This is a genomic window from Idiomarina fontislapidosi (assembly GCF_003226255.1).
Classification (GTDB): Bacteria; Pseudomonadota; Gammaproteobacteria; order Enterobacterales; family Alteromonadaceae; genus Idiomarina; species Idiomarina fontislapidosi.
The window spans coordinates 1-57,671 of sequence record NZ_QJST01000004.1; the positions used below are offsets into that span (position 1 = coordinate 1).

At 49.3% G+C, this 57,671-nt stretch carries 60 protein-coding genes (1 of these 60 running past the window's edge); 17 read left to right on the forward strand and 43 right to left on the reverse strand.

Features of this window, described 5'->3' with window-relative positions:
- Positions 1–83 precede the first annotated feature (83 nt).
- Complete coding sequence (locus DFP83_RS05685) at positions 84–524, forward strand: hypothetical protein (protein WP_110574051.1); 441 nt, start codon at positions 84–86, stop codon at positions 522–524.
- A gap of 244 nt (positions 525–768) precedes the next feature.
- Here DFP83_RS05685 and guaA read toward each other — a convergent pair whose 3' ends face one another.
- From guaA to xseA, 3 genes are all read right to left on the reverse strand, one after another.
- Positions 769–2,346: a glutamine-hydrolyzing GMP synthase gene (guaA, locus tag DFP83_RS05690; protein ID WP_110574053.1), complete on the reverse strand. Its 1,578-nt coding sequence runs from the start codon at positions 2,344–2,346 to the stop codon at positions 769–771.
- Positions 2,347–2,415: 69 nt separating this feature from the next.
- Entirely contained in the window at positions 2,416–3,885 is a 1,470-nt protein-coding gene (guaB, locus tag DFP83_RS05695; RefSeq protein ID WP_110574055.1) for an IMP dehydrogenase, read from the reverse strand.
- Between the two features lie 67 nt (positions 3,886–3,952).
- The gene (gene xseA, locus DFP83_RS05700; protein ID WP_110574057.1) at positions 3,953–5,272 is read right to left on the reverse strand and encodes an exodeoxyribonuclease VII large subunit; all 1,320 of its coding nucleotides are present in this window, start codon (positions 5,270–5,272) and stop codon (positions 3,953–3,955) included.
- A 123-nt stretch (positions 5,273–5,395) separates the two neighbouring features.
- On the opposite strand from xseA, the gene DFP83_RS05705 reads away from it, so the two are divergent.
- Together DFP83_RS05705 and DFP83_RS05710 are read left to right on the forward strand one after the other, a co-directional pair.
- Positions 5,396–6,346: an alpha/beta fold hydrolase gene (locus DFP83_RS05705; RefSeq protein ID WP_110574059.1), complete on the forward strand. Its 951-nt coding sequence runs from the start codon at positions 5,396–5,398 to the stop codon at positions 6,344–6,346.
- Positions 6,343–7,617, forward strand: coding sequence for an O-acetylhomoserine aminocarboxypropyltransferase/cysteine synthase family protein (locus DFP83_RS05710; RefSeq protein ID WP_110574060.1), 1,275 nt, complete (start codon positions 6,343–6,345; stop codon positions 7,615–7,617). Before DFP83_RS05705 ends, DFP83_RS05710 begins: the two co-directional genes overlap by 4 nt.
- A gap of 29 nt (positions 7,618–7,646) precedes the next feature.
- Here the strand turns inward: DFP83_RS05710 and DFP83_RS05715 are convergent, their stop codons facing one another.
- From DFP83_RS05715 to gspC, 13 genes are all read right to left on the reverse strand, one after another.
- Positions 7,647–8,471 (reverse strand): mechanosensitive ion channel family protein, encoded by an 825-nt coding sequence (locus tag DFP83_RS05715; protein ID WP_110574061.1) that lies wholly within the window; start codon positions 8,469–8,471, stop codon positions 7,647–7,649.
- A 105-nt stretch (positions 8,472–8,576) separates the two neighbouring features.
- Positions 8,577–9,314, reverse strand: coding sequence for a type II secretion system protein N (locus DFP83_RS05720; protein WP_110574062.1), 738 nt, complete (start codon positions 9,312–9,314; stop codon positions 8,577–8,579).
- Positions 9,311–9,841 (reverse strand): type II secretion system protein GspM, encoded by a 531-nt coding sequence (gspM, locus tag DFP83_RS05725; protein WP_110574063.1) that lies wholly within the window; start codon positions 9,839–9,841, stop codon positions 9,311–9,313. The genes DFP83_RS05720 and gspM overlap by 4 nt, the downstream gene beginning before the upstream one ends.
- A complete protein-coding gene (gene gspL / locus DFP83_RS05730; protein WP_110574064.1) occupies positions 9,838–11,055 on the reverse strand; it encodes a type II secretion system protein GspL in 1,218 nt (405 codons plus the stop codon). The genes gspM and gspL overlap by 4 nt, the downstream gene beginning before the upstream one ends.
- Position 11,056: 1 nt before the next feature.
- Positions 11,057–12,025, reverse strand: coding sequence for a type II secretion system minor pseudopilin GspK (gspK, locus tag DFP83_RS05735; protein ID WP_110574065.1), 969 nt, complete (start codon positions 12,023–12,025; stop codon positions 11,057–11,059).
- Entirely contained in the window at positions 12,018–12,686 is a 669-nt protein-coding gene (gspJ, locus tag DFP83_RS05740) for a type II secretion system minor pseudopilin GspJ (RefSeq protein WP_110574066.1), read from the reverse strand. Before gspJ ends, gspK begins: the two co-directional genes overlap by 8 nt.
- Positions 12,676–13,080, reverse strand: coding sequence for a type II secretion system minor pseudopilin GspI (gene gspI, locus DFP83_RS05745; RefSeq protein ID WP_241971595.1), 405 nt, complete (start codon positions 13,078–13,080; stop codon positions 12,676–12,678). The genes gspJ and gspI overlap by 11 nt, the downstream gene beginning before the upstream one ends.
- Positions 13,064–13,642, reverse strand: coding sequence for a type II secretion system minor pseudopilin GspH (gene gspH / locus DFP83_RS05750; protein WP_110574067.1), 579 nt, complete (start codon positions 13,640–13,642; stop codon positions 13,064–13,066). The genes gspI and gspH overlap by 17 nt, the downstream gene beginning before the upstream one ends.
- A 3-nt stretch (positions 13,643–13,645) precedes the next feature.
- The gene (gene gspG / locus DFP83_RS05755; protein WP_110574068.1) at positions 13,646–14,083 is read right to left on the reverse strand and encodes a type II secretion system major pseudopilin GspG; all 438 of its coding nucleotides are present in this window, start codon (positions 14,081–14,083) and stop codon (positions 13,646–13,648) included.
- A gap of 2 nt (positions 14,084–14,085) precedes the next feature.
- Complete coding sequence (gspF, locus tag DFP83_RS05760) at positions 14,086–15,312, reverse strand: type II secretion system inner membrane protein GspF (protein WP_110574069.1); 1,227 nt, start codon at positions 15,310–15,312, stop codon at positions 14,086–14,088.
- Between the two features lie 3 nt (positions 15,313–15,315).
- On the reverse strand, positions 15,316–16,797 hold the full coding sequence (gene gspE / locus DFP83_RS05765) for a type II secretion system ATPase GspE (RefSeq protein ID WP_110574070.1): 1,482 nt from the start codon (positions 16,795–16,797) through the stop codon (positions 15,316–15,318).
- The gene (gene gspD, locus DFP83_RS05770; protein WP_110574241.1) at positions 16,790–18,877 is read right to left on the reverse strand and encodes a type II secretion system secretin GspD; all 2,088 of its coding nucleotides are present in this window, start codon (positions 18,875–18,877) and stop codon (positions 16,790–16,792) included. The genes gspE and gspD overlap by 8 nt, the downstream gene beginning before the upstream one ends.
- A 5-nt stretch (positions 18,878–18,882) precedes the next feature.
- The gene (gspC, locus tag DFP83_RS05775) at positions 18,883–19,752 is read right to left on the reverse strand and encodes a type II secretion system protein GspC (protein ID WP_110574071.1); all 870 of its coding nucleotides are present in this window, start codon (positions 19,750–19,752) and stop codon (positions 18,883–18,885) included.
- 215 nt (positions 19,753–19,967) lie between these two features.
- Here gspC and hslR point away from each other — a divergent pair, with 215 nt between their 5' ends.
- Both hslR and hslO read left to right on the forward strand, forming a co-directional pair.
- On the forward strand, positions 19,968–20,363 hold the full coding sequence (gene hslR / locus DFP83_RS05780; RefSeq protein WP_110574072.1) for a ribosome-associated heat shock protein Hsp15: 396 nt from the start codon (positions 19,968–19,970) through the stop codon (positions 20,361–20,363).
- Positions 20,360–21,196, forward strand: coding sequence for an Hsp33 family molecular chaperone HslO (hslO, locus tag DFP83_RS05785; RefSeq protein ID WP_110574073.1), 837 nt, complete (start codon positions 20,360–20,362; stop codon positions 21,194–21,196). Before hslR ends, hslO begins: the two co-directional genes overlap by 4 nt.
- 67 nt (positions 21,197–21,263) lie before the next feature.
- Here the strand turns inward: hslO and der are convergent, their stop codons facing one another.
- The 9 genes from der to ndk all read right to left on the reverse strand — a co-directional run bounded on the left by der (position 21,264) and on the right by ndk (position 30,342).
- Complete coding sequence (der, locus tag DFP83_RS05790) at positions 21,264–22,703, reverse strand: ribosome biogenesis GTPase Der (protein WP_110574074.1); 1,440 nt, start codon at positions 22,701–22,703, stop codon at positions 21,264–21,266.
- Positions 22,704–22,716: 13 nt separating this feature from the next.
- Positions 22,717–23,958: an outer membrane protein assembly factor BamB gene (gene bamB / locus DFP83_RS05795; protein ID WP_241971596.1), complete on the reverse strand. Its 1,242-nt coding sequence runs from the start codon at positions 23,956–23,958 to the stop codon at positions 22,717–22,719.
- Positions 23,955–24,572, reverse strand: coding sequence for a YfgM family protein (locus DFP83_RS05800; RefSeq protein ID WP_110574075.1), 618 nt, complete (start codon positions 24,570–24,572; stop codon positions 23,955–23,957). The genes bamB and DFP83_RS05800 overlap by 4 nt, the downstream gene beginning before the upstream one ends.
- Positions 24,573–24,581: 9 nt before the next feature.
- Positions 24,582–25,859 carry a histidine--tRNA ligase gene (gene hisS, locus DFP83_RS05805; protein ID WP_110574076.1) on the reverse strand — a complete coding sequence of 426 codons (1,278 nt, stop codon included), beginning with the start codon at positions 25,857–25,859 and terminating at the stop codon, positions 24,582–24,584.
- Positions 25,860–25,925: 66 nt separating this feature from the next.
- Positions 25,926–27,044 (reverse strand): flavodoxin-dependent (E)-4-hydroxy-3-methylbut-2-enyl-diphosphate synthase, encoded by a 1,119-nt coding sequence (ispG, locus tag DFP83_RS05810; protein WP_110574077.1) that lies wholly within the window; start codon positions 27,042–27,044, stop codon positions 25,926–25,928.
- Positions 27,045–27,064: 20 nt separating this feature from the next.
- Positions 27,065–28,186, reverse strand: a complete 1,122-nt coding sequence (locus DFP83_RS05815; RefSeq protein WP_110574078.1) for a RodZ domain-containing protein — start codon at positions 28,184–28,186, stop codon at positions 27,065–27,067.
- A gap of 48 nt (positions 28,187–28,234) precedes the next feature.
- Positions 28,235–28,645 carry a pilus assembly protein PilF gene (locus tag DFP83_RS05820; RefSeq protein ID WP_110574079.1) on the reverse strand — a complete coding sequence of 137 codons (411 nt, stop codon included), beginning with the start codon at positions 28,643–28,645 and terminating at the stop codon, positions 28,235–28,237.
- 42 nt (positions 28,646–28,687) lie between these two features.
- On the reverse strand, positions 28,688–29,824 hold the full coding sequence (gene rlmN / locus DFP83_RS05825; RefSeq protein WP_110574080.1) for a dual-specificity RNA methyltransferase RlmN: 1,137 nt from the start codon (positions 29,822–29,824) through the stop codon (positions 28,688–28,690).
- An 86-nt stretch (positions 29,825–29,910) separates the two neighbouring features.
- The gene (gene ndk, locus DFP83_RS05830; protein WP_110574081.1) at positions 29,911–30,342 is read right to left on the reverse strand and encodes a nucleoside-diphosphate kinase; all 432 of its coding nucleotides are present in this window, start codon (positions 30,340–30,342) and stop codon (positions 29,911–29,913) included.
- A 164-nt stretch (positions 30,343–30,506) separates the two neighbouring features.
- On the opposite strand from ndk, the gene msrA reads away from it, so the two are divergent.
- Positions 30,507–31,055 carry a peptide-methionine (S)-S-oxide reductase MsrA gene (gene msrA, locus DFP83_RS05835; RefSeq protein WP_110574082.1) on the forward strand — a complete coding sequence of 183 codons (549 nt, stop codon included), beginning with the start codon at positions 30,507–30,509 and terminating at the stop codon, positions 31,053–31,055.
- Here the strand turns inward: msrA and DFP83_RS05840 are convergent.
- The 3 genes from DFP83_RS05840 to trmJ form a co-directional block, all read right to left on the reverse strand.
- The gene (locus tag DFP83_RS05840; RefSeq protein WP_110574083.1) at positions 31,041–32,192 is read right to left on the reverse strand and encodes an IscS subfamily cysteine desulfurase; all 1,152 of its coding nucleotides are present in this window, start codon (positions 32,190–32,192) and stop codon (positions 31,041–31,043) included. The two genes, msrA and DFP83_RS05840, sit on opposite strands and share 15 nt — an antisense overlap.
- Positions 32,193–32,207: 15 nt before the next feature.
- The gene (gene iscR, locus DFP83_RS05845) at positions 32,208–32,675 is read right to left on the reverse strand and encodes a Fe-S cluster assembly transcriptional regulator IscR (RefSeq protein ID WP_110574084.1); all 468 of its coding nucleotides are present in this window, start codon (positions 32,673–32,675) and stop codon (positions 32,208–32,210) included.
- A 76-nt stretch (positions 32,676–32,751) separates the two neighbouring features.
- The gene (gene trmJ, locus DFP83_RS05850; protein ID WP_110574085.1) at positions 32,752–33,477 is read right to left on the reverse strand and encodes a tRNA (cytosine(32)/uridine(32)-2'-O)-methyltransferase TrmJ; all 726 of its coding nucleotides are present in this window, start codon (positions 33,475–33,477) and stop codon (positions 32,752–32,754) included.
- A gap of 113 nt (positions 33,478–33,590) precedes the next feature.
- Here trmJ and suhB point away from each other — a divergent pair, with 113 nt between their 5' ends.
- Complete coding sequence (gene suhB / locus DFP83_RS05855; RefSeq protein ID WP_110574086.1) at positions 33,591–34,388, forward strand: inositol-1-monophosphatase; 798 nt, start codon at positions 33,591–33,593, stop codon at positions 34,386–34,388.
- A 51-nt stretch (positions 34,389–34,439) separates the two neighbouring features.
- Here suhB and DFP83_RS05860 read toward each other — a convergent pair whose 3' ends face one another.
- The 6 genes from DFP83_RS05860 to DFP83_RS05885 form a co-directional block, all read right to left on the reverse strand.
- Positions 34,440–34,613, reverse strand: coding sequence for a DUF3545 family protein (locus DFP83_RS05860; RefSeq protein WP_110574087.1), 174 nt, complete (start codon positions 34,611–34,613; stop codon positions 34,440–34,442).
- 183 nt (positions 34,614–34,796) lie between these two features.
- Positions 34,797–35,468 (reverse strand): uracil-DNA glycosylase, encoded by a 672-nt coding sequence (ung, locus tag DFP83_RS05865; protein WP_110574088.1) that lies wholly within the window; start codon positions 35,466–35,468, stop codon positions 34,797–34,799.
- A 99-nt stretch (positions 35,469–35,567) separates the two neighbouring features.
- Complete coding sequence (locus DFP83_RS05870) at positions 35,568–37,598, reverse strand: S9 family peptidase (protein ID WP_110574089.1); 2,031 nt, start codon at positions 37,596–37,598, stop codon at positions 35,568–35,570.
- 121 nt (positions 37,599–37,719) lie between these two features.
- On the reverse strand, positions 37,720–39,540 hold the full coding sequence (locus DFP83_RS05875; protein ID WP_110574090.1) for a DUF1302 domain-containing protein: 1,821 nt from the start codon (positions 39,538–39,540) through the stop codon (positions 37,720–37,722).
- Between the two features lie 176 nt (positions 39,541–39,716).
- Positions 39,717–40,646, reverse strand: a complete 930-nt coding sequence (locus DFP83_RS05880) for an electron transfer flavoprotein subunit alpha/FixB family protein (RefSeq protein ID WP_110574091.1) — start codon at positions 40,644–40,646, stop codon at positions 39,717–39,719.
- Positions 40,643–41,392, reverse strand: coding sequence for an electron transfer flavoprotein subunit beta/FixA family protein (locus DFP83_RS05885; RefSeq protein WP_110574092.1), 750 nt, complete (start codon positions 41,390–41,392; stop codon positions 40,643–40,645). Before DFP83_RS05885 ends, DFP83_RS05880 begins: the two co-directional genes overlap by 4 nt.
- Positions 41,393–41,529: 137 nt before the next feature.
- Here DFP83_RS05885 and DFP83_RS05890 point away from each other — a divergent pair, with 137 nt between their 5' ends.
- Positions 41,530–41,919, forward strand: coding sequence for a SufE family protein (locus DFP83_RS05890; protein WP_110574093.1), 390 nt, complete (start codon positions 41,530–41,532; stop codon positions 41,917–41,919).
- On the opposite strand, the gene tcdA is transcribed toward DFP83_RS05890, so the two are convergent.
- The 8 genes from tcdA to rppH are packed head-to-tail and all read right to left on the reverse strand — an operon-like array spanning position 41,891 to position 49,397.
- Positions 41,891–42,700, reverse strand: a complete 810-nt coding sequence (tcdA, locus tag DFP83_RS05895; RefSeq protein WP_110574094.1) for a tRNA cyclic N6-threonylcarbamoyladenosine(37) synthase TcdA — start codon at positions 42,698–42,700, stop codon at positions 41,891–41,893. The genes DFP83_RS05890 and tcdA overlap by 29 nt on opposite strands.
- A complete protein-coding gene (locus DFP83_RS05900; protein ID WP_110574095.1) occupies positions 42,666–43,085 on the reverse strand; it encodes a PAS domain-containing protein in 420 nt (139 codons plus the stop codon). Before DFP83_RS05900 ends, tcdA begins: the two co-directional genes overlap by 35 nt.
- Positions 43,086–43,096: 11 nt before the next feature.
- Positions 43,097–44,101 carry a response regulator gene (locus DFP83_RS05905; RefSeq protein ID WP_110574096.1) on the reverse strand — a complete coding sequence of 335 codons (1,005 nt, stop codon included), beginning with the start codon at positions 44,099–44,101 and terminating at the stop codon, positions 43,097–43,099.
- Between the two features lie 18 nt (positions 44,102–44,119).
- Positions 44,120–44,971, reverse strand: a complete 852-nt coding sequence (locus DFP83_RS05910) for a thymidylate synthase (protein ID WP_110574097.1) — start codon at positions 44,969–44,971, stop codon at positions 44,120–44,122.
- A gap of 7 nt (positions 44,972–44,978) precedes the next feature.
- Positions 44,979–45,776, reverse strand: a complete 798-nt coding sequence (lgt, locus tag DFP83_RS05915; protein ID WP_110574098.1) for a prolipoprotein diacylglyceryl transferase — start codon at positions 45,774–45,776, stop codon at positions 44,979–44,981.
- Positions 45,777–45,786: 10 nt separating this feature from the next.
- A complete protein-coding gene (locus DFP83_RS05920) occupies positions 45,787–46,581 on the reverse strand; it encodes a sulfite exporter TauE/SafE family protein (protein WP_110574099.1) in 795 nt (264 codons plus the stop codon).
- Between the two features lie 3 nt (positions 46,582–46,584).
- Positions 46,585–48,855 (reverse strand): phosphoenolpyruvate--protein phosphotransferase, encoded by a 2,271-nt coding sequence (gene ptsP, locus DFP83_RS05925; RefSeq protein ID WP_181416383.1) that lies wholly within the window; start codon positions 48,853–48,855, stop codon positions 46,585–46,587.
- A 2-nt stretch (positions 48,856–48,857) separates the two neighbouring features.
- A complete protein-coding gene (rppH, locus tag DFP83_RS05930; protein WP_110574243.1) occupies positions 48,858–49,397 on the reverse strand; it encodes an RNA pyrophosphohydrolase in 540 nt (179 codons plus the stop codon).
- 66 nt (positions 49,398–49,463) lie between these two features.
- Here rppH and mutH point away from each other — a divergent pair, with 66 nt between their 5' ends.
- Together mutH and DFP83_RS05940 are read left to right on the forward strand one after the other, a co-directional pair.
- Positions 49,464–50,144, forward strand: coding sequence for a DNA mismatch repair endonuclease MutH (gene mutH / locus DFP83_RS05935; protein ID WP_110574101.1), 681 nt, complete (start codon positions 49,464–49,466; stop codon positions 50,142–50,144).
- Positions 50,134–50,820, forward strand: a complete 687-nt coding sequence (locus DFP83_RS05940; RefSeq protein ID WP_110574102.1) for a DUF2982 domain-containing protein — start codon at positions 50,134–50,136, stop codon at positions 50,818–50,820. The genes mutH and DFP83_RS05940 overlap by 11 nt, the downstream gene beginning before the upstream one ends.
- Here the strand turns inward: DFP83_RS05940 and DFP83_RS05945 are convergent.
- A complete protein-coding gene (locus DFP83_RS05945; RefSeq protein WP_110574103.1) occupies positions 50,817–51,563 on the reverse strand; it encodes an EAL domain-containing protein in 747 nt (248 codons plus the stop codon). The two genes, DFP83_RS05940 and DFP83_RS05945, sit on opposite strands and share 4 nt — an antisense overlap.
- Positions 51,564–51,721: 158 nt before the next feature.
- Here DFP83_RS05945 and DFP83_RS05950 point away from each other — a divergent pair, with 158 nt between their 5' ends.
- From DFP83_RS05950 to DFP83_RS05980, 7 genes are all read left to right on the forward strand, one after another.
- Entirely contained in the window at positions 51,722–52,144 is a 423-nt protein-coding gene (locus DFP83_RS05950) for an ATP-dependent zinc protease family protein (protein ID WP_110574104.1), read from the forward strand.
- A complete protein-coding gene (gene rimK / locus DFP83_RS05955; RefSeq protein WP_110574105.1) occupies positions 52,141–53,046 on the forward strand; it encodes a 30S ribosomal protein S6--L-glutamate ligase in 906 nt (301 codons plus the stop codon). The genes DFP83_RS05950 and rimK overlap by 4 nt, the downstream gene beginning before the upstream one ends.
- Positions 53,046–54,071, forward strand: a complete 1,026-nt coding sequence (locus DFP83_RS05960; protein ID WP_241971597.1) for a succinylglutamate desuccinylase/aspartoacylase family protein — start codon at positions 53,046–53,048, stop codon at positions 54,069–54,071. The genes rimK and DFP83_RS05960 overlap by 1 nt, the downstream gene beginning before the upstream one ends.
- Positions 54,064–54,411, forward strand: a complete 348-nt coding sequence (locus DFP83_RS05965) for an Hpt domain-containing protein (RefSeq protein ID WP_110574106.1) — start codon at positions 54,064–54,066, stop codon at positions 54,409–54,411. Before DFP83_RS05960 ends, DFP83_RS05965 begins: the two co-directional genes overlap by 8 nt.
- Before the next feature lie 80 nt (positions 54,412–54,491).
- Positions 54,492–56,195 (forward strand): flagellar assembly protein A, encoded by a 1,704-nt coding sequence (locus DFP83_RS05970; RefSeq protein ID WP_110574107.1) that lies wholly within the window; start codon positions 54,492–54,494, stop codon positions 56,193–56,195.
- A 3-nt stretch (positions 56,196–56,198) separates the two neighbouring features.
- A complete protein-coding gene (locus DFP83_RS05975) occupies positions 56,199–57,218 on the forward strand; it encodes a class I SAM-dependent methyltransferase (RefSeq protein ID WP_110574108.1) in 1,020 nt (339 codons plus the stop codon).
- 106 nt (positions 57,219–57,324) lie between these two features.
- Positions 57,325–57,671, forward strand: partial view of an ATP-binding protein gene (locus DFP83_RS05980; protein ID WP_110574109.1) — the start only. 1,273 nt of this gene lie beyond the right edge of the window; the window shows 347 of its 1,620 coding nt (coding positions 1–347); it begins with the start codon at positions 57,325–57,327; its stop codon lies off the right edge, out of view.

Sequence of the window (57,671 nt, forward strand, 5' to 3'; positions counted from 1 at the left end):
TGACACTGTCTCAGCTAACCATCCACTTTGAAGGTCGACTGGATGGCCACATAGATTTATGAAAACTTGGCTGACACAGAATATTGAACACTCTCATCGAAACCGCCGAGGGCATTTCAAATTTTTCAGCAATTCTCGTAGATGATGACTACTACTCATACTTAAAAGAGTGTGTGATCGCTATCGAGACGGTTAATACAGTCCATCATATGTGCCTGATCGTACTAAAGGCTAAAGCATGGATCGGCAACAAAGAGTTATTAACTCAAGGGAAGATTAAGAAAGGTGATGTACATAAACATCCTTTTGACATCTGTCGACTAATAGCTCTTTATGACGAAGAAGAAGATGACGTCCAGCAAGTTGCACGATCTATCTATGATGACTTGATGACTGTCTCAGAAATTTTCAAATCAGAAGACGAACAGGTGATTCTAGATGCAAACCTAGGTGGACAAGAGTTACCAGCTTCGTATGATGATACTGCAAGTATTCTACCTCAAATTTTTTCGGTAAAAGAGTAAAATAAATTCGCGGAACCGCCGGAGGCTGGGTGAAATAGAACGGTGAATTTGGCGACCTAATTTAAAGACGCTATGCTCCATCACATAGCTGGCAGGTGGTATGTAAAAATACGGGTCTGTGCACCATCATCGCAAGTGACCTCTCCCCCAAAAATGACTAAGCCAAAAACAAAAAAAGTCCGCTATTACGCGGACTTAAGTATGATTTAGTGCTTGTTAATGCCAGACCTTTCTTAAAGGAGCATTATTCCCACTCAATAGTGGCAGGCGGTTTACCCGAAATATCGTAGGTAACACGCGAAATACCGTCGACTTCATTGATGATACGATTCGACACTTTTTCCAATAATTCGTACGGTAAATGCGCCCAACGTGCTGTCATAAAGTCGATGGTCTCAACTGCGCGAAGTGAAACAACCCAGTCATATTTGCGCTGATCGCCCATGACACCCACCGAGCGCACGGGTAAGAACACCGCAAATGCTTGGCTAACTTTGTGATACCAATCCGCTTTATGTAGCTCATCAATAAAAATCGCATCGGCGCGACGCAACAGGTCACAGTACTCTTTCTTAATCTCGCCCAATACGCGCACACCCAAACCCGGCCCTGGGAACGGATGACGATAAAGCATGTTATAAGGCAGACCGAGTTCTAGACCAATTTTGCGCACTTCGTCTTTAAACAACTCGCGCAATGGCTCCACCAAACCAAGTTTCATGTCCTCCGGTAAACCGCCTACGTTGTGATGCGATTTAATGACATGTGCTTTACCCGTTTTTGACCCGGCCGATTCAATCACATCGGGGTAAATGGTGCCTTGCGCCAGCCAGTCGACTTCGGTCAACTGAGACGCTTGCTCGTCGAATATCTCGATAAAGGTATTACCGATTATTTTACGCTTTTTCTCTGGGTCTGCTTCGCCTTTAAGGGCATTTAAAAAGCGTTGCTCTGCAGCGACTGGAATGATGTTTAAACCAAAGTGATCACCAAACATTTCCATCACTTGTTCGGCTTCATTTAAACGCAATAAACCATTATCAACAAACACGCAGGTGAGCTGGGAGCCAATCGCGCGGTGCAGTAGCATCGCTGTAACTGATGAGTCGACACCACCACTTAAGCCTAAGATAACTTTGTCGGTACCGACTTGTTCACGAATACGTTCAATTGCATCTTCGATGATTTGCGCGGGCGTCCATTGCTTTTCGCAACCACAGATACCGCTCACGAAATGTTCGAGCATGCGCATGCCTTGGCGCGTATGAGTCACCTCCGGGTGAAACTGAACGCCATAAAAGCGGCGTGATTCATCAGCCATCGCTGCATATGGGCAGTACGAGGTTGTTGCAACAGTATGGAAACCCTCTGGAATGGCTTCGACTTTATCACCATGGCTCATCCAAACATCCAACAGTGGCTTGCCGTCTTCGCTGACCGCATCTTCAATGGCTTCAAACAGTGGACTTTCTGTCACTAGCTCGATTTGTGCGTAACCAAATTCACGCTCTAATGAGCCTTGCACTGAACCACCCAATTGATGAGCCATGGTTTGCATGCCATAACACACGCCCAAAACAGGTACGCCTGCGTTAAACACATAGTCTGGCGCGCGCGGAGAGCCGGCTTCAGTCACGCTCTCGGGTCCACCCGAAAGGATGATGCCTTTAGGATTGAAATCTTTAATGTCTTGCTCGTCGACATCCCATGCCCACAGCTCACAGTAAACGCCAATTTCACGGATACGGCGCGCAATTAGTTGGGTATATTGAGAACCGAAGTCTAAAATCAAAATTCGGTGGTCGTGGATATCTCTGCTCATTGTTGGGTCCCAGTAACAGATAAAACTAAAAGTAAAAGAGCCGCCTTAGCGGCGGCTCACAAATCGGTATTAAGAACTGCGGTAGTTTGGCGCTTCTTTGGTGATTTGCACATCGTGTACGTGTGACTCACCCATGCCCGCCGCAGTGACTTTGACAAACTGTGGCTTAGTGCGCATCTCTTCTAAGTTGGCGCAACCGGTCAAGCCCATCGCGGAACGTACGCCGCCCATCTGCTGATGAATAATTGCAGAAATTGGACCTTTATAAGCAATGCGACCTTCGATACCTTCAGGTACGAGCTTCTCTGCCTCGTTGCTATTTTGGAAATAGCGATCCGATGAGCCGTTACGCTGGTTCATCGCGCCTAAGCTGCCCATGCCACGGTATGATTTGTAGTAACGACCTTGATAGAGCTCGACTTCGCCTGGTGATTCTTCGGTACCTGCTAACATGCTACCTACCATCACGCAGTGTGCGCCAGCGACTAAGGCCTTAGCGATATCCCCTGAGAAACGGATACCACCATCTGCAATGACGGGTACACCAGTGCCTTTCAATGCATCCGCAGCATCGCTTATTGCTGTGATTTGTGGCACACCACAACCTGTGACGATACGTGTGGTACAAATAGACCCTGGACCAATACCGACTTTAACCGCGTCTACACCCGCATCAACCAAGGCTTTCGCACCGGCCGCTGTCGCCACGTTACCGGCGATAATTTGTAGATTGGGATATGTTTTACGGGTTTCCTGAACACGTTTTAGCACACCATCTGAATGGCCATGTGAGGTATCGATTAATAGCACATCAACGCCCGCTTCGACGAGTAATTGAATGCGTTCTTCAGTACCTGGACCCACGCCTACCGCTGCGCCAACGCGAAGCGAGCCTAAGTCATCTTTACATGCGTTCGGTTTGTTTTCGGCTTTTTCAAAGTCTTTGAGGGTGATCATACCTTTTAATTTGTAGGCATCATCGACCACGAGGATTTTTTCAATACGATGCTTGTGCATGAGCTGCAAGATTTCATCGCTTTGTGCGGTTTCGTGCACGGTTACTAAGCGTGACTTGTCACTCATGACTTCTTTGATGGGTTTAGAGTCATCATCTTCAAAACGTGTGTCGCGGCCGGTCACGATACCTACCAAATCACCGTTTTTCTCGATAACAGGGAAGCCTTGGAAACCATGCTCTGCCGTGAGCGCTTTGATTTCTCCGATGGTCGTATCTGGATTGACGGTCACAGGGTCGGTCACCATACCACTCTCGTACTTTTTCACTTTACGCACGTGCGCCGCTTGCTCTTCTGGCGTCATGTTCTTGTGAATAAAGCCAATACCGCCTTCTTGCGCTAGCGCAATAGCGAGTGGTGCTTCGGTAACGGTATCCATCGCTGCTGAAACCAACGGGATATTGAGCGTGATGCCACGCGTTAATTGGGTTTTGAGATCCGCTTGATGCGGTAAGACATTTGAGTGCCCTGGGACAAGTAGGACGTCGTCGAAAGTAAGGGCTTCTTGGGCGATTCGCAGCATTTGCAACACTCCGTGACTGGATTCATGTTGCGCGTGGATTTTACTCGATAATGGTTATTTTAGCAACTTATTCTGAGCACTTTCTCACGTTAAATTCGCCACCCGCTACTTTAACGTTGAGTTTTTGCTCAGGCTGGGTCTGTTCAGGCTGAGTAATAACGTGCCCTGCTTCATCTCGCACAATCGCGTAACCTCTGTCTAAGGTATTGAGTGGACTGACTAGGTTTAATGCATGCAGCAATGCACGTTGGCGCTGCCGTTGCTGTTTAAGCCACGCTTCGGCAACCAAGGGAATGCGTTGCTGGATGTGTGTAAGCTTTTGCTGGGCACGACTGATTTCACGCTGTGGATGAACCTGCTGCAAACGTTGCGCAAGATGCTCACGACGTTGCTGACAATGGGTTAGACTCCGCTGTTGTGCGCGATACACACGAACTAATAACTCGTCTAAGCGCTGACTTTGCTGCTGCAACTGGCGCTGCGGATGTTGCTGGTTAAGGCGAATGTGTAATTGCTGTAATAAGCTGCGCTGGCGTTCTATACGACGTTGCTGCACGGTGGCTAAACGGCGTTGCAATTGCGCTAAGCGACTCACTTGAATGCTGCGATCTTGAGTGACCTGCTCGGCCGCAGCCGATGGTGTCGGTGCCCGTAAATCCGCAATAAAATCACAAATCGTAAAATCAACTTCGTGTCCGACCGCACTGATAACCGGCATCGGTGCGTTAAGCAATAAACGACTAACGTGCTCATCGTTAAAGCACCACAGATCCTCTAACGAACCACCTCCACGCGTTACAATAAGAACGTCAACTTCGTTACGCTGAAACGCAGTCTGTAATGCGTTTTTGATTTGCGGTATTGCAGCGTCCCCTTGTACAGCGGTTGGGTATATAATCACTTCAACACTGGGGTCACGTCGTTTCATAACCGCTAAGACGTCCTGGATGGCGGCGCCCGTCGGTGAGGTAACCACGCCCACTCGACGAATATGATCGGGTAAGGGCCTTTTGCGCTCTTGAGCAAATAGGCCCTCGGCGGCTAGCTTGACTTTAAGCTGCTCGTACTGCTGTTGCAGTAAACCGATACCTGCTTCTTCCATATGCTCAATAATGAGCTGATAGTCGCCACGCGGCTCGTACACTGTCACACGACCACGCACCAAAACCTGCACACCATTTTGTGGGCGTACTTTGGCGCGCTGATTATTACCACGAAACATGGCACAGCGAATTTGTGCGCGTTCATCCTTTAAGGTGAGGTACCAGTGGCCCGAACTCGGCGCGGCAAAGTTAGACACTTCACCCATCAACCAAACATGACCAAAGCCCTGCTCTATCGCCTTACGGATATCGCTATTGAGTTGTGTGACGGAATATATCGACATGAAGGAATCATAGCACAACCTATGGACATGCCTCTATATTGCATTTAGACGTCTAAACATCTTGACGGTTAAACGTAGGTATTGCTAAATTGTGGTCATTAGTTCATTAGCGTTGAGGTCATCATGGTTTTCCCGGTAGGACGCTCCTTTTATACACAAACATCTTATGGACGAGTGAAAGGGTTTCGCTTTGGTAATTTTGATGCCGATGCTGCACATACCCTTATCGTACAAGGCGGTATTAGCGCCAGCGGCCAGCTTTGGCGATTAGATGGTCAGGGTTGGTGGCAATCATTGCACCCGCTGTTTGCACCGCACCCAGAACTACAAGTCATCAGTTTGGACTATTTGGGCGGTGTGGGAGGATCCGACACGCCAGAAGAGCCTATTTCTCTGTCGCAACACGCTGAGGCGTATGCTAGCGTATTGCGTTCACTCGGTCTAACACAACCAGGCGCCTGGGTGGGTGGCTCATTTGGCGGCGTGTTAGGTTTACAGCTCGTTCAAGACGGCTTAATTAAACCCGATGCACTTGTGGTCATTGGCGCAGCTCACCAACCTTCGGTGCAGTCAGCGGCACTCCGTTTATTTCAACAGGCGTTATTGCAACAAGCTGACTGCAGCCAGCAGGGCGTTGTGTTAGCGCGCGCGTTGGCGATGCTCACCTACCGCAGCGCGGATGAGTTTGAACAGCGTTTTAATGATGGCGATGAAGCCTTTAGCTACTTACTGGCACAAGGTGAAAAACTACTCAAGCGCCATGGTAAACACGCACAGAGTTTGTTTACTCACCTAACACCTATTCTAAATGAATACCGTATCGACCCATTACGCATCACCGTGCCCGTGCAATTGATTGGTTTTGAATCCGATATTATTGCGCCACCGCGCTTGATGCACCAACTCGAACAGCGCTTACCTAACTGTCAGGGACTTGCGTTGATTGATACACCCTATGGTCACGACGGCTTTATTAAGAACGTAGCCGACTACGCCGCCGTTGTGCGCCATTTTTTGCCCCAACTACAGACAACACGAAGCGCTAACGCGCCTTCGACCGAGGATATTTTATGAAAGACGAAACCTTAGCGATTCATCATGGTTACACTACGGACGCGACCACTAAGGCCGTGGCGACACCGATCTATCAGTCGGTTGCATTTGAGTTTGATAATGCACAACACGGTGCAGATCTATTTGACTTAACCGTACCGGGTAACATTTACTCGCGCATCATGAACCCGACCAACGATGTGCTTGAGCAGCGCGTTGCTGAATTAGAACATGGCATCGCAGCGCTGGCTGTTGCATCGGGTATGGCCGCAATTGAATACGCACTGATCACGCTAGCGAGCCAGGGCGACAATATTGTCACTACGCCACAGCTCTATGGTGGGACTTATACTCTGTTCCGTCATATGTTGCCGTCGTTTGGCATTGACGTGCGCTTTGCCGAAAATGATACGGCTGAAGCCGTTGCCGCACTGATTGATGACAACACGAAAGCGGTCTATTGCGAAACGATTGGTAACCCCGCGGGTAATGTGGCGGATCTAGAAGGTCTCGCACAAGCGGCACATGCTGTAGGCGTGCCGCTTGTGGTAGATAATACGGTGGCTTCACCGGTGTTGTGCAAACCTATCGACTTTGGTGCCGATATTGTCGTGCACTCGTTAACGAAGTATATCGGTGGCCACGGTACCTCGGTAGGCGGGCTGATTGTTGACTCGGGTCGTTTCGACTGGGTTAAACATAAAGATCGCTTCCCGCAATTTAGTCAGCCAGAGCCTGCGTATCACGGCATTGTTTACAGTGAGGCATTTGAGGCTGCTGCATTTATTGCTCGCGTGCGGACCGTTGCGTTACGTAACACGGGAGCGGCTATCTCACCATTTAACGCGTTTTTAATTTTGCAGGGACTCGAGACGCTGCCACTCCGTATCGAACGTCATTGCGAAAACGCACTTAAAGTCGCTGAGTATTTGCGCGACCATCCTCAGGTTGAATGGGTTCGTTTTGCAGGCTTTGACGACGATGCATACTACCAACGCGTACAGAAATATATCAGCGGTGGTATTCCAGCTTCTCTGCTTACCTTTGGTATCAAAGGTGGCTTTGAGGCGGGCGTGCGCTTTTATGACGCATTAGCGCTATTCAAACGTTTAGTGAATATTGGCGATGCTAAGAGTTTAGCTTGCCACCCCGCCTCAACGACTCACCGACAGCTCAATGAGCAAGAACAAGCGGCGGTTGGTGTCACACCTGAGGCGATTCGTTTATGTGTGGGTATCGAGCATATCGACGACATTATTGCGGATATCGAACAAGCACTACAGCAAGCATAAAAAAACGGGGCCTCGCCCCGTTTCTTATTTTATTCTTTATCTTGCTTTTGGATATGTACATCCATCTGAGGGAACGGAATACCAATACCCTCTTCATCTAAGCGATCCTTGATCTTCTCGAGCAGATCCCAGCGCGTTGGCCAAACATCTTCGGTTTTGGTCCATGGACGTACGTTAAAGTCGACCGAAGAGCTGTTAAGTGCTGTCACTGTCACTACTGGGGCTGGCTCTTGCAAAATACGTTCATCGTTCTTTAACACATCCATTAATACGGCTTTGGTCTTTTGCAAGTTTGCGCTGTAGCTTACCCCAATGACCAAATCGATACGCCGAATAGATTCGCGGTTGTAGTTGGTAATGGCGCTGCCGATTACTTGCGAGTTTGGCAAATAGACCACTTTGTTATCGGGGGTTTTCAAAATCGTCTGAAAGATATTAATTTCTTCTACCGTACCTGCGGTATTGGCAGCCTCAACGTATTCGCCCGAGCGAATGGGGCGGAACATAATCAGTAGTACACCTGATGCAATGTTTGACAATGAACCCTGCAATGCCAGACCAATGGCAAGACCGGCAGCACCTAATATCGCAATAAAGGAGGTTGTCTCGACCCCTACCTGATTGAGCGCGACCATCAATGCGGCGATAAAAATTAATGACTTAACGATGGCGGTCAAGAAGCTGATTACCGCGTTATCGACTTGGCGCTTTTGCATGCCTTTGCGCATAATTGACGCGATAACACGCGTTGCGATTGAAGCCACAAATAGAATAATAATGGCGACGATGACTTTGATCGAGTATTCGATCAGCATGTCTTGGTTGTTATTAATCCAATCAATGATTGCTTGCATCAAAGTATCCTTTTATTAGCAAATATACGGTTATATATAGCATCTTATTTTTTGAAGATGTGTTCAGATTAACGGTAATTTTTTAAGTCGGCAAGTCGGTTCGCTTTAAATTGAGAAGCGATAACGCCCCTGATTATCGGGACGACCTAAGTAACTCAGCATTTTAGCGAGTCCTTCGGGCGTTCGTGGATTAGGCTGCACCGTACCGTTCACACGGATTGAGTTGGGACTTACTGTCCCTTCAAAATTTAAACCTAAACTGTTTTCACCCGCCATCGATAGCGCAACGGCACCCGACTGTGCACAACCAAGATTGAGTGGGAAGTCGCCGAGTTGCTCCCAACGGTGATTAACTAACACACGGATATTGGAGCCCGCAGCGTTTCCCTCTAGAGAGGTACACGCATGGGCACCCGAGAGATCATCTAACGTGTAATTTTCTAATGCAATGCGCCACTGACCTTCCGTTTTAAGCGGCATATTAAAATTAACCAGTTGCATCAACGGCGCCAGCTCTCCTGTCGCTCTCAGGTTAGTCAATTTAATCGAATTGACTGATGCGCTGCCAGAGGCTTGCGCGGCTAGCGGGTTGCCCTTACTTGGTACCGTGAGCGAAAACCCAAGTTGACCGGTGATGAGTTGGCTTGGTGACAGTGACCAACTGACATTTTGAAATGCCGTTTGGTTGATAACCGCATAACCCACCCGACCTTGCCACAGCGTACCGGACACTTGCTCGATATAAATACCCGCAGGCATCGGAAACCAATGCACCACCGCCGCAGGTATATAGGCAACCAATGCGATTAAATAAACGGGGATCAGCCACAACCACTTCTTCATGATTTCTCCGTTACCAACACTTGTCGAACACGCACTTTGCCGGGTTCATCTAAACGCGCTAGATCAAGTGTAGAGACCTGCAATTGATACGTTTGTTCAAGTGCATACAACCAGCTCATGGCTTGCTGATAAGAGGTTTCATCTACACTGACCACTAAGCCGTTGTTCTGCGGCTGCATGCGGGCAATTTGAATTTTGTTATTGGCCGCAGCCTCGTTCACTCGTTGTGACAACGAGCCACTGACTTCTGATTGGGCTTGCGTTGCCGATAAGGCTTGATAGCGCGCCACCTGTTCGCGCAACCAGAGTAACTGTTGCTGTTGGCCCTCAACGCGACGCTCAGCAAGTTGTTGGGCGTGATAAGTTGGCTGCCAAATGGCAAAGTAAATCAATGCCACAACCAGCACAGCACCAAGCCCTTTTAGTAAGTTTTGCTCGCGCGGCGCCAGTTGGCTCCAGCGCTGATGTGCGTTCTGTGCTACCGGTGTTTGCGCAAGTTTTTGCATTAACGGTGTGAAGCGGCTCATGAACGGCCTCCTTGGTACGCAATAGTTAAGGTGCCAGCGACACCGTCTCCGCGATTATTCAGCGCTCCTTGTTGCACCTCAAAACCCAATTGTTGGGCTTGATTTTGGAACGCCTCAAACTGTGAGAAGTTCTGTGCGACAGCCTGCACACGTAACGCGCCGTCTTGATAACGCAACAACTCTAAACTCAGTTGCGGTTGTTGCTGAAATGCAGGCGCTAACTGGTCAAGCATCGCTAACGCCGAGGGCATGGCTTGATCATCGATGCCTAAGGCTTGTAATTGCTGACGCATTTGCGCACGCAAGTTCACAATACGGGTTTGGTTTGGAAACGTATCGCGATACAGCGCTTCGGCTTGCTGCTGAAGCTGTTCCGCTTGATGGTTCAAGTAGCCCGTTTTAACCCAGCTACTGGCTAGGGTGATAGCTAGCGCAATGCCCGCCGCCCATGCCAATGGTTGCCAGCGCACTTTCAATGTTCGTTTTGTGCGCTTTGGTGCATAACGCTGACCACGAATATCTAAACTGACCGCTTGCTTGGCAAATGCCGCCATGGGTAATTCACTATTGGCAAATTCGAGTGTCCATGTATTTTCGCTCAGTGCGATATCCGAATAGGCAACCAAGTGCTTAACTTGCGGGTACTCACCCTGCTTGAGTTCAACCACAGCATCCGCTAATGCCTGTTCCACCGCGATGCCATCCCAACGAGCCATGCGAACTAGCACATCGTCGGCAATTTGCACCCCCGTCCACTGTGTCTCATTGTCCGGTTCTGGCAACATTAAGTAGTCGACAGCCCACTCGTCAGCTTCGATGTTGGCTTCGTTAAGCCACTGCTGCCATTGTTGCATCTCACGGTGGCGTATCACGGCAACAGGGATTTGTCCCTCTTTGATACCGCTCTCCGACCAAGCAAAGTGCAAGCTATCAATATCATCCGCAAGCTCATCTTCGAGCGCATAGGGAATTAATTTATCCAGGTGACGCTTGCCACTATTGGGAATAGTGACTTTACGCATAGAGATTGCCTGCCCTGGGCATAACAGCGTTACCTGACAGCGTTTGGCTTGCTCTGCAAGCTGCGCAAGCTCAGCCGGTTCATTGAGCTCACCGCTGGCAATGACCTCCGCCTCAGAAGGGTGCCAAATTAGCCAACTTATCCGCGGTACGGCATCAGAAGCCGGTAACCTTATTAGTAAGCGTTCTTGCATATTAATCTTCTCCCATGGCTCGATAAACCACACGTGCTTGACCGGGTGTCACGTGTAGCACCGAGCGAGCGGTGGTCTCTAATGAGCCCCATTGTATATAAGCTTGTAGTAAAAAGTATTCGCTACTGACCGCAAGCTCGTCTAACGAGCCGGTTTCGCCATCTTGGGCGCCTGTCAGTAGGCTATCTTGCAGCAGTGTCTCACGGCTTTCGTAACCATTCTCGGGCCGTGCCTGAATCAGCTGTTTGGCACTCTCTAAGGTTAGCTTACCTTGCGTCACTGCGACCAGCAAAACTGCGCTGTCTTCGTCTAACGTGTTCACATTAATGAGCAGCTCAGCATTGCCTGGCACTACGCATACAAAGGGCTTTATGCGTTGCACGATCTCTGCCGTAAAGCCTTTAATCATGCGCAATTCGCTAACATCAAACAGTAACCCATTCGCTGTTTGGTACGGGTGTGGTAACGCTTCGTAATCCGGATCTTCGGCACCACTTTGTGTCAGCTCGCTATCGGCATCGAGCCAATCGATCAAGGCGCCTGCTAGACTTTCAGCTTGAAACGCATCGACTTCTAGGCTGACTAACAATTGTTGAAACTGCTGACGGCGTTTTTCTAGACTCAGTCCCTGCTGCTCGGTACCCGCTAGACTGTTAAGGTTAAAACAACTGCGTAAATCGTTTACTTGTGCAGCGATCTGACCACCTTGCACGGGAAAAGGTCCCGCGCGTTGCGCCCAGTTTTGATTGGCATGGACGATGCCATCACTTAATTCGATTTCTTGCTGCAGCACTTCTTTTAGCACCGCTTCTCCGCTCAACCACATCCAGTAGCTCTGTTCAGACTGCTCAAAGCTTGCTGTACGTGTCACTTGCCGCTGTAACTGCGTCCCCAGATTGGTCGCAATCACCGCTACGATTGCCATCACCAGAAGTACCGTAATGAGCGCGACGCCTTGTTGCTTACGCATTGTCGCCCCCCTCTTTGGCAACGACTTGGGTAGGCTCGACACCAGTTAAAAAGCGGCGTCTTATTTCACCATATGCGTCGCTGGTAATGGTTAATTCAAGTGCGGCTGGAAAATCATCCGAGGTTTCCCATCGATTACGCCAACCGGCTTCGATTCCTTGGTTAGCTTGCGCTTGCTGGGTTGAACGAAAGAAACGTACTTGAAAGGACTTTACACCCTCGAGTAAATCTTGCACTACGGGTTCACCGCTGCGGTCATTCACATAAGGGTAGGTGAGTCGCTGTAATACATTGTTTTGTACACGATAAATAACAGGCTGTAATTCACTGCGTGGCAGCATTAAACCTGGATTATCATAACCGCTACGGACAAACCCAAGCACGCCGCTTTGCGATTCAATAATGCGTTCGTCATTGGTAATCAGTTGCTGTGCCACCTCTAGCCCATCGGGACGAGTGGGCTTGGGTACGGCTTGGCGCATATCCTGTTGGATCAATAACCAGGTAAACTGTAACTGCTCAATGCGCTCCGAAGATTCCTCAGATAACGACTTGGTGCGCGACATTTGATCCAACACGGTGTAGCTGGCGAGTCCAATGAGCGTGAAGATAATCATGGTAACCATGATTTCTACTAGCGTGAATCCTTTTTCAGAGCGCATTGTCGGCTCCTTCGGTCTGCGCAGCGTTTGGACGGCGAATATACTGTGTTAGCCGCGCCCACTGATAGTCTTGCTCACCTTGTGTGACTTCGATCGTGACGGCCACCACGTTGGGTGTTACGGTCTCAACGACTTGCTGCCGCCATTGCCATTCGACGCCGCCTTGGCGCTCGCTACCACGTTGGTTATCTTTAATCGGCCAGGTGGTTGCCAGATTCAATTCGGTCAGTCGATTAGCAGCAACGTACTGTGCAAATGTGCGTTGTTGGATTGTGCTTAAGCTATTGAGATGACCGCTGGCGGCAGACACCGCCGCCAGCGCCGCCATCGCGAATATTGCAATAGCGACCATGACTTCGATAAGCGTGAAACCGCGATTATTCTGTATCATCATTATCTGCTATGCGTGTCGTCCAAGCGCTATCGGCAATTAACCAAGCGCTCGGTTCAGCGTCAAATGGCGCCGCAAACTGAATCGAAAACTGCGACAGTTCTCCTGTCGGTAGGATTAACAGTTGCGGAATAGGTTGTTCTTCGTCTTCATTATCGTCTGATGGTGAGAAAAGCGTGTCTTCGAGCTGCTTCTCTTGTGCGATAAACGGCGGCTCATCGATGCGCCACTCAAGGCTGAGGTTGTCACGGTAATCTTGTGCTGCCAGGCCTTTTTCTGTCACTGCCTGCCAACGCCAGCCCTCCTCGGTTTGCTGCCACCTTAAGAACTGATAACCCTCGGCTTGTAATAATAAACCCAATGGACGCTGCTCGATCATCGCGCGTTCGCGCGCCCACTGAAGCTGAGCTTTAAGCGTGGCTGCCGCGGTCTGTGGCGTTGTCTCATCACGGGTCATACTCGGCACCGTGAACACAACTGATGCGGCGATCAAACCGACGATCGCCATCACCACTAGAATCTCAACAAGGGTAAACCCTGATTGCTTGCACGCCGATGAGCGCATTGCTTAATTTGATTCGTTTTCTTGTCCGATCATCCAGTTACCAAAGTCGTCATCAGTACCTGGTTGTTGATCGGGACCGGGCGAGAAAATGTCGACATCGTCGTACTCGCCTGGGTTAAGTAACATGTAATCATTACCGTACGGGTCTTGCGGTAAACGTTGAATATAACCACCACTGCGATAATTACGTGGCTGAGGATCAACATTTGGACGCTCAACTAACGCCTCTAAGCCCTGTTCTGTTGTTGGAAACATGCCGTTATCCAAGTGATACTGCGCCAACGCATTTTCAAGCGAGACTAAATCCGCCGTCACTTTTTGTTGGTTTGCTTGCTCTTGGCTACCTAAGACGTTAGGCAAAATCATCGTTGCAAGAATACCAATGATGGCGATAACCACCATAATTTCGACCAATGAAAAACCTTGATTTTTACGCATCATATTTAAAACCCTATACTCTGGTTCAACTGCAAAATTGGCTGAATAATTGACAATACAATAAAGAACACAATACCGGCCATGGATACAATCAGCACCGGCTCAAATACTTTGAGTGATATTTGTACCAATGATTCAAATTCGCGATCCTGGTTATCTGCGGTGCGTCGCAACATTTGCTGTAGCTCACCGGATTTTTCACCGGCTGCTATCATGTGTAGCATCATCGGAGGAAATAAACCTGTTTCTTGCAATGCTGCTCGCAACGACGCCCCTTCTCGCACACGGGTGGCGGCTTCGTCGACGGCCTCTCGAATAGCCCGATTACCGATAACCGTCGCGGTAATTTTAAGGCCCTCTAACAGCGGTACAGCCGAGGACGTTAATATGCTCAATGTACGAGCAAAGCGTGCGGTACTCACACCACGAATCACTCGCCCTAGTAGTGGTAGCTTTAATAGTCGTTTGTGATACTTGAGTTCATGCTCGGGTTTCTTTAACCACTGCTTAAAGGCGAGCACAAGTACGACAAGACCCGCAAGGATGAATAATCCCCAATTCTGCAAAAACTCCGACAGACCGATCATAAATTGCGTGGTGGGCGGTAAGGTCTGACCCAGTGTCGAGAAATTGTGCACAATTTGCGGCACGATAGACACCAGCAGAAATATCACGATACTTATCGCGACCAATGTCAACATTACGGGATAAACCAAAGCTTGCGTCAACTGACTCTTCATATGCTGACGTTGTTCAGTATAGTCTGCTAGCTCATCCAGTACTTGGTCGAGATGACCCGATTTTTCACCCGCCGCAACCATTGCAGTGTAAAGCGAATCAAACACGCCTGGATATTCAGCCATGGCTTCCGCTAAACCATATCCCTCGACCACTTTACTGCGCACTGCCATCAGTAGTTGCTTCATGCGCGGCTTTTCGCTTTGATCGGCAACTGCGAGTAAACACTGTTCAATAGGGAGCGCCGAATTGACCAAGGTGGATAGCTGACGCGTTATCAGCGCCAGATCTTGTGCTTTGACACGGCGTACTCGACGCCAGCGATTCTGCTTTTGACCTTTCTTCTGCTCTTGGTCGGCCGCCGGCATGACGTCCATTGGGATGAGCCCTTGGTCGCGCAATTGCTGGCGAACTTGGCGAATCGTATCGGCCTCGATGATGCCCTTCTTTTTACGCCCATCTGCCGCCAGCGCATGATACTCAAAAGCCGCCACAGATTACTCCTCGCGCGTTACGCGCAATACTTCCTCAAGGGTGGTGACGCCATGACGCACTTTCGCCAAGCCATCGCTGCGAATACTCGGCGTATTCTTGCGCACATAGCGCTCGATAGATTGCTCACCATGCCCATTATGAATTAATTCGCGAACATGCTCATCAACCAAGATAAGCTCGTGAATCCCAGTTCGGCCTCGATATCCCGATTGATTACAGTGTTCACAACCTTGCGCACGATAAATAGTGAAGTCACTGTCCATCACACCTAGCAACGCACGTTCTTTCTCGTCCGCTTGGTGCGGCTGCTTACAGTCTGGACACAAAGTACGCACGAGACGCTGTGATAGCACCGCAAGTAAGCTCGATGACAACAAGAATGGCTCAACGCCCATATCCTCGAGTCGTGTAATGGCACCTGCTGCGGTGTTGGTGTGCAAAGTTGATAGCACTAAGTGACCGGTCAGTGACGCTTGTACAGCGATTTGTGCGGTTTCAATATCACGGATCTCACCGACCATGACCACATCGGGATCCTGACGCAGTATGGCTCTTAATCCGCGCGCGAACGTCATATCAACGCGCGGGTTGACCTGAGTTTGACCGATGCCATCGATAGCATATTCGATCGGGTCTTCCACCGTCAGAATATTACGGTCTTTAGAATTAATCTCGGTTAGTCCGGCATAAAGCGTGGTCGACTTACCCGAACCCGTTGGGCCGGTTACCAAAATAATACCGTGCGGCTTATGAATCAGCTCGGCAAACACTTTGCGGTTCGCCTCAGTCATGCCCAGTTGTTCAAGATTAAGGCGCGCATTGTTTTTGTCTAACAAACGCAGTACTACGCGCTCGCCATGGTTTGATGGCATGGTCGAAACCCGAACATCCACTGCGCGTCCGGCAATCAGTAGCGATATACGACCATCCTGAGGTACGCGTTTTTCGGCGATATCAAGCTGCGCCATGACTTTAATACGCGACACTAATAGTGACGACAGTTTTCGGTTGGGCGTGAGTACTTCGCGCAACACACCATCGATACGAAAGCGAATCGTTAATTGCTTTTCGTAGGTCTCGATGTGAATATCGGACGCACCTTCTTTGATGGCTTCGCTCAACATTGCGTTGATGAGTTTAATGATGGGCGCGTCGTCTTCACTCTCTAGAAGATCTTCGGTTTGCGGTAATTCGTCAGCTAATGAAAACAGATCGGATTCATTGCCGATATCTTCCATCAGCTGCTTCGCTTCCGATGAGTCGCGTTGATACGCTTGTGTCAGCAAGCGCTCAAATGCCTCAGCATCATGCCGTTGCAAGGTGAATACCTGACCTAAGCGTCGACGTACTTCAAGTAATGTCTCCGCTGAAGCGCCGTCACGATGGTGCACGATGGGCGGCTCGCCATCTTCGACTACCACCCCAAAACGCTTGGCAAAGCTAAACGGCAAACGCTTTGTTGCAATATTACTGGCATCAGTCATCTTGCTGCTCTTTCAACTCTTCTTTTATCGCACCTTTTTCGTTGAGGTATTCCTCAAAACTAGGCGGCAAGGTCAAATCGCTGTTCCAATCGTTCATGACAGGCGTATTTTTATCCGGCATCAGTGCTACGCCACGTGAGCGTCGGTCAAGCTGCAACGCACGCATGTAGTTATATTTTTGCTTACTGATATCAGACAGCTTGCTACCGTCACGCACAATGGTAGGGCGGATAAAGACCATCAAGTTACGCTTTTGCGTAGAGGTCGAGGTTGAACTAAACAAACGACCCAAAAACGGGATATCACCCAGAATTGGAATCTTAGATACCGACTCTTGCACGTCTTCATCGATCAAGCCACCGAGCACGATAGTCTCGCCATCTTCTGCCATTACGGTGGTCTTAAGTTCACGCTTATTGACGATGACATCGACTGAAGTCGCGCCACTCAGGCTCGATACCTCTTGCTCGATGACCATTTGCACCGCGTTACCCTCGTTGATCTGTGGCGTCACTTTGAGTTTGATACCAATCTCTTGGCGGTCAACCGTTTGGAATGGGCTGTCATTATCGTTACCTAAGGTCGAACCGGTAATGGTCGGCACTTCCTGACCGACGAGGAAGCTGGCTTCTTCATTGTCGACCGTAACGATACTCGGCGTTGCCAAGATATTTGAATTGGTGTCTTGCGAAATCGCTTGCACCACCGCGGCCCAGTCATCTTTGATGGTGCCGAACATCATGCCATTTACGCTGCCCAACAAGTTGGCAAGTAGATCTAAATTACCGCGCTCTTCTGGGTTGGTCGTTGTCACCGTTTGACCGTTGTCGTTTACCGTCGTCACCGAGTTACCTTCACGCGGACGCGCCTGATAAGCGGCTGCGGCTAAGCTACCGATAGGTACTTGGTTGCCGGTATTGTATTGAACTAAACCACCGTCTTCACTGATCCACTGAATACCAAAGTCGACGTTATCGCCTTCGAGGACTTCGACAATAATTGCTTCGACTTGCACTTGAGCACGACGGATATCGAGATCTCGGATAACGTTTTCAAGTGCCGCCAACATGTCAGGCTCGGCGGTAATCACCACAGTGTTAGTGGATTCATGCGCACTGATACTGATGCTGTTATCTGAACGGCTTCGAATTGAGTTCTGCCCAGTCTGCTTAGCCTCTTCTGCTTTAATCGACTGACTAACGTTCTGCAATACTTCGACCATTTCTTCAGCGCGGGCATATTTAAGATAGTAAACGCGGGTGTTGCCCTCGGTTTTGAGGTCTTGGTCAAGTTGTTTAATCAATTTCACAACTCGCGAACGTGCGCGAGGTTCACCGCTGACGATAACGCTGTTACTGCGCTCATCGGCGACAATTTTAGGAATCAGTAGTGCGGGTGTGCCGTCGGCATTGGCTTTCTCAAACAAGTTTTGCGCAATACCTACCAATTCTCGTGCCGACGCATACTGTAGTTCAACAATATCGACATCTTGGTCGCCGGCTTTGTCTACGCGTTCAATAATTTGCACTAAACGTGAAATCGTCTCGGCACGCCCCGTCATCATAATGACATTGGATGGATCGTAGCTAACGACCATACCGCCACCGGTTTGGTCATTTAACTGACGCAGCAAAGGTGCGAGTTCACGTACAGACACATTTTCGACCGGTACCACGCGGGTGATCATGGTGTCACCCTGCTCTTTTTGCTCACCCGCGACAACAGGCAGTGGCGCATGCTGTGCGTCTTTATCACGGATGACTTTGATGACACCTGAGTCCATTTGCACGGCAGCAAAACCGTACACTTCAAGCACGTTTAAAAAGAACTGGTAATACTGCTCTTGCGTCATGACGTCATAACTACGTACGTCGATGGTACCCCGCACATTCGGGTCGATAATGATGGTCTTGCCTAGGTTGCGACCCACCACTTGAATGAACTCAGTGATATCGGTGTTTTTAAAGCTCGCGGCATATTCTTGTGCGATAGACGGAGCTGGCATCGTCATTGATACCGAACCCACCGCAATGGCCAGCGCGCTCAACCATGTTTTTGGACCAAAACGAGTAACTGTCATAATCATTATTCCTGCTGGTTAGGAAGCTGCAGACTCAGCTCGATACGCTCACCATTACGGAGCACCGTCACTGTCGCTTCGGTCGCTTCTTGTAATTGGCTGCTCAGCTGCGAGGCTTGTTGCATATCGGTCAAGTCATAGCCGTTAATCGCGATGGCTAGATCACCTTCCTGAAAGCCTGCTTGATAAAATATATCCGCCTGATTGCCTGGCGAGAGGCGATAGCCTTGTAAGCTGCCTTGTTCTAAAACCGGTGCAATCGACACGTAATCTAATAGCTGACCTGGATCACGTTGCACGCGTTGCAACGCATCCGATGTATTGCCAGTAGGCTCAGGCTCACTCGCCTCAGCGCTCTCGACCACCAACGATAATGCGGGACGATCTTCACCAATATCTTCTAACTGCAGTGTTTCGAGACGTCCACCGTTATCTAAAATCACACGGTCGGCAAGAATTTGCTCGACGGTCACACGACTACGACCGATTGTATCACCCACGATATAGGTGGATTGTTTACCGGCTTGTTCGATAATTGCTGCGGAGCGCTCAGGGCGCGAACTTGCTGACACGCCTACTAAGCGGACATTAAGTGCGGTTTTTGGAGCATTGGCATAACTATTACCACGGCTTTGCGTGCCCGCTTGTTGACGGCCAAAAATAGAGAGTTGCTGTAGCTTGGCGAGATCGACACTTTGATTGTCGCCACTTTGTGAACGCACATCTACGTTAGGACGCTGTTGCGTTGCTGGGGGAGGCGTCATAAACCACCAAGTCGCTTGCGCCGCAACGATAACGACCCATATCCATAAAAGCACCGTAACTACTGTTACGGAACGGGATATCCACTGATTCGCGTTCTGGGTTGATGGCATTAGGCTTATCAATTTAATTCACTTTTATCGTTGTTGTTTTACCGAAGCAATGCGCTACATCCGTGTAGGAATTTGATACAATACACGCAACTTGATGGCTAGCGCTAGTGTCGCATCGTCGAATTATAGGATTTTGATGTTTTGGCATTGTAGCGTAGGCACGAGTAGTCAACAATCGATTAACACTAATTTTATAATATTTTCGTGACGATTTTATGACACAAGACAGCAGTGTAAGGCTCGACAAATGGCTCTGGGCAGCGCGGTTTTACAAGACGCGAGCGCTTGCTAGGCAAATGGTGCAGTCTGGTAAGGTCCATGTGGCTGGAAAACGCAGTAAGCCTTCCAAGCTCGTGCAAATAGGTGATCGCATCACCTTACGACAAGGCTTTGACAGCAAAGAGGTCGAGGTGTTGGGACTGAGCGAGCAACGCCGGGGGGCGCCAGAGGCACAAATGCTCTATCAAGAAACTGAAACCAGTATAGAGAAGCGCGAGCAGAACGCTGAAGCGCGCAAATTGAATGCGCTTTACAACCCACACCCCGACAAGCGCCCAGACAAAAAACAACGTCGGCAACTGATTAAAATGAAAGATGGTGGTAACACATGACAACTCAGCTTGATTATCCAACGGATTTACTGACGCGCTACAGCTTTGCTGAGCAGGACGTGCGCGGCGAAATGGTGCAACTGACCAGTAGCTACCAGAGCTTAATTAAAGGACATCAGTATCATCCGGCGGTACAACAGTTGCTTGGTGAAATGATGGCGGCCGTCTCGTTGTTGACGGCTACGCTCAAGTTTGAGGGGCATATTGCAGTTCAACTACAAGGTGACGGTCCCGTTAACTTCGTTGCAGTGAATGGTAACCATTTATTGCAATTGCGCGGTATTGCCCGTGTGCGTGCCGAAATTGGTGAAACGGATTTACGAAGCCTGATTGGCCGCGGGCAACTTATTATTACATTGACACCCCACGACGGCGAGCGTTATCAAGGCGTTGTAAGTGCTGATGCCAACTCCTTGCAAGAAGTTATTCAAAATTACTTTGAACAGTCTGAGCAGTTAGCGACGCGCGTGTGGTTACATGCCGACGGCGAACATGCTGCGGGGATGTTTTTGCAACGTATGCCAGCGTCCGGCAAGGATATGGCAGGTTTCGAACATTTAGCAACCTTAACTGATACGATAACCGCGCAAGAGTTATTTACGTTGCCCGCCGAACAGCTGCTGCACCGCTTGTATCACGAAGAAACGGTGCATATGTACCCAACGCAACCTGTTTCCTTTGTTTGTGGCTGTTCTAAAGATCGTACACTTGAAGCCTTAGCGACAGTGCCGGTTGATGAAATTAAGCAAATTTTAGAACAAGATGGGGAGATCGTAATGACCTGTGATTACTGTCTCACCGAGTATGTCTTCAAAGAGGACGACTTCGCGTAACATTAAACTTCATACGCATAAAAAAAGAGGTCCTTGGGACCTCTTTTTTTGACTGACTTATTTGAGTTTACTTGCCCTTCTTAACAAACTTCATCAAGCGGCGACGCTTACGCTGTTGCGATAAGGTAAGGTTGTTTTTTCTTCCTGCATACGGGTTTTTAGGTTCACGGAATTCGACCTTTATCGGTGTTCCCATGACCCCGAGTGCCTTGCGGAAATAGTTGGTCAAATAACGTTGATAAGCACCAGGTAAACGCGTGACTTGGTTTCCGTGAATGACTATCCGCGGTGGATTGTAACCCCCTGCGTGCGCATATTTCAGCTTAACTCGACGACCACCCACCAAAGGTGGTTGGTGCTCTTCTTGCGCCATTTCCATGATCTTGGTTAACTTCGACGTCGATACGCGTTGAGTCGCGCTCTTGTACGCTTCCTCTACCGATTCGAATAAGTGACCTACGCCGGTTCCATGCAACGCTGAGATAAAGTGCAAACGTGCAAAGTCCACAAAGCCTAAACGACGATCGAGCTCTCGTTTAATTTCGTCTTTATGGTCTTGCTGTAATCCGTCCCATTTATTGACCGCGATAACAATAGAGCGACCCGCATTGAGCGCAAAGCCAATCAGGTTAAGGTCTTGATCGCTGATGGTTTCACGCGCGTCAATCACCGCCAAGACGACGTTTGCGTCTTCGATTGCCTGCAACGTTTTTACCACAGAATATTTTTCAATGGCTTCATCAATACGCCCCCGGCGACGCACACCCGCGGTGTCGATCAGGACATATTCACGCCCATCACGCTCCATCGGAATGTAAACTGAATCTCGCGTCGTACCGGGCATATCGAAGACCACCACGCGATCCTCACCCAAGATACGATTGGTCAGCGTTGACTTACCGACATTCGGTCGACCAACGATCGCCAGTTTAAGAGGCAACGCATCATAATCAATCTCGTCATGCTCAAGATCCTCGCTGTCGTGCTCATCGGGCACGATAACATCAGGATACTCATCCGCCAGAGGTTTGAAGCACGAATCGAGCAAATGTTCGACACCACGACCATGCGCAGCAGCAATACCGTAGAGGTTACCCAGAGCTAATGAATAAAAGTCGGCAATGGCGGAATCCGCATCAATACCATCGATTTTATTCGCAACCAGATACACTTTCTTTTTTTGCTTACGCAGATGCGTCGCAATGGCTTGGTCACCGACCGTGACACCATCACGTGCGTCGACCAAGAATAAGACAACGTCAGCCTCTTCAATCGCCTGCAGCGACTGTTTGGCCATCACCTCGTCGATGCCCTCTTCGTCACCGTGTATACCGCCGGTATCGACAACAATAAACTGATAACCGTCATAATTGGCTTGGCCATACTTACGATCACGGGTCAAACCCGGGAAGTCTGCTACGAGCGCATCCCGAGTTCGAGTTAAACGATTAAATAATGTAGATTTGCCTACATTGGGTCGGCCCACTAAGGCCACGACAGGTAACATGTATGAGTATTTCCTAATTAACCTCGATGGCGTATAAGTCACCATCGCGTGTTTGTACGTACAGCGTGTTGCCGTCTACTACTGGCTGAGCGTAGATACCATCTCCACCGAGTTCCATACGGCCGATAATTTCGCCAGAGCTTGGCGAGAGCCAATGCAGATAACCTTCAAAATCGCCTAATACCAAACGGTTGCTCACCATCGTTGGACCTGTTAGCGCGCGACCAAACAGTTCGTTATTACTCCACTGTTCAATGCCGCCGCGTAAATCAAGACCAAAGACATGGCTGTTGGCATCTGTTAAGTAAATTGAGGCACCGTCAATGTGCAAGTTTTCGTAGGCGCTGTAGTCACGTTTCCAGCGCACTTCACCTGAACGTAGTTCAAGTGCTGCGAGCTCACCGTTGTAGGCAATCATGTAGATCACGCCACCAACAATCACTGGATTCGAATCGATATCTGCAAGCGCTTCTAGTTCGGTCGCGCCTGATGGGTCACCAACCGCTTGGCTCCATGCTTGCTGACCATTGGTACCGATAAGTACCGAGGCACGTCCAGATGAGTCACCTAACACGACACCACCACTGACGATACTCGGTGCTGACGCACCGCGCAGTGTCAAGGTAGGCGTTTGATATTCGTACACCCAATTTTGCTCACCGGTATCGGCAGACAGACTAAGTACCTTGCCACCGACGGTATGCACAACAACCATACCTTCGCCTACGGCGGGGTCCGAAGTCACTTCGTTACCGACTTCAACGTGCCATACCAATTCACCTGTTTCGGTATCGATAGCAATCACGTCGCCGTTTTCAGTGCCTAAAAACAACTTGTTGTACTGCGCAACCAAACCACCCGAAATACGCGCAGGGAAAGGTGATGAAAACAAGCCGCTAAACCAACCCTCGTCTACACCCTCGTTGATCTCAATCAGATCGTGTAAATCAACTTGCCACAGCGTTTCACCGGTTTCTTTATCGAGTGCTTTAACCATACCTTGACGGTCGGCCGCAAAAACCTTGCCATAGGCAACCGTCGGATTCAGACGAGAAAAGTATTCACCAACACCATCGCCTACTGAACGTTCCCACTTAATCCGTGTGTCAACCTGCTGACTCACAGGCTGTAATGGGGCAACGGTAATTTCTTCGTCTTCATCACCGAAAAGCGAGCACGCCGACAATGACAGCCCTGCTAGAGCAATCACGCTGGTGCGCCATAAAGATTTCATCGCTGTTTTAGACTGCATCATGACTTCGCCAAGCTGTTGAGTTTAAGTTCGACTGCTGGAGACAGTGTAGAACCATCGCTGTTTAGAGCGCTTTCGTAGGCTTCACGCGCTTTTGCTACGTCGCCTTGGGCGGCATATACATCGCCTTTGATTTCATTGGCGAACGCTGAGTAAGCTTTTGGTAGCTCAACGTTCAGCACGTCTAACGCCGATTGGTATTGCGCTTGTGCTGAAAGCACACGAGCAAGGCGCACGCGCGCAATCGCAGCTAAATTATCGTCGGCACCGCTTTCAATGATCGATTGGAATGAAGTGACTGCCGTTGCCAAATCGCCCTCTTCGGCCGCAACACGACCGAGTTGCAACGCGGCTAAGTAGCCGTATTGCGAATCTGGGTTCGACTTAATGAAATTCTGAGCATTCGTGATTGCGCCTTCTTCGCCCGCATTCAACTGGCTCACTACGGCTTCATAACCACGCGAAGCTGCGTTTTGCGCTTCGATAGTGGCTTTATCGTAATAACGCCAGCCAAAGAACAGACCTAAGCCAATAATCGCACCAGCGATAATGCCTTTACCGTGTTCCGCCCAAAACTCTTTAATTCGTTCTACTTGTTGTTCTTCTGTTTGATCCACAGGACACCCCTATTCTTGTGTCAATGGTTTGAGCGCGACGATGAGTTCGCTCCAACCAAGTGTTTGTTGGTCATCAGTCGTACGCAAGGGTTTGACAGTCAACTGATTATTTTCTAATTCGTTATCACCTAAAATCAATGCCACTTCGGCACCTGACTTATCGGCTTTCTTGATTTGCTTCTTCATTGCACCACCGCCGCTGTGAACGATGATACGCAGGTCTGGCAGCTCATTTCTCAGCTTTTCGGCAACAGCTTGCGCGTTAAGTTCCGCAGCTTCACCTAAAGGCATTAAATACGCATCGACTGCGCGACGCGGCGCCAGTTTATTCTGCTCCTGTAATAACAGGACCAAACGCTCCATGCCCATTGCGAAGCCAACCGCAGGGGTTGCTTTACCGCCTAGTTGCTCAACCAAGCCGTCGTAGCGTCCGCCCGCGCACACCGTGCCTTGCGCACCTAAGGCGGTCGTCACCCATTCGAACACGGTACGATTGTAGTAATCAAGACCACGCACGAGCCTTTCGTTAAAGACATACTGAATACCCGCCGCATCAAGACGTGCCGTCAATTCTTCAAAATGTTGCTTAGACGCTTCATCCCAGTAGTCCGACAACTTAGGCGCTTGCGCTAACAATTGCTGGGTGTTGGCATCCTTCGAATCCAAGATACGCAGTGGGTTCGTGTCCAGACGACGTTGACTGTCTTCATCGAGCTCACTCTTGTACTGATCAAGATACTCGCGTAATGCCTCACGGTAACGCGCACGCGCCTCGTTTGAGCCTAGCGAATTAAGTTGTAGCTCGACTTGATCGGCGATGCCAAATGCCTGCCATAAGCGTGCGGACAACAAAATAACCTCAGCATCCGCATCGGCACCCTCAAGACCAAAGGTCTCGATACCGAACTGGTGAAACTGGCGGTAACGCCCTTTTTGCGGTCGTTCATAACGAAACATGGGGCCGATATACCAAAGACGCTGAATCTGGTTATACAATAAACCGTGTTGATTACCAGCGCGCACACAGCTCGCCGTGCCCTCTGGACGCAACGTAACGCTTTCGCCATTGCGATCATCGAAGGTGTACATCTCTTTTTCGACGATATCGGTTACTTCACCAATTGAACGCTTAAACAGTGCGGTGCTTTCGAGCACCGGCATGCGTATTTCTTGGTAGCCATAGCTGGCGGCAACTTGACGGATCATTGCCTCGACCTGTTGCCAAGCAGCTGTTTGCTCTGGTAACAGGTCGTTCATTCCTCGAATTGCTTGGATGGTCTTTGCCACGGTCACTCTTCCGTTTAGCCTACAAAATAAGCGCGTATTATAGAGTCTTTAGGGCGGCGGGTAAAATCAGTTGTCGATTTCTTTTACATCAATGCGGTGCTTTTTGACATATTCCACGCGCTCACGGATTTGAGCTTCGAGCTGATCGACGAGATCATTGTTATCTAATCGTAACTTCTGGCGCTCGCCGCCAATATATAATCCGCTTTTACTCTTGGCACCTGCGAGTCCTACTTCTGAGATAAGCGCTTCGCCTGGTCCATTAACGACACAGCCAATCACCGATACATCCATAGGCTCAGTAATGTCTTCTAGACGTTGCTCAAGCGCATTCACCGTAGAAATGACATCGAACTCTTGGCGTGAGCAGCTCGGGCATGCGATAAAGTTGATACCACGAGAACGAATACGCAACGATTTGAGAATATCAAAGCCGACTTTAATTTCTTCGACCGGGTCGGCTGCGAGTGACACACGTAGGGTGTCACCGATGCCCTCGGCTAATAACATGCCCAAACCAATTGACGATTTCACTGAACCACTGCGTAACCCGCCCGCTTCGGTAATACCTAGGTGCAGCGGCTGCTCAATTTGCTTGGCAAGTAAGCGATACGACTCGACCGCTAAGAACACGTCTGACGCTTTGACGCTCACTTTAAAATCTTGGAAGTCGAGACGATCAAGGATATCGACGTGACGCATTGCCGACTCAACGAGTGCTGCAGGTGTCGGCTCGCCGTACTTCTCTTGAATTTCACGCTCGAGTGAACCGCCGTTTACGCCTATTCGAATAGGAATGTTGTTATCGCGCGCCGCATCCACGACTGCGCGAATCCGATCCTCTCGGCCAATATTACCTGGATTAATACGGAGACAATCCACACCGTATTCGGCCACTTTCAGCGCAATGCGATAATCGAAATGAATATCGGCAACCAAGGGCACTGGGCTTTGCTGTTTAATCAGCTTAAAAGCTTCCGCGGCATCCATCGTTGGTACAGAAACCCGCACGATATCTGCTCCTGCAGCGGCGATACGGTTGATTTGGTCAACCGTCGCCTGTACATCCGTGGTTTCAGTATTGGTCATCGACTGAACGGCAATGGGCGCATTGTCTCCAATCGGCACATTACCCACATAGATCCGACGGGAAGGTCTGCGCTTAATTGGATTTTCGTGCATCATAACGGCTTACACTCAGTCTCTTAATTGCTTGAAGGGATAGTTAATCGTGCCACACGATCTTGGCGATATTGTGACAAGTCTAACGTATTACCAGCATAGGTTATAGTCACCGCCGCCGGTTTGCATATCGTCGCCGAAAACGGTGCGCTGCCCGGCACAGGCATACGGTAGCCCTGCGCTTTGGTGCCAATCGCTTGAACTTCACCGTCGGCATCTTCAATTTTTACCCAACACTCTTCGCTAAACTCGATAACCAAAGCGGTTTCGGGTTCAACATTCACGGCATCCTCAGTATCGTCTTCAGGGGGCGCTTCCACCACGGGTGTCTCACCCGCCTCTTCGTCTGCAGGCGCATCGGTTGGCTCAGAAGGTGTGTCGGATTCGCTTTGCGTTGCCGGGTCGTCGTTCGATACAGACTCTGGAATCTCTGAAACCGGTTGCTCAATTGTCTCTTCAGCCACTTCATCTTGCTGCGCAGGGTCATTCACGCTCAGCGAGGTACTCGCATCGGCTGCACTGACTTCGGATTCAAGCACCGGCTGTTCTTCTGCTACCGACGAGCGTTGATTCTCCGATTGACGCAGGGTGGGCGTGTCTGCCTCAGTTTGTTCTGGGTTCACATCCGATTGCTCGGTGACCGCCTGCTCTACGTCGTTACTTAATTTAGAAAAACTTAAATCGCTGTCTTGCCACCACCAAATGACCAAGGCGATCACCACGACCACCACCAACCAGGTGATCATCATTAGCCGGTTATCGCTCTCTTGGTGTTTCACGCGACGTGAAAAACTTTGCATCGGCGTGCTTTCGGGCTCTGTAATATTGAGTGATTTGTACGCTTCATCAATTTGATTCTGGTCCACGCCGAGCAGTTTGGCATAAGCTCGCAAATACCCTTTAACGAAGGTCGTGGTTGAAAACGTCGCGTAATCATCTGCTTCGATGAGCTCTATCACTTGCAGTCGCAAGCGCAAGCGATCAGCTGCCTCGCGTGCCGTCATCGACTTGGCTTCACGTGCTTGTTTGAGTAAATGCCCTGGACCTGCGGTTGGGCGACTCGGCTGCTCTGGCGACGACATTAGTTGTTCGTTATTTTGGTCCGCGCTTGAGCTATTATTTGCAGATGAATTATCGGCAGTCATGATCTTTGGGTCATTCCCTAGTTTAACTAAAGTTAAGCGAATTGCATTTTAGCGATGTTGTGCACACCTATTTTGCTTGCCTGATTGCGCACCCAAGCGTTTAGCTTTAGCAAATGCTTGGCGAGCCGCTTCCTGCTGGCCTGATAAACATAGTGCGACCGCATAATTGTTGTGCAGAACTCCGCTCATAGGTTGCCATGATAATGCTTCTTGGTAAAGTAGCAACGCAGAATTGACACGTTCTTTACTTAAATACCAGTGTCCAAGTGCTAATACGGTATCAATGCGGCGCGGCGCTATGAGAAATGCTTGTTTTAAATGACGCTCGGCATGATCGAGTTGTTGATGCTTTATATATGCCATGCCGGCCCGCAAGTGGGCATCCGCCGATGCATTGGACGCTGTTGATGAACAGCCTGTTAAAACCAAACTGATACTTACTGTCACTAAGCCACGCACTAGAGCACTCCCTTTTGAGGGACTCGAGTGCGTCGCTATTAATTAGCTCGATTTGACTGCAATTGAATCGCCACCGCGCTGCGCTTGCTGACGCTTTAGAATCCGCTTGGTACGGTCAATTACATCACCGACGAGCTGGCCACAGGCAGCATCAATATCATCGCCTCGAGTCTTACGAACCATAACGGTAAAACCATAGTCCATTAATACTTTAGCGAAACGGTCGATCCGTGAATTACTCGAACGACCATACTCAGAACCTGGGAATGGATTAAATGGAATCAGGTTGATCTTGCTCGGCGTATCTTTGAGCGTACGGGCCAATTCATGTGCTTGATCCATCGAGTCGTTAACGTGGTCGAGCATGACGTACTCGACGGTCACTTTATGTTGAGCTTTTGATTGCTCAACATACTTACGGCTCGATTCTAAAAACTGTTGGATGTTGTACTTTTTGTTGATAGGTACGATTTCATTACGCAGCTCATCATTAGGCGCATGCAATGAAATTGCGAGCATCACATCGATTTGCTCACGTAATTTATCAAGTGCCGGTACTACACCTGAGGTGCTTAAGGTGACACGGCGTTTTGACAAACCAAAACCATAGTCGTCCATCATGAGGTCCATTGCAGGTACCACATTATTTAAGTTAAGCAGGGGTTCGCCCATGCCCATCATGACGACGTTTGTTACAGGCTTAATACCTGTTTTCGCGTAAGCTCCCAGTAGCTGATTAACACGCCACACTTGGCCGATGATTTCCGCTACGTTGAGGTTACGGTTGAAACCTTGTTGTCCCGTTGAACAGAAGGTGCATTCCAGCGCACAGCCGACTTGCGAGGATACGCATAAGGTTGCGCGATCGCGTTCTGGGATCCAAACGGTTTCAACGTCTTGACCATCAAACAAAGTCATTACGAATTTAATCGTGCCATCGCTTGATTGCTGTTGTTCGCGAATTTCTGGCGCGCGAATTTCAGCACATTGTTTGAGCTTTTCGCGTAACCCTTTGTTGAGATTGGTCATCTCATCAAAGTCGTCGACACAAAAGTGATAGAGCCATTTCATGACCTGGTCAGCTCGGAATGGTTTTTCGCCCATGTCTTTGAAGAAGGCTTTCATTCCATCGCGGTTCAGGTTTAAAAGATTCACTTTTTTATCGATAGCGTTGGTCATAAGTTTCCTGTATCTAAAAAGTACCGTGCGCCAAATGGCGCACGGTGTCATTCGCTAAACGAACAATCGCGTGCCAACGGCACGGATTAACGAGTGCGTGGGCAGATCTCTTCGTCGCTGAAGAAGTATGCGATTTCGCGTGCCGCTGTTTCAGGCGCGTCAGAACCGTGTACTGCGTTTTCATCGATAGTTTCAGCATAGTCTGCACGCAAAGTTCCTGCCAATGCATCTGCTGGATTCGTTGCGCCCATGATTTCACGGTTTTTCAGGATAGCTTCTTCGCCTTCCAATACTTGTACTACGATTGGACCTGAAGTCATGAACTCAACCAATGCGCCAAAGAAAGGACGCTCGCTGTGCTCAGCATAAAAGCCTTCAGCTTGTTCTTTGCTCAAGTGCATCATTTTTGACGCTACGATACGCAGACCTGCGCTTTCGAAACGAGTGTAGATTGCGCCGATTAAGTTTTTCGCAACCGCGTCGGGCTTAATAATTGATAAAGTGCGCTCTAAAGCCATCTTTTTTACTCCAAAATGGGTATTTAACCAGAGGTGAAAATTTCCGCGCGAATTATACGTTAGATCTCGGAAAAAATCGAATATCTATTGATTGTTTTTTAACTCGAACTCAGCTAGTATCGAGAAACATTTAGCCTTATAGACGTCCAAAAGGAGTCCGTCATATGTCGAATACGACCCCGTTCCAAAAAGCTACCTTAGGCGGTGGATGTTTTTGGTGTATTGAATCTGCATTTAACCAACTTAAAGGCATCGAGTCGGCACAGTCGGGTTATACCGGCGGCACAACCGAGAACCCAACTTACAAGCAAGTCTGTAATGGTGATACCGGTCACGCCGAAGTTGTACAGCTCACCTTTGACCCAGAAGTGATTAGTTATCGACAGATCCTCGAGATCTTCTTTACCTTGCACGATCCAACGCAAGTGAATCGCCAGGGTAACGATATCGGCACGCAATACCGCACCTCTATTTTTTATCATGACGATGAACAACAGAAAGTTGCGTTAGAACTGATTGATGAACTCGAAAACGATGCGGTGTTCGACGATGCGATTGTGACTGAGGTTGCGCCACTCGACACGTTTTACAGTGCCGAGGATTACCATGACGACTATTTCAATCGCAATCCGGAAAACCCGTATTGCCAAGCGGTCATTTCACCTAAGCTAGCAAAGTTTCGTAAAACCTTCGCCGAATTACTGCGCAGCTAGTACACGATACGTGTTAAGCACGTGCTCCGCGGCATCCTCCATGTTTTGCATGGTGGTGTCGCGACCTACACTAAAACGTAACGATGCATGTGCTAACTCATCTGACAGCCCAATTGCCCGTAAAACATATGACGGTTCAACGCTCGCCGACGTACAAGCGGATCCCGATGAAATAGCTAAGTCCTTTAACGACATAAGCAATAATTCACCTTCGACATTAGCAAAGCTGAGGTTCATGATGTTTGGCACGCGCTGCGACGCATGACCGTTGAGCTTAATGCCTGGTTCGGCAAGTAACTTATCAAGAAACAGCTGACTTAAGTCGCGGTAATGCGCTTGGTCATCCTCTAAGCGCTGACTGGCTAATTGAGCCGCTTCACCTAGACCCACGATTTGATGTGTCGCTAAGGTACCAGAGCGCATGCCTCGCTCATGCCCACCGCCATGCATCTCAGCGTCGAGCTGTACTTTAGGTTTGCGGCGTACGTACAAGGCCCCGATACCTTTAGGACCGTACATTTTATGGGCCGATATCGATAACAAATCGACGCCCAATTGCTCGACATCCACAGGCAACTTACCCACACTTTGTGCTGCATCGACATGCAGTAGCACGTTGTGGGCACGACAACATTCGCTGATAGCTTTAATGTCTTGAACGACACCGAGTTCGTTGTTTACATGCATCACACTCACAAGCACAGTATCTTCTCGCAGCGCTTGTTTAAGTGCTTGAATATCGACGAGCCCCTTGTTATCAACCGATAAAAAGGTGACATCAAACCCCTCACGCTCCAGCTGCAACGCCGGGTCGATGACCGCTTTGTGTTCCGTCGCTACGGTAATTAGATGCTTACCTTTATTGCGCGATTGATGCATGACGCCCTTCAGGGCTAGATTATCTGATTCGGTCGCGCCCGAGGTAAATACAATTTCACGGGCATCCGCGTTGATCAGGTCAGCCACTTGATGGCGCGCAATATCCACAGCCTCCTCGGCCTGCCAACCTAGCCGGTGCGATCGCGACGCGGGATTAGCAAAAATGCCATCCGCGGTTAAATACTTCATCATGACATCAGCGACAGACTTATCCACGGGCGTGGTTGCCGCATAATCTAGGTAGATTGGCTGTTTCAAAACAACTCTCCGATGTTACAGCACATTAAGCTCTATTTTCTGGCTCCGGTCACCCGCTTGACGGTGTCCAATCTGCGCCACTTCCTTGGTTGCCATTAACTCGGCCAGCGTAATACCATCCAGAAACTGAGCAATACGATCGCTCAATCCTTCCCACAGCGAATGGGTCAGGCATTGCTCGCCATTATGGCAGTTGCCTTTACCCTGGCATTTGGTCGCATCAATCGACTCATCCACGGCGTCGATCACCGCGCCGACCGATATCGCATCGGCGTCCCGACCCAGACGGTATCCGCCACCGGGACCGCGCACACTGTGCACCAGCCCGCGCTTGCGCAAACGAGCAAACAGCTGCTCGAGGTAGGACAAGGAAATACCTTGGCGATCTGAGATATCAGCCAGGGGCACGGGTGCTTGCTTAGCAAACATCGCGACGTCGAGCATCGCTGTCACTGCATAGCGACCTTTTGAAGTCAGACGCATCAATCTCCCCCTTTAGTAACTCAGCGTTATGGTACTCCTCATTAGTGTACTTTTCCGACTAAATTAGTCAAGTATTCTACGAATCCGAATTCTTCGTCTGTTTATCCACTGAAGCCAGTATTCCACGCAGAATGTTGAGTTCGTTTTCTTCAGGTCGTGCACGATTAAACAAGCGACGTAACTTGGTCATTACTTGGCCAGGATGTTGACGAATAATAAACCCCGTATCAGTCAAGGTTGATTCTAAGTGTTGATAGAATTGCTCGAGCGCTTCGACTCGGGGATACTCTTGCTGTACTTTCGGCGTTTCGTCTTGCTCAAGAAACTGCATACGCACTTCGTAACACACAGTTTGGACCGCCATCGCTAAGTTAAGCGAGCCATAATCGGGATTCGTCGGAATGTGCAAATGGAAATGGCTTTGTTGCAACTCTTCATTGGTCAAGCCACTGTTTTCGCGGCCAAATACGATAGCCACAGGGTACTTTGGCGCTTCACTTAAGACCTGTCCCGCCGCTTGACGTGGACCCCGTAATGGCCAGTCCAGTGTGCGGTTGCGTGCGCTCGTCGCGAGCACTAAACCACAATCATCAATTGCCTGGTCAAGCCTATCGACGATACGTGCATTCGCTAAGATATCGGTAGCGCCAGCGGCTAACGCCGATGCATGGCTATCCGGTTCAGACACCGGGTCGACTAATACCAAGTCGCTGAATCCCATGGTTTTCATCGCCCGTGCAACGGAACCGATGTTGCCAGTATGTGAGGTATTCACCAGTACAATTCGAACGTTATCGAGCATGACAGTGCCTTTATCTAATTTTACCAAGTGTAGAAAAGTTGCGCATTCTACCTCAACACTGGTAATATGCGCGACCTTAAAATTCGTTCTTTCACAGCACAGGTAATTTGAAAATGCATCCGATGTTAAACATTGCGGTGCGCGCAGCGCGTGCAGCCGGTAAAATTTTGCTTAAAGAATTCGATCAGGGTCAACCTATCGATGCCACCGCCAAGGGCCCAAATGACTGGGTATCTGAAATGGATCAGGCGGCCGAGCAAGCGATCATCAACACCATCAAAAAGGCATACCCTGAGCATGGTATTATCGCAGAAGAAAGCGGCACACAAGCGGGCAAAGATAACGATTTTCAGTGGGTCATCGATCCGTTGGATGGCACAACAAATTACCTGCGCGGTGTTCCTCACTTTTGTATTTCAATCGCTGTTGTCCATAAAGGCACGGTTCAACAAGGCGTTGTCTACGATCCGGTACGCGAAGAACTGTTCACTGCATCACGCGGTGCAGGCGCGCAGCTTAATGGCCGTCGCCTACGTCTATCGCCGTTGACTGAACTGAACGGCGCACTGCTGGCAACAGGCTTCCCATTTAAAGCAAAACACCGCTATGACGAGTACCAAGCGATGTTTGGTCGCTTATTTGAACGCTGTGCAGACATGCGTCGTGCCGGCGCTGCTGCTTTGGATCTCGCATACGTCGCCGCGGGTCGCTACGATGGCTTTTTCGAGCTGGGCTTGAAGCCGTGGGACTTAATGGCTGGCGACTTACTTATCCGTGAAGCGGGTGGCATCGTCACCGACTTCGACGGTGGTCATAACTACGTACAAAGCGGTCACATTGTTGCAGGCGCACCCAAGGTGTTAAAGCAAATGCTCGCTCAGCTGCGTAAAAAGCCAGAAAGCAACGACTAAACGCTGATGTGAGAACAACAAAGGCCGGCAAATTTGCCGGCCTTTTTGTTATTATCTGAGCTCGATTTCTTCTAGATCGATATCAAACGATGAATCGATATCTGTCAGCTCTTCGCGTAAGCGATACTTTTCTTTGAGTTGTTCTATCTCGCGCCATTTGCGCTTAGTTGTGCGTCCTTTCGATGATTTCTCAGTGACTTTCTGAAGCTCTTCTGAATGGTCCATGATTACCTCTCAGTATCATTATAATTCTTAATTAGCGCACAAAACAAACTGATCAACAATTTGTTCACATATGATTAAATATCACACCTTGGGCAAGAATAAAAGCTATTTGTTTCAAATATGTTAATCACCGATGAACCTTGCATGACATAAATCATGATATAGTCATTTGTAATCAAGGCGTTAGAGATTAATACCCAGTGCCCACTGAATCGGTGTGCGTCCATGTGTCGTTAAATACTGATTGGCTTGAATAAAATGACGCGCCTCGAAAAAACCGCGATGAGCAGACAGCGGCGAGGGATGTGGTGCTGTTAAAATGCAGTGCTTTTCTTGTGGGATCAGTGCTGCTTTTTTATGTGCATGGGCTCCCCATAACATAAACACGATGTTTTCGTATTCGGTGGCTAAGCGTTCGATCACCGTATCCGTATAGGTTTCCCATCCCCACTTTGCGTGACTATGCGCCTGCCCTTGTGCCACCGTTAATACGGTATTTAACAGCAACACGCCCTGCTCGGCCCAAGCGGTTAAATCACCGTGTGTTGGCGGCTGTGCTTCGGGGTAGTCTTGCATAATCGCTTTGAGAATATTGCGCAACGATGGGGGGAGCTTAACGCCCTCGGGTACCGAAAAGCTCAAACCATGGGCTTGCCCTGGTCCGTGGTATGGGTCTTGGCCAAGAATAACGACTTTCACGTCCTCGGGCGCGGTGAGCTTAAGCGCGTTAAAGACATCAGATTCGGGGGGAAACACCACTTCTGCTTGCCGCGCGTGTTCGACCCGCTGCATCAGTTTAATAAAGTACTCTTTTTGTTTTTCCTCGGCGAGGAGTGGCTGCCATGCTTTTGCCATGATACGACCTTAGTTGCTCATTCACTTTGTCCTATAATGCCACTCTATAGCCCGCTATTAAACAAAAGGCCGACTTAACTGTCGGCCTTTGCTGTGCTGCTACTCTTGCGTTGCTGGTTGATGTTTTTCGAACCAATACAAAATATAAGCGACTTTACTCATCAAATTACTTGGCCGCGCATAAATGCTGTGACCCGAGTTTTGAATACGCACCATCGCCGTCTCAACACCGGCCAGTTTCAATGCCTGATAGTACTGCTCAGTTTCTGACATTGGCGTGCGGTAATCTTGCTCACCGGTCAATAGCATCGTCGGTGTTGTAACATTGCCAACATAGCTAATGGGAGAGTGCTTCATGTAATGTTCGAGGTTTTCCCACGGTAGGCCTGGGAACCAATACTGATAGAAGTAGTTATACATATCTGCAGTGAGTACAAAACTGTACCAATTGATCACTGGCTTAGCGACTACTGCGGCGCGGAACCGATCCGTATGTCCAACAATCCACGCGGTCAATACACCGCCACCACTGCCACCCGTTACGTACAGCTGGTCTTCGTCAATAAAGCCTTTATCGATAACGGCATCCACACCATCCATCAAGTCGTCGTAATCGTGACTGGGATAATTCTGGTGAATTTCGTTAGCAAAGTCATCTCCGTAACTGGTTGAGCCACGCGGGTTGGTATAAAGCACTACATATCCGGCCGCCGCGTAAAGTTGAACTTCGGCTGAGAAGCGGGGACCGTAATTAGTATGAGGGCCACCGTGAATTTCCAAAATTAACGGATAGTCTTTGTTCTTATCAAAGTTGGGTGGGTACGCGATCCAACCCTGTAAGTCGCGACCATCGACGGATGACTGATAGTTAATCTCCTCGACCTGCGCCAGCTGCTTATGCCCTAGCGCATCCTCGTTCAATTGTGTGACTTGCTGCGTTTCACCGTCGTCCCACCAAGCGAGATCGGCTGGACGTAAGGGATTAGAAAGGGTGTACAGCACTTGGTCATCGGCAGCCACAGAAAAATCACCGCCGCCATAAGGACGGCTATACGACAAACCACCGACTCGATCCGTTAATTGTTCATAGTCGCCATCGAGGTCGGTACGCGCAAGCTGGCCAATACCGTGGTCATCATAGGTAAAGTAGATACCTTCACCGTCTGTGTCCCATGCAAAGCCAGTGATACTGCGGTCTAAATCGGCGGTTAATAGGCGTGACTGACTGCCATCGCTCGACATCACATAGAGACGCGAGATCTGCGAGCTCATACCATTATCATCATTACCCGTAAACGCCAGCCAATCGCCGTCAGGTGAGCGTTTAGGCGCGCCGTCAGGACCATTACGATCGGTCAACGTGCGCACTTCACCGGTATCCACCTGAACCGCATAAATCTCACTGTTCATGGGTTGACGGAACGCATCACTGCGGCGGTTAGCCGAGAAGTAAATCTGTTTACCATCAGCTGACCACTCGAGCGAACCACCGTTATTGAATTCATCGTGAGTAATTTGGCGCGCGGTTCCACCCTCGGCACTGACCACGTAAATCTGTTGATAACCATCGCTGACATAACCGCCACCGTCATACCGGTAGTTGTCTTTATCGACAAACTGCGGTGGTGCCGTCCACTCGGCACCTTCCGGCTTACCTGGCAGAGACACAGGTGCTGCTGATTCAACCGGCGTAAACTGGGTAAATGCAAGGTACTGACCATTAGGTGACCAACTCAACGCACTCGGCGCCTGAGTTAATTCACTAATGACCGCGTGCTTGCCCGTGTCGGTCCAGTAAATCGAAATTTGCGGGCTGCCTGAAGCATCGGAAATAAATGCAAGTCGTTTGCCATCGGGCGACCATACTGGGTTCCACTCGTGCGCGGAGTCACCTGTCAGTGGACGCATGTCGCCATTGGGCTTTACCGTCCATAAACGCCCCGTCTTTTGGTCATGCTTAATGTCCATCGACTGACGAACAAACACACCATAATCACCGCTGGGGTGTAATGTAGGCGACGCAGCGTACTCGAGATCGAATACGTTCTCTAACTGCAATGTGCGATCGGTTTGTGCCAGGGCACTGGTCGACAACGTTGCCGCTATCGCACCTATTAGCCACTTTTTCATTATCGTTCTCTCCGTGTTGCCTGCAAATAAAAAAAACCGCCTCATAAGAGACGGTTTTATCGTTAGCGACTCGAACATGCAAGTTAAATAAGCATGTTTATCGTACGGCCTGTCGCAGTCATTAGAATGCGTATGAGAAACTCACTGACGCATAATCGCGGTCTGTGGTCGCATCAAAGTCGCCGCCAGAGTACTGGGTGTAGCCTAAGGTCACTTTGTACGTTGATAAGTAATCAGCGGTTAAATTAAGGCCGACTGATTTACGATCTTCGATAAAGTTGCTGTTAGGTGAGTAACCATCAACGTCGTGGTTAAACTGAACCACTGGCGTTAAGCTCCAGCCATTCCAAACACTCAAGTATTCCCATTGAAGACGGGTACGGTAGCCCCATGAGTTCTCTGTAACAAACCCATCGCAGTTACCGGCTGCCGCTGGACCGACTTCGCTTGGTAGTAAACATTTACCGAACAGAGGTAAGCGACCATAGCGTTGCTCTTCTAATCCAGGTAAGTCGTGCACCTGATTCATCGCAACCTCACCGACAAAGGTCATACGGTCAGCGCCCATGAAACGGTCGACAAAACGTACAAAACTGGCTTGCGCTTGGCTCACATCAAAGCGGTCGTAACCGTTGGCTAAGCCACCAAGCTCGGTACTTTCTACGCGATCAGCGAAGGTACTTGGTACATTGGGACGTAAACCTGCAGTCAGGATCTCGGTGGTGTTGATCTGTACCGGCATATCTTTACGGAAGCTGTACTCACCCGCTACTGACCAAAGACCCAAGTTGGTGCTGAAGCTAGCGCCATAAAGCTCTGTGTCTTCTGGGTATTCAATGACCAAACGAGGGCCATCAATCGGGTAGCCGTTTGGTGTTGCGTAGGTGTAAGCTGGATTTTGGCGGTCCGCGGCGTCCATAAACTGCTCAGGATCAACGGTCCAATTATACGCCGAAATAATAGGCGTATTATTGTGCAAATTCATGAAATAGAAGCCAAACTCAGTATCCAGATCGATTGAGTAATAACGCAGGTTCATACCCCATTGACCGCTGTCCGAAGCTTCAATACGCGGGTTGCTGCCAATGTAAGCGCCTGACTCTACTGATTCGCGGTCGCTTAAATAGCTGTCTGGGTCGCCAGGCACCAATTGTGGGTTAAGGGTCACTTTACCACAACCTGGGCCGCCAATAATGTCGACGCTTGAGAAGTACGTACCACAACCATCGAGCTTGGTGTTATCCCACTCATACTGATAGAACGCGGCTAAACTCAAGCTATCGGTCAAGCCCACATTCAGGCTGACCATACCCACAGGTAACAGCGCCTCTTTGATTTCTGCGCCGGGACGACGTGCCGCGTTAACATCAAGTGGGTTAATGTCGTTGATACCATTAAATACGAACGTACTTTCACCCCAACTCAATACTTGGCGACCTATACGCAAGCTGGTTGGCATATCGCCGATATCGAAGTTAGCAAACACGAACGCATCGAGTAATTCGACACCACTCCCTTGTGAGTAGTCATCGAATACATCGTCATTGAGTTTGGTATCAGGGTAATAGTTATTACCTGGGTGACCGTGTGCCATATTCTCTTCAGAAATGACAAAGTCGTACCAGTAATTAAAACGAATAAATGCGCCGTAGTCTCCGCCGTCGATACTTAAATCGTGTACGCCTTTGAATACAGAACTAACCAAGTCACCTTTATCAAAGTTAAGGTTACCATCGTCGCCGACACTTGATCCCGCCGTGCCGCCTTCGCGGTTACCCGGGTGGATCAAACTCAGCGACGGGTCTTCCATGCGCCATGCTGCACCATATGAAAGAATCGAGGTAAAGCTAACGTCAAAATCGCCAACTTCAAAGTCCGCGGCTTGCGCAGGCAAAGCGAATGCCAGCGCAATGGCTGACGCGAGAGGTAATTTTTTTAACATAGTTGTTCTTCTTTTCATTGTGATCCACCTAATGTTTTTGACTTTTACGGCGGTGATGATTGAATCATGTCCGATGAGTTAAAAATATGCAAGTACATCAGGTCGAAAAGTATCGAAATTGACACGGTCGATTGTTAAAAACCAGTGATCGACCGTGTCGTTAAAGGCGGGATTGCTTAGAGTTTTTCGTTTAACTCAGGTAAAACTTCAAATAAATCGGCTACCAGACCGTAGTCAGCGACCTGGAAGATAGGTGCTTCTTCGTCTTTGTTGATAGCAACGATGACTTTTGAATCTTTCATACCCGCTAAATGCTGGATCGCACCGCTGATACCAACCGCGATGTAGAGCTGTGGTGCAACGATTTTACCGGTTTGACCCACTTGCATGTCGTTAGGTACAAAGCCCGCATCAACAGCCGCACGCGATGCGCCGACTGCCGCGCCGAGTTTGTCAGCGATATCTTCGATCAACTTAAAGTTTTCACCGTTCTGCATACCACGACCACCTGAGATAACAATCTCGGCCGCAGTCAACTCAGGGCGCTCTGATTCCGCCAGCTGTTCGCCAACGAATTCCGACTTATCGTTGTCAAATACCGCATCAATTGCTTCAACTGAACCTGAACCACCCTCGCCGGCAACTGCATCAAACGCAGTCGCGCGCACCGTGATGACTTTAATAGCATCTTCGGCTTGCACGGTCGCGATCGCGTTGCCTGCGTAGATCGGACGCTTAAATGTGTCGGCTGACTCAACCGCAATAATGTCAGAGATTTGCGCCACATCGAGCAATGCCGCCACGCGAGGCATAAAGTTTTTGCCCGTTGTTGTTGCCGGCGCCAGCACGTGGCTGTAGTCCTTACCTAAGTCAGCGACTAACTTGCTCACATTTTCAGCCAACTGATGCTCATATACCGCATTGTCGGCGAGTAATACTTTGCTAACGCCTTCGGCTTTTGCCAGCTCGTCGGCGACTGCCGCGCAGTCTTTACCCGCGACCAATACCACGATATCGCCGCCGATCGCCTTTGCTGCCGCTAAAGTTTTCAGCGTGGCAGGATTAACGGCGTTATTGTCGTGTTCTGCAACTACTAAAATACTCATAGGACTTTCGCCTCATTCTTCAGTTTATCGACAAGCTCATCTACGTCTGCCACTTTTACGCCAGCGCTGCGTTCAGCTGGAGATTCAACCTTGAGCAACTTAACCGTGCGCTTCACTGCGACACCTAAGTCATCGGTCGATACGGTTTCAAGCGGTTTACGCTTTGCTTTCATGATGTTCGGTAATGAAGCGTAACGAGGTTCGTTCAAACGCAGGTCGGTTGTCACGACGGCTGGCAATGCCAACTTAACCGTTTGCAAACCACCGTCGACTTCACGTGTCACTGAAACATGACCATCAGTTACTTCGACTTTTGAAGCGAATGTGCCCTGCGGCATGTCGGTCAGCGCTGCAAGCATTTGACCGGTTTGGTTGTTGTCTGAATCGATCGATTGTTTACCTAGAATCACCATGTCCGGTTCTTCACGCTCAACAACACCTTTAAGGATTTTTGCCGCTGAAAGTGAATCCGGCATGTCGTCGGTTTCAACTTGAATAGCGCGGTCTGCACCCAAGGCTAATGCAGTACGCAATTGCTCCTGCACCGCTTTAGGACCAATGGACACCACCACAACCTCATCAGCAGTGCCCGCTTCTTTTAAGCGCACTGCTTCTTCGACTGCGATCTCACAGAACGGGTTGAGCGCCATTTTGACGTTAGCCAAATCGACGTCTGACTGATCTGGCTTCACACGTACTTTGACGTTGTAGTCAATGACGCGCTTCACCGCGACAAGTATTTTCATGTCACTTTCCTTTTGTTGGAACTGATCTAAATTACCTGGATTTATATTTTGTTAACTTCGCTATTATCCTAGACTGGAGGCTATCTCACAAGTTATGCGACAATAACAGAAATTTGTTGTAATCAGGAGTTTACACAGTGATACAGCCTTCACGCAAACCCATGGGTTGGGAAAGACGTTATCGTGAGCTTATCGAACTTGCTAAAACGATGCCAGCATTCCCTGAGCCGTATCGGGATGAAGCCCACGAGGTAGCGGGTTGTGAAGCAACTGTTTGGCTTTATTTAGACTGCCAAGACACTCAGCATATTACCGTGCGTTTTGATAGTGTCTCGCGCATTGTGAAAGGATTGCTCGCGCTGATTCAAGCCGAGCTTGATGGTCATAGTGCGGCGACGGTAGCACACTTTGACATTGATGAATTATTCGCCAGCTATGGTCTTACGCAACAGCTCACGCCGTCGCGTACCAATGGTTTATATAATGTCAGTAAAGTGCTTAAGCAGCGCGTCGCTCAATACGCTTGAGTAACGTCGAAACAGCAAACATGGCAAAACTGCAGGTGACCACCATCGCGGCGCCAAAGCCCGAGCTGCAATTCATTTGCATGCTACCGCTACCCGGCTTTTGTAACGTCACCTCACCTTCGTGCTCGCCTGCGATCCAAGGGTAGCGCAACTGCTCCTCAGAATAGATACAGTCGACGCCCCACTTGCGTTTAGGGTTTTTCGAAAAGTTAAAATCACGACGCAATTTAGAGCGTACTTTAGCAAGCAGTGGGTCTTGTTTTGCCTTTGCCAAATCAGCGACCCGAATTTGAGTCGGGTCGATTTGACCACCTGCACCACCGCACACGACTAAGGGGATTTTATTACGTTTGCAATACGCGACCAGCGCCGCCTTGGTATTCACGCTATCAATGGCATCCAAGACCGCTGTGACACCCGTTAAGTGGGTCGCAAAGTTATCTTCGAGCAGAAAGTCATCGACAATATTGACTCTGCACGCCGGGTTAATCGCACTCACACGTTCGGCTAATACTTGGGTTTTAAGTTGGCCAATCGTGTTAAAGTCGGCGGGAAGTTGACGATTAATATTGGTCACACACACATCATCCAGATCGATCAATGTCAGTTCGCCGATACCACTGCGAGCCAGCGCTTCAACGGCCCACGAACCCACCCCACCGAGTCCGGCAATGGCAATGTGTTGGTTACGAAATGTATTCAGTGCTTTGCGTCCGTAAACGCGTTCAACGCCGCCTTGGGCTTGGTCATTCGGCTCGGGTTGCTTGCTCGCTGACGTCATAGAGTATCAGTCCTACCTGAAAGATCTCACCACGCGTATCATGCAGTGGCATAAGGGTAATGTTTTGTTGCATCCACTGTTGCTGGCCGCTCAATGGGCGACTGTGTCGAAAACGGAAAACGTAAGGGCGCTGCTCCCAAGTAATAAACACTCGGGCATCGAGGTTCCATACACGCTCGACTTTTTGACGAAACCAGTGCTCGTCAATTTCGGGACAACATTCAAATAGGATTTTATCACGAACTTGGCTAGGGCGCAGTCCGCTGTGGTTGGTCATGAACTCATTCCACATTTGTATGCGGTAGTCGCGATCCAATACAACAATACCCATATCAATGGCGCCTAGCAGGCTTAATTTGGCGTGTAGTTCATCCATCTCACTCATACTGCCTCCTGTTATTCTGCATACCAATGAGCGACCTGCTGGTCGAGGCGTAGTACCGCATCTTCGGGTAATAAGATGAGGAGATCGAAACCAATACGATGTTTCGGTAACTGATAGCCAATCTCTATTGCTAACACCTTTTGCCAACGTTGCTGAGGTTGGTTGAGTAAGTCAGCTAACGCTTTATGCTGTCCTAGTAAGACTGGCTGTGATGCCGTAAATTCGACATGCAATTGATGACCTAACCCATTCAAACACGCCGAGGTGATAATTGAGGCAATGTCCATTAACGCTTCAATACGCTGTTGTTGCTCATTGCCCGACAGTTGCTCACCCAGCAGTCGGCGCACATCATCAACCGATGTATCAGTGAGTAAAGTCAACGCCTCTCCTAGAATGCCAGAGCCTGCGAAGCCTTGGCTAACCGCTGATACGCGTTCCGCATGATCGATTGATTGCAACGCCATGTGCAACTCTGATGGCGCAATCCAATTGACATTGGGAACAGGCAACTCAATAAACTGATTTAATACGCGTGCAATATGGTCGCCCGCTTGGCCCATGGCAACATTAGCAACCTCTCGATAGACATCGAGCGCGTTCGCCGTAACCTCGACCTCACTGGCTTCTTGCAGGTGACCACTACTTGGCTGATACAAACCAAACTGCTGCAAATATTGAGCGATCTCAGCGGTTTTGAAAGGTTTTTTTACAAATGCGAGCGCACCGAGTCGCATCACGCGCTGATAGGCTTCTGGCTGAATATCACCAGAAATCACAATCACCACACAATCGCGCTCATGTTGGGCGAGGTGCTCAAGTACCTGATAGCCATCCATCACCGGCATATTCAGATCGAGCAGCAGAAGTTGCGCCTCGCCATTATCAATGCGTTGCAACGCCTGCTCGCCGTGTTCCGCCTGATACACGGTTGCATCCCAATCCTTGGGTAAACTTTTTAATAGTTGTCTACGCGCCATCCTTGAGTCATCACACAGGGTCACTTTCAAGGTCATGGGACTAGCCTTAATTGATTAGACTGCAAAAGGATACTTAATGGGTGGATGATACTGATAACCCTCAATAGAAAAGTCATCCTTTGTCACCCACGTTTCGATATCGTGCAACGTTTTAATCTCAGGGTTAATGTGCAACTGCGGCGATGGATATGGCTCGCGCTTTAGCTGCACATCGCGCATCAACTCAAGCTGGTTCTCATAGATGTGTGCATTGACGATCTTATGAAACACTTTGCCCGGTTGATGTCCCGTAATACGCGCCATCAGCGCCAGCAACACAAAGCACTGAATTTGGTTGAAATTGAGTCCCAACGGCACATCGCAACTACGCTGATAAGAGGTTAAATACAGTTTGCCACCGAGTAACGAGAAAGTATGTGTGTGCATACATGGGCGTAAACATCCCATCTCAAGCTCACCCGGGTTATAAAACGTAACGATCTCACCTCGGTCATCAACGCCATTGGTTAAATCATCGACAACTTTTTGTAACTGGTCAAATTGGCTACCATCGGGACGTTGCCAAGCGCGCCCTTGTACGCCGTAGACGCGCCCCATATCATCTTCACCCTTACGGTGAGGATTAGCGAGCCAACTCGGGTTTTCGTTCGCATTGGCGTTCCATGTATTGCAGCCAATATCACGAAATTGCGCAGCGCTGTCATAACCACGCAAATAGCCCAGTAGCTCCGCAATCGCGGCTTTATAGTAACTTTTGCGGGTGGTGATGATAGGAAACTGATTGTGCTCTACATCGTACTCGAGATCGGCATTGATCACCGTGAGGCAATTAATACCGGTGCGCTCGTTATGAACCCACTCGCCTTCGTCAATGATACGCTGACACAGCTGAAGATATTGTTTCATTGTCGCCCTATGCTTTGGTGCTCTGCTTTTGCCCGTAAACTAATAACCCAATGCCTAAGATAATCATCGGAATCGTTAGCCACTGCCCCATCGACATGCCAAGTGATAGGAGTCCTAAATGTGCATCGGGCTCACGGAAAAATTCGATGGTAAAGCGCGCCACGCCGTAACCTAATAAAAATAGTCCACTGATAGCGCCGGTGCCACGAGGCTTACGTTGGAACCACCAGATCAATGCAAATAAGACTAAGCCCTCGAGTACCGCTTCGTACAGTTGCGATGGGTGACGCGGAACGGGTCCGCCCGATGGGAAAATCATCGCCCAAGGGACATCAGTGGCTCGACCCCATAACTCTCCATTAATAAAGTTACCCATGCGTCCAAAGAACAGACCCATTGGCACTAACGGGGCAATCATATCGCCGACAGCAAGAAATCTGCGCTGAGTGAGATGCGCATAAATATACATGGCCGCAATAACACCGAGCAGACCGCCATGGAACGACATGCCGCCTTCCCAGACACGGAATAAGTAGACAGGGTCGGCAATGAACAGGTCGAAATGATAAAAAATGACATAACCTATGCGACCGCCAATCAGCACACCTAAGAAGCACCAAAAGATCAGGTCTGAAAATTTGTCGCGCGTCCAGTCCGGTGAACGTTCGGCTTGTCGACCGCCCCACCATGACGCGAACGCAAAGCCGAGCAAGTACATCACGCCATACCAATGTATAGCGAGTGGACCAATGCTAAACAACACAGGATCGATATTGGGAAACTGCATGTATTCGTTCAGTGGCACGAACAACTCCTTAGAAAAATATCAGTTTTATAGCCACGACAATTAAGAAAATCGCAAATATACGTCGTAATAGTTTAACGGGCAGACTATGCGCCAACTTTGCCCCGATTGGCGCACACAGCACCGACGCAATCGAAATCGTCAGCCACGCGGGTACATGAATAATACCCAAAGCTCCGTGAGCGACACCCGAACTGTAGCCTTTAACAATAAAGATAAATACGGCGCTGCAACCGATGATAAAGCTACCCAGCGACGAGATCGCGATGGCTTGCCGCACAGAAAGTCCGCAGCGTTGCAGGAATGGCACTGTTAATGCGCCACCGCCAATCCCAACTAGGCCCGATATCACACCAATGATAGTCGACCCCAAACTCAGCCAGCGCTGCTTGATGCGCCCGACCTGTGCTTTTTGAGCGGCAGGTGGCATTGCCATGCGTATAGCTAGCACGACTAACACGGTTGAGAAGAATACTTTCAGCCAATGTGGATCAATGGCTGTCACAAGGAAGGCACCCACCATGGCGCCTATAGATAATCCGGGTAACACACGTACGACCCAAAACCGCTCTTGTAGTCCCGAGCGGTAGTGACTATATGCGGCGCTGGCAGTTGTCATACAAATGGTGGCTAGGCTGGTTGCAATCGCTGTGGGCATTACCAAACTCGGTTCAATTCCCAGCTTTGGTGCAAGGTATACGATCAGCGGCACAATCACCAAGCCGCCACCGATACCCAATAAGCCCGCCAATGTCCCGGCAAATACGCCGCCGACTAAACACCAGATAATCAGCGTCAGATCCATGGCTTACTTCCCTGCCCGCACAAACCCACCAAGGCCCATGCTTTCCATCTTCTCGGCGATCATGCTTCTGACTTGCTCTGGACGGCGTGCTTGTAAAGCCTTGGCAAGCATGACTTGCAAAGTACTCGAACGGACATTGCGGAGGATCCAACGTACACGATCAACGTTATAGCTGTTCATACTGAGCTGTCGATAACCCATCGCCACTAACAGTAAGGCACCGCCAGGATCGCCGGCGAGTTCCCCACACACACTGACTGGTTTACCTAATTCTTCGCATCGCCGTGCGATTTCATCCAAGCTCGCCAGCACCGCTGGGTGATACGCATCGTACAAGCTGGCTACACGACGGTTATTACGGTCAACGGCAAGTAGGTACTGAGTTAAATCGTTGCTACCCACCGAGAAAAAATCCACTTTACTGGCAAGCATGGGTAACTGATAGATGGCCGCGGGCACTTCAATCATGACCCCTAACTGAGGCTGAAATAAATTCACGCCAACCGCGCAACCTTGTTCTTCTGCCACCTCAAAGTAGGCTTGTTTGAGCAACCGTGCCGCTTCCTCGACTTCACTGACACTGGTAATCATCGGCAATAAGATACGTAAATTACTGCGACCGATACTCGCGCGCAGCATCGCACGTATCTGCACGAGGAAAATTTCGGGGTGGTCAAGGGTCAATCGGATTCCGCGCCAACCAAGAAACGGATTATCTTCTTGTAACTTTAAGTACGGTAAGGGCTTATCTCCGCCCACATCCAAAGTCCGCATAATGACGGGTTGGTCAGGGAAGTAATCTAATACTTCCTTGTACATCTCGACTTGCTCGTCTTCTGTCGGCAGTTGCTCGCGCATCATAAACGGGATTTCTGAGCGATAGAGACCCACCCCATCAATATTCAGTTGGCGCAGATAATCTTGGTGTATATCCAGCCCCAAGTTTAGGTGCAGACTTACACGTTGTCCGTCTTGGGTCTGTGCTGGCAAATGCGCATGCTCAGCGACGATGGACTTAAGTTCTTCTTCCTCGTCGGCTAGGTGTTGATACTGCTCTCGCACTTGCGGCGGTGGGTTGATATACACTTCGCCAGTGTAGCCGTCGACGATCAATACTTTTTCAGAGAAATAGTGCAGCTCGATATCATCGACACCGAGTACCGCAGGAATACCCATACTCCGCGCCATAATCGCAGCATGAGAGTTACTCGAGCCGCGCAGCGAGATAATCCCAGCAATTTTTGCACGGGGGAGCTCTGCGAGCATCGATGCGGTGACTTCGTCGGCGACCAAAATGCCTTGTTCGGGAAATTCTCGGCGTTTGCGTTGTCGTTGCTGAAGGTGCATCAGCACCCGCTGACCGATATCTCTCACATCGGTTGCCCGCTCGCGCAAGTAGGAGTCTTCTAACGCTTCGAATTGGTCAACGAACTCCTCGACCACGTGTTTTAAAGCCGTTTGTGCTCGCCAACCCTTAGCAATCATCTCCTCGACCGCATTACCTAAACTCGCCGCATCTAACATGCCCTGATAGACATCAAAAATCGCTAAAGTGTCGTCTGGCACTTGCCCATACATGCGTTCAGCAAGCTGCTTTAACTCAGCACGGGTGCGCGCAACGGCTTGACGAAACTTGCGCACTTCATGCAGAGGGCGATCGGTTTTTTGCGGAGAGACTTCTTTTAAACTCACTTCAGGACGCGCTACATAGGTTTCCCCTATCGCGACCCCTGGCGATCCTGGGAGCGCCTGAATACTGTGTACCCAAGGTGAGTGCTCATTGGTTAGTAGCCCTTTCGTGTTGGCATGCGCGATGACAACCGATAGCTGGGCAGCAAGTGTAACAACAAAGGCTTCTTCTTCGCGGGTGAAGTGACGTGCTTCACTTTGATGCACCACCAGAATACCGAGCACTTTCCGGCGATGAATAATCGGCGCCGCCAATAAAGCCCGATACTGCGACTCGTTGGTATCAGAAAGAGCCTTGTTTGCCGGGTGGTTACTGATGTCAGCAATGTTCAACGGTTCTTCCCGTTGCGCAGCTAAGGAAATGATGCCATCACCAAAATCTACACGAATAGCCTCACCCGATGCATCGGCTAAGCCGTCACTCGCCGCCATCACATACTGATGAGCTTGTGCATCTGCGAGGAACACACTGCAGCTGTCGGTCTCAAGCGCAGCACGCACTTGAGACACCATCGTACGAAGCGCCAGCTGAAAATCAGCCGCTTTATTTACACTCTCGACGATTCGCTGCAGGGTGACCAGCATCATTAACGCTTCCGTCTATTAGAACGGCCATGTCGCGCATGGCGGTTCGAGGCTTTGGGGGTGTTCAAACTGGGCATTGCATACGCAGCGAACTCTCTCATTACGCGACGATATACATCACGTTTGAACGATACGACCTGGCGCACTGGGTACCAAAAGCTCACCCATCGCCAACCATCAAATTCCGGGTGTCCGGACTGTAGAACGTCGACATCTTCTTCACGACACTTAAGCTTTAACAGAAACCACTTTTGTTTCTGTCCAACACACATGGGCCGTTGTTCCCGCCGAATTAACCGTTTAGGTAAACGGTAGCGGAACCAGTGACGGCTGGTGTACAGAATTTCTACCTGCTCTGGCTTTAGACCGACTTCTTCCCAAAGTTCTCGGTACATTGCCTGTTCAGGGGTCTCACCATCATCGATACCGCCCTGCGGAAATTGCCAGCTATGCTGGTTGATGCGGCGAGCCCAAAATACCTGCCCATGCCCGTTACAGATGACGATTCCTACGTTTGCACGGAATCCTTCAGCATCTATCACGCGAGCATCCTCAATTATTCTTTGATAAAGTGATTCTTCCATAAAGGGCGACTCGGAGCAAATCAAATGCGTTTCCCAGTATCGGCACCAACATCAATTGAGACGTTGCTGCAGCGCGCACATCAACTCACTGGACAATCCTTCGCACAGCTTGCTGAGGATGCGGGCTTAGTGATGCCGAACGACCTTAAAAGAGACAAAGGTTGGGTGGGTATGATGCTCGAGCAGTATCTTGGCGCCAGCGCGGGCTCCAAACCCTTACAGGACTTCCCGGAGCTGGGTGTTGAGCTTAAAACGTTACCCGTCGATGAATTTGGTCAGCCGCTGGAAACAACATTTGTGTGCGTCGCCCCCTTAGTCAACACTTCAGGGTTGAACTGGTTGAACAGTAATGTACGTAATAAGTTAAGCTGTGTACTGTGGTTACCCATTGATGGTCGCCGCGCCGTGCCTTTAGGGCAACGTGTGGTGGGTCAGCCGTTTTTATGGCGCCCGACCGCCGAACAGGATCAAGCGCTACAGCGTGATTGGGAGGAGCACATGGATCGTATTTCACTCGGTGAGGTCGAGGCGATCACGGCTCGCCAAGGGGAGTTTTTACAAATCCGTCCCAAAGCGGCTGACGGTCGCGCACTAACCGATGCGGTGGGGCCCGATGGTCAAATTATCCAAGTGCGTCCGCGCGGTTTTTACCTAAAGAAAACCTTTACGCGCGCCATACTAGAGCAGGTGTTTAATGCAGTTTAATGTGACTCCTCAAGCCAAACGTAATGCCATTAGTTTTTGTGCCATAGCGGTCGGGCTGATTGCATTACTGGTATTCATGCATCTTGTGCGTGACGACATTCCCGTGGGTATTTCGGTAGTGCTCGGCGCTGCCGCAGGTATTTTGTTACTGCTAGGTATTGGTAAGCTGATTGAACCGCCGGTCTCATTAGTGATTACCCCGGACACCATTCGCTACATTCACCGGAAAGGTGAGTGGCAACTTGACTGGGATAATGTCGTTCGGTTTGATGTGCCGCGCGTACACCGAATGATGGACTTAGAGGATGCGCCGTTTTTAGGCTTTAGGGTCTACAACAACGATGCGGTCTTGCAGTCGATTTCACCTCGGTTAGCGTCGGCGATCTTATTTGAACAGCGTCAATTGATGACCATGGCGCTGCGCCACGAGCGCCCCGACCAAGCTGATTACAGCGAGTATTTTGATATTCCCGAGCAATTTGTCAGTTCAGAGGGGCGAGTATACAAAGGGCTGATCGCCGTATTTGGACGCCGAATGGAACAGATGCGAGAACTCTTAGGCTACGATCTTTATGTCAGCGCGAATGCACTCGACCGAGATATCTATGAGTTTCGTGGCCATCTACAACGGTTGCAAGCATCGCGTCAGGAGGCGAAGCAAGCACCGTCAGATTAGCGTTTTAAGCATTCAAAGTCGGGGATCGTGTAGGCTTCGATTTCTGGCTTTTGAAACAGATAACCTTGCATGAGCTCTACGCCGTTGTATTTGAGGTAGTAGTATTCATCAATTGTCTCGATCCCTTCCGCGACCAATGTAATGCCCAACTCTTCGGCAGCGCGTTGCACGGCGGAGAATAATGCTTTTTTAATGCGATCTTCATGAATGTTGCGGATAAGCTTCATATCAATTTTCAGCAAATCGGGCTGAAAGTCGGCTAACAAGTTGAGTCCCGCGTAGCCCTCGCCAAAGTCATCTATGGCGGTCAAGAACCCATGCTCACGATAGGTCTTGAAGACATCGACCAAGAGGCTGTGGTTTTCGACTTTCTCGTGCTCTGTTACTTCAAAAATAATGTTTTCCCGCGGCAGACCTGTCTTGCGCGCGGTTTTCAATGTTTGCGCCAAACACGTCTCAGGCTCATAAATCGCGTTCGGCATAAAATTGATACTGACTTTTGACGGCAATTGAATACGCGCTGCTGTTTCTATTGCTGTCATACGGCAGGTTTGGTCAAACGTGTATTTATTTGAATCGTTAACACGCGACAATACTTCGCCAGCGCCCTCACCGTTGGCGCCACGTACAAGCGCTTCGAAGGCAAAGACATTTTTGTCATGCACATTTACAATAGGCTGAAAAGCCATTTTGATGTCAAAGCCCAGTTCGGACTGACAATCGCATGATGGGCAAGCCGCCATGTTAGATTCCTCGTATCAATTGTTTGTTGCGTGATCTAAGGTAACGCAAATGAGGCTGATTTTGATCAACATGCGATCAATGATTTAACCACAAAATTTTCTTGCCTTTATTTACAAATAGTGTAATTAAGCGCTGCGAATATCGAATGGAGATAGGAATGGAAATTTTAGGTTGGAAGGAATGGGGTCGATTACCGGATATTGGAATTGATGCAATCCATATGAAAGTCGACACCGGTGCCAAAACATCGTGTTTGCACGCGTTTAAATTAGAGCCGTTTGAAAAAGACGGACAAGATTGGTTGCGTGTTTTAGTACACCCTCATCAAGACAGTCTTGATGAGCACGTATTCGAATCCCCAATTCACGACCAACGCGAAGTGACCGACTCGGGCGGCCACACAGAAGTTCGCTACGTTATTCGTACGCGATTACAACTTGGCGCTTTTGATGGACCTATTGAACTCACTTTAACTAATCGCGACACCATGAAATTTCGTATGTTGTTAGGTCGACAAGCCATGCGAAAGCGTTTTATGGTAAACCCTGAATTAGCTCATCAACTAGGAGAGCGCACATGAGAATCGCCATTCTATCCCGTAATTCTAAACTTTACTCCACTCGTCGCTTGGTAGAGGCGGCAAAAGCGCGGGGTCACGAAGTGGACGTGCTCAATCCTTTGAGCTGTTATATGAACATCAATGCGCGCGAATCCTCGATCCATAAGCATGGTGTAGAGTTGCCGGCTTACGACTGCGTCATCCCACGTATTGGAGCCTCAGTTACGTTCTATGGTACTGCGGTGTTACGTCAGTTCGAAATGATGGGTACCTACCCATTGAATGAATCGGTTGCGATTTCGCGCAGTCGCGACAAGCTACGCTCGTTGCAGTTGCTTTCGCGCAAAGGTATTGGCTTGCCGACCACAGGATTTGCTAGCCAACCACAGGATATTCCTGACCTGATTGATATGGTCGGTGGTGCGCCTTTGGTCATTAAATTGCTCGAAGGCACTCAAGGGATTGGTGTGGTGCTTGCTGAAACTCGCCAAGCAGCAGAAAGTGTAATTGAAGCCTTCATGGGCTTGCAGTCCAACATTATGGTGCAAGAGTACATTCGTGAAGCAGGCGGAGCTGACATCCGTTGTTTTGTCATCGGTGACAAGGTCATCGCGGCAATGAAGCGTCAAGCTAAAGAAGGTGAGTTTCGCTCTAACTTACACCGTGGCGGCAGTGCGTCATTAATTAAACTGACGCCTGCTGAACGCGCTACTGCAGTCAAAGCGGCTAAAACAATGGGTCTGAATGTTGCAGGTGTCGACTTGCTGCGTTCTAACCATGGTCCGCTGGTGATGGAAGTTAACTCGTCACCCGGTCTTGAGGGGATCGAAGCTGCAACCGAAAAAGATGTTGCCAGCCAAATTATTGCCTTCATGGAAAAGAATGCCAAAGCCCATAAAACTCGTACTAAAGGGCGTGGCTGATGACTGCGAGAAAGCCGCGTATGGCGGTCTTTGAATTAGCCGGCTGTCGTGTTGAGCCAGGCAGCCACCAGCATGTGCGCCTGCCGGCTGCACGTTTATATAACGATGCTCCATTGGATTTACGTATTGACGTGTTTCACGGTGTTAAACCGGGACCGGTACTGCTACTCAGTGCCGCGATCCATGGTGACGAGCTCAATGGTATTGAAATTTGTCGACAAATTATTCAGCGTATTAATCCGCTCGAGCTGGCAGGCACCTTAATCGTGGTGCCGATTGTGAACTTGTTTGGCTTTATTCAGCAATCACGTTACCTCCCCGATCGACGTGATCTGAACCGATGTTTTCCGGGCTCAGAACGCGGTGCGCTGGGGTCCCGTATTGCCCATCTGTTTAATGAAGAACTTGTTCAGAAGGCGTCGCATATTGTCGATTTACACACGGGGGCGATTCATCGCAGTAACCTGCCGCAAATTCGCGTCGATATCGATAATGAGCAAGCGTTAGCGATGGCAAAAGCGTTCGGTTCACCGGTCATTTTGAACTCAAAAGAGCGCGATGGGTCATTGCGTGCGTTAGCCAATAGTTTGGGCATCCCGCTTATTTTATATGAGGCAGGCGAAGCTTTACGTTTTGACGATGCGTCGATTAATTCAGGGGTCGTGGGCGTCATTAATGTGCTCAAGCATCTAAAAATGCTAAAAGGTCGCCGCCAAGGTCGACGCATATCGCCGGTCATCTCGAGTCGCTCAACTTGGGTGCGTGCCGAGAAAGACGGTCTTGTCTTGCGCAAAGTTGAATTGGGTCAAACCGTGCAACCTGAACAAGTACTTGCGCATGTGGCAAGTCCACATGGTGATGATGTCGATGTCATTACCTCACCGGTGCCTGGAATTATTATTGGCTGTACCAATATTCCCGTCGCTAATGAGGGTGAAGCGTTGTTTAATATTGCGCAGTTTGAGTCAGATAGTTTAGAAGAAGCTACGGATATTATCGATTCGTTTACTGAGACTTATGAATGATTCCAATCCCGCATTAATTGATTTTGAGCAAGGTTTACGTCATTGCGATCAACAAATGCATACGTATCATGCGGTGCTACAAGCCTTTTGTGAGCAGTATGCTGATTCCGTCTTGTTTGATCACTCGGCACCGGATCAAGCTATCATTCATGAGCTACATTCATTAAAAGGGTTGAGCGCTACGATTGGCGCTCAACCCTTAAGTACCGCCGCAGCCACCTTGTTCCATAACTGGACAACTCTCGATAAATCGAAACGAACTAACCACTTAGTTGATCTACAAGTCCATATTAACGCGGTTATTAAACAGGTTAACCATTACTTAACACAAAATTGTTGAACAAATTTCGGGCAATGGTTCTTATTTTTCGTTATGATCGGTCGATATAACAATAACAATAGTTTTTCGAATAAAGTGTTATGGCAGAGTCCGATAAGGCGATACAGTTTGAACGCTCCGGCGAAGACATTTACGTCAGCATTTCCAAATCGACTGACGGCATTACTGCTGGGAAAATTAAAACCGCATTTGAAATGAGTCGCTTTGCTGATGCGGTGCCCGTAAACGATGACCCCTTCGCCTTAATCGCTACTAACTTTCTTCAATGGCAGAAGAGAGAAGACGTATCAAGCCAACGATACAATGAACGCGTCGCTACGGTTCAAGATGCTCAACTATTTATCGTCATCTCTGACGACCAAATGACTGCAACAGTGAGTTGCGATGCTGCTCGCGGTGGTGAACCCATTCATCGCCAAGATATCCTTGAAGCACTCAAAGCCGCGGGCGTCGTTGCAGGCATCAAACGCAAAATGGTCGACAAAATCATTAACCATTCACTTAAAGTCGCGTCTGGCGGTCATTTTGAGGCAACTATTGCTCGGGGCGTTACCGCAAAAAATGGCAAAAATGCTTGGTTTGAGCGGCTGGTTGACGATGCACGTCAACGCGTATTGAGGCCCCAAGCGCGTGATGACGGTACGGTTGATATGCGCGATTTAGGGGAACAGGTAACGGTTCTCGAAGGCGAGCCACTGCTGCGAAAGCATCCGCCGACGCGAGGGCGACATGGCTGTACTGTGAAAGGTAACGTCATCGAAGCGTTCGACGGCGTTGATGCCGAGATGATTGCTGGCGAGGGCACACGCCGCTCCGATGAGGACGACGCGGTGATCGTTGCAGATCGCACAGGGATGCCTTGGTTTACCCATAACTCTGCCAATGTTGATGACATTTTGACGCTCAAGTCGGTTGATGTTGCAACTGGACACGTAAAGTTTAAGGGCAGTGTCATAGTCACCGGTAATGTCACTGAGGGCATGCATGTTGAGTGCACTGGTGACATCACGGTTGCCGGTTATGTCGACTCTGCACAGTTACGCGCAGGTGGTAGTATTACCGTACGTAAAGGTTGTATTGGTCGTATCTCGTCTGAGGACGAGCAACGCTTGCAAGCCGATGAGACCTATATCCCGCATTTGTCCTCAAAAATGGTCGCCGGCGCATCAATTTGGTGTGCCTACGCGCAATATGCCTATTTGGAATGTAAACAGACACTGACCATTGACCGTCAGTTAACTCACTGCCATATTCGAACGGCTGGAGAGTCCTTCATTGGCGGAACCGAGAGCACGGCACGAGGTAAGATTATCGGAGGAACCTTCGAAACGTGTGCCGATGTCTCGGCAGGTCAGCTCGGGGCACGGGCAGGCACACTGACACGGTTTTTGCTTTCGGCGCCGGCCCCACAACTCAGTGATCAAAGCACCCTGACCCGGTTATATAAGCAATTACGCGCTATCACAGGCACACTCAAACGAATAAAGCTCGGTCTAGAGCGTTGTGATTCACTCGCTAATGACGAACAACAGAAGTCACTAAAGCAATCGTTACGCTCTGCGGCCAAAACAGAGCTCGCCGCTATGCAAGGGGTACAAAACGACCTAAAAGTGATGCGCGCTTCACTAAAAAACCATCCAACGCTAAGGATAGTTGCTGCAAAAGAGGTGTTTCCTGGTGTTCGGCTAGAATATAACGAGAAAAAACTCCGCATCAAGGAGCATCGGGGTGGTACACTATTACTATTAAAAGATCATGAACTTAGAATGGATATTTTACGATAAATTATGGCCGTTCAATCGACCTCTGATGCTGTTGCAAGCCTACTGAATCGTCACAGTCATGCCAGTTGGCTATCATCCCCAATCGAAAAACGTCTTGTCGTACATCCCGATGGTCACCAGTTGGCGCCGCTGTTCAACCATGCTTGGTGTTTGCATGTGGGTCATGCACAACACTATAAATACAGCTATACCGAAGCCCAGGCACCGTCCCTGAACCATTTTGAACTGATTCTTTTAGTCGTAGCTAAAGAGCAAGCGCTGAACCAATGGTTATTGCAGCAACTTGCATTACAAGCACCAACCGCGCGTATCCTTATCGTTGGCGAAAAACGCGGTGGCGTCACAAGTTTGGTAAAAAAGCTCCCTAAAGGTTATGCCAAAGCGACTAAACTGGCGTCGGGTAATCATTGTCAGCTGTTCGAAACACACGTGCTAGCGCAACCATCATCCGCCGATTTGACTGATGACTTGCCCGCCTTTAGTGTTGAGTGGAGAGGTATCAGTGCTACATTTACGACACTACCGGGCGTCTTCAGCCAAGGTCGCCTGGATGCAGGCACCGAATTATTGCTCGACCACCTTCCGGAAAACATGCAGGGTAAAGTGATGGATTTTGCCTGCGGAAGTGGCGTTATCGGTGCGATGGTTGCACGCAAGTTTAAAATTGAACTGGTCGCCTCAGATGTCAGCCCAATGGCAATTGAGAGCACACGCTGCAATTGGCAAAGCATCGGCGTCGAAGGCGACTTGCTGCTCGCCGACGGTTTACCCAGCTTAAGTGCCAGTGGTTTTCAATTTATTCTGAGTAACCCGCCATTTCATACGGGCTTGCGAACGGATTACGATATTGGAGAGCAGTTTATTCATCACGCTTACCAACAGCTTAGCCTCGGAGGCGAGCTAATTATCGTTGCTAATCGCTTTTTACCTTGGCCAGAACATATTCAGAAGGTATTCGGCCACTGTCAAACAATTGCCGATGACGGCAAGTTTAAAGTGTTAAGAAGCAAACGTTTAAGTTGAATATACAATTCTTCGCGTTGAATTTGTTGAGATTTGGATGCACACTCATTAACCATTTGATAACATAGACTAAACAAGATAACAAAGTCGTCTACGCGCCACCATAATGCAGACCATTTCACTTAAAAGAGGCTTAATTTATATTGTACTGTTAATCACCGTCGTCGCTTTGGCAATCGGGTTCAGTATCAATCTATTCAGTCAAATGAGTCAGTACCGCCAAGCACTCCTGGATCGTAGCCAGTCCGATGCGCGTATGATTGCTGCTCATGCAGTTCAGAACTTAGCATTCAGTGACAACACCGCCGAACAACGCCGACTTTCTACTTTAAGTAACAACCAATTTATTCAGCACGTCCATATTTATAAAATTGATAGTGTAAGTGGTGATTTGAGTTTCTTTTCAAGTTACAACAAAGAGGGCTTGGCCCCCATACCCGCTAAATTTGCTCA

Bases quoted from the DNA above. Each gene is read 5' to 3' on its own strand.
- guaA (WP_110574053.1), bottom strand. From the start codon at position 2,346: ATGAGCAGAGATATCCACGACCACCGAATTTTGATTTTAGACTTCGGT.
- guaB (WP_110574055.1), bottom strand. From the start codon at position 3,885: ATGCTGCGAATCGCCCAAGAAGCCCTTACTTTCGACGACGTCCTACTT.
- xseA (WP_110574057.1), bottom strand. From the start codon at position 5,272: ATGTCGATATATTCCGTCACACAACTCAATAGCGATATCCGTAAGGCG.
- DFP83_RS05705 (WP_110574059.1), top strand. From the start codon at position 5,396: ATGGTTTTCCCGGTAGGACGCTCCTTTTATACACAAACATCTTATGGA.
- DFP83_RS05710 (WP_110574060.1), top strand. From the start codon at position 6,343: ATGAAAGACGAAACCTTAGCGATTCATCATGGTTACACTACGGACGCG.
- DFP83_RS05715 (WP_110574061.1), bottom strand. From the start codon at position 8,471: ATGCAAGCAATCATTGATTGGATTAATAACAACCAAGACATGCTGATC.
- DFP83_RS05720 (WP_110574062.1), bottom strand. From the start codon at position 9,314: ATGAAGAAGTGGTTGTGGCTGATCCCCGTTTATTTAATCGCATTGGTT.
- gspM (WP_110574063.1), bottom strand. From the start codon at position 9,841: ATGAGCCGCTTCACACCGTTAATGCAAAAACTTGCGCAAACACCGGTA.
- gspL (WP_110574064.1), bottom strand. From the start codon at position 11,055: ATGCAAGAACGCTTACTAATAAGGTTACCGGCTTCTGATGCCGTACCG.
- gspK (WP_110574065.1), bottom strand. From the start codon at position 12,025: ATGCGTAAGCAACAAGGCGTCGCGCTCATTACGGTACTTCTGGTGATG.
- gspJ (WP_110574066.1), bottom strand. From the start codon at position 12,686: ATGCGCTCTGAAAAAGGATTCACGCTAGTAGAAATCATGGTTACCATG.
- gspI (WP_241971595.1), bottom strand. From the start codon at position 13,080: ATGATGATACAGAATAATCGCGGTTTCACGCTTATCGAAGTCATGGTC.
- gspH (WP_110574067.1), bottom strand. From the start codon at position 13,642: ATGCGCTCATCGGCGTGCAAGCAATCAGGGTTTACCCTTGTTGAGATT.
- gspG (WP_110574068.1), bottom strand. From the start codon at position 14,083: ATGATGCGTAAAAATCAAGGTTTTTCATTGGTCGAAATTATGGTGGTT.
- gspE (WP_110574070.1), bottom strand. From the start codon at position 16,797: ATGACTGATGCCAGTAATATTGCAACAAAGCGTTTGCCGTTTAGCTTT.
- gspD (WP_110574241.1), bottom strand. From the start codon at position 18,877: ATGACAGTTACTCGTTTTGGTCCAAAAACATGGTTGAGCGCGCTGGCC.
- gspC (WP_110574071.1), bottom strand. From the start codon at position 19,752: ATGCCATCAACCCAGAACGCGAATCAGTGGATATCCCGTTCCGTAACA.
- hslR (WP_110574072.1), top strand. From the start codon at position 19,968: ATGACACAAGACAGCAGTGTAAGGCTCGACAAATGGCTCTGGGCAGCG.
- hslO (WP_110574073.1), top strand. From the start codon at position 20,360: ATGACAACTCAGCTTGATTATCCAACGGATTTACTGACGCGCTACAGC.
- der (WP_110574074.1), bottom strand. From the start codon at position 22,703: ATGTTACCTGTCGTGGCCTTAGTGGGCCGACCCAATGTAGGCAAATCT.
- bamB (WP_241971596.1), bottom strand. From the start codon at position 23,958: ATGATGCAGTCTAAAACAGCGATGAAATCTTTATGGCGCACCAGCGTG.
- ispG (WP_110574077.1), bottom strand. From the start codon at position 27,044: ATGATGCACGAAAATCCAATTAAGCGCAGACCTTCCCGTCGGATCTAT.
- DFP83_RS05815 (WP_110574078.1), bottom strand. From the start codon at position 28,186: ATGACTGCCGATAATTCATCTGCAAATAATAGCTCAAGCGCGGACCAA.
- rlmN (WP_110574080.1), bottom strand. From the start codon at position 29,824: ATGACCAACGCTATCGATAAAAAAGTGAATCTTTTAAACCTGAACCGC.
- ndk (WP_110574081.1), bottom strand. From the start codon at position 30,342: ATGGCTTTAGAGCGCACTTTATCAATTATTAAGCCCGACGCGGTTGCG.
- msrA (WP_110574082.1), top strand. From the start codon at position 30,507: ATGTCGAATACGACCCCGTTCCAAAAAGCTACCTTAGGCGGTGGATGT.
- iscR (WP_110574084.1), bottom strand. From the start codon at position 32,675: ATGCGTCTGACTTCAAAAGGTCGCTATGCAGTGACAGCGATGCTCGAC.
- trmJ (WP_110574085.1), bottom strand. From the start codon at position 33,477: ATGCTCGATAACGTTCGAATTGTACTGGTGAATACCTCACATACTGGC.
- suhB (WP_110574086.1), top strand. From the start codon at position 33,591: ATGCATCCGATGTTAAACATTGCGGTGCGCGCAGCGCGTGCAGCCGGT.
- DFP83_RS05860 (WP_110574087.1), bottom strand. From the start codon at position 34,613: ATGGACCATTCAGAAGAGCTTCAGAAAGTCACTGAGAAATCATCGAAA.
- ung (WP_110574088.1), bottom strand. From the start codon at position 35,468: ATGGCAAAAGCATGGCAGCCACTCCTCGCCGAGGAAAAACAAAAAGAG.
- DFP83_RS05870 (WP_110574089.1), bottom strand. From the start codon at position 37,598: ATGAAAAAGTGGCTAATAGGTGCGATAGCGGCAACGTTGTCGACCAGT.
- DFP83_RS05875 (WP_110574090.1), bottom strand. From the start codon at position 39,540: ATGTTAAAAAAATTACCTCTCGCGTCAGCCATTGCGCTGGCATTCGCT.
- DFP83_RS05880 (WP_110574091.1), bottom strand. From the start codon at position 40,646: ATGAGTATTTTAGTAGTTGCAGAACACGACAATAACGCCGTTAATCCT.
- DFP83_RS05885 (WP_110574092.1), bottom strand. From the start codon at position 41,392: ATGAAAATACTTGTCGCGGTGAAGCGCGTCATTGACTACAACGTCAAA.
- tcdA (WP_110574094.1), bottom strand. From the start codon at position 42,700: ATGACGTCAGCGAGCAAGCAACCCGAGCCGAATGACCAAGCCCAAGGC.
- DFP83_RS05900 (WP_110574095.1), bottom strand. From the start codon at position 43,085: ATGAGTGAGATGGATGAACTACACGCCAAATTAAGCCTGCTAGGCGCC.
- DFP83_RS05905 (WP_110574096.1), bottom strand. From the start codon at position 44,101: ATGACCTTGAAAGTGACCCTGTGTGATGACTCAAGGATGGCGCGTAGA.
- DFP83_RS05910 (WP_110574097.1), bottom strand. From the start codon at position 44,971: ATGAAACAATATCTTCAGCTGTGTCAGCGTATCATTGACGAAGGCGAG.
- DFP83_RS05920 (WP_110574099.1), bottom strand. From the start codon at position 46,581: ATGGATCTGACGCTGATTATCTGGTGTTTAGTCGGCGGCGTATTTGCC.
- ptsP (WP_181416383.1), bottom strand. From the start codon at position 48,855: ATGCTGGTCACCCTGCAGCGAATCGTCGAGAGTGTAAATAAAGCGGCT.
- mutH (WP_110574101.1), top strand. From the start codon at position 49,464: ATGCGTTTCCCAGTATCGGCACCAACATCAATTGAGACGTTGCTGCAG.
- DFP83_RS05940 (WP_110574102.1), top strand. From the start codon at position 50,134: ATGCAGTTTAATGTGACTCCTCAAGCCAAACGTAATGCCATTAGTTTT.
- DFP83_RS05945 (WP_110574103.1), bottom strand. From the start codon at position 51,563: ATGGCGGCTTGCCCATCATGCGATTGTCAGTCCGAACTGGGCTTTGAC.
- DFP83_RS05950 (WP_110574104.1), top strand. From the start codon at position 51,722: ATGGAAATTTTAGGTTGGAAGGAATGGGGTCGATTACCGGATATTGGA.
- rimK (WP_110574105.1), top strand. From the start codon at position 52,141: ATGAGAATCGCCATTCTATCCCGTAATTCTAAACTTTACTCCACTCGT.
- DFP83_RS05960 (WP_241971597.1), top strand. From the start codon at position 53,046: ATGACTGCGAGAAAGCCGCGTATGGCGGTCTTTGAATTAGCCGGCTGT.
- DFP83_RS05965 (WP_110574106.1), top strand. From the start codon at position 54,064: ATGAATGATTCCAATCCCGCATTAATTGATTTTGAGCAAGGTTTACGT.
- DFP83_RS05970 (WP_110574107.1), top strand. From the start codon at position 54,492: ATGGCAGAGTCCGATAAGGCGATACAGTTTGAACGCTCCGGCGAAGAC.
- DFP83_RS05975 (WP_110574108.1), top strand. From the start codon at position 56,199: ATGGCCGTTCAATCGACCTCTGATGCTGTTGCAAGCCTACTGAATCGT.